This is a genomic window from Kitasatospora sp. NPDC002522 (assembly GCF_053595195.1).
Genome location: NZ_JBSFXE010000027.1, coordinates 1 through 55,981 on the forward strand (window position 1 = coordinate 1; position 55,981 = coordinate 55,981).

Sequence of the window (55,981 nt, forward strand, 5' to 3'; positions counted from 1 at the left end):
TCCCGGTAGCCGCTGACGGTGGCCGGGAACTCCCGATCGGCGAGATGCCGGCCAAGAAGGTCGATGACCGCCGCATGGTGGGTCAGGCCGTGAGTGTCGACTCCGCCGGTGATCCCCGAACCGTCGTGCGTCATGCTGGTCATGTCCGTCCTAGTCGCTTGTCCGAGCCGAGGGCGGCACGCGCCGGTCGGACGGGTGGACAAGACAGTGACGGGGCCTCTGGCCAGGCTCCTATGAAGTCACAAACGCCCGTCCGGCCGCGTGCATGATGACGTCGCCAACGAGCCGACAAATCGCAAACAGGACAGCCGAGGCGTCAGTCAGTCGATGGGTCAGACTCGCTGGCAACATCACCAGGAACATCATCACTGTCAGTCGGTGACCGGGGCGCCCAGCATGCGCAGCACCAGTTGCCCGTAGTGGCGGCCGAGATCCTCCGGGGACTCGCTGCTGCGCTCGGTGTACCAGCGGGAGACGTCGATGCCGAGCGAGGTCACCGCGCGGGCGGCGATGCGCTGGTCGGGCACCTGGAAAAGGCTTTCCGCCACCCCGCGGGCGATGATCCGCTGCACCGTCTCCTCGATCCGGATCCGCAGTTCGGCGACGGCCGCGAAGTCCTCCTCGGGCAGTGCGTGCAGTTCGAGGTTGACGATCCGTCCGACCGTGTGGCCGCGGGCGTGCCAGGTGGTGAAGGACTCCACCAGGGTGCGCATCTGCTCCACCGGGTCGGTGGTGGAGGCCTCCGCCCGCTCGACCAGGTCCAGGGTGGCCTGGTGGCCGGTGCGGGAGATCTCGGCGAGCAGCGCGGCCTTCGACGGGTAGTGGATGTACAGCGCGGCGGGGCTCATCCCGGCCGCGGTGGCGATGTCGCGGGTGGTGGTGGCGTGGTAGCCGCGGCGGGCGAAGGAGTCCACGGCGGCCAGCAGCAGTCGCCGGGCGGCCTCGGTGCGCTCCCCGGGCCAGAGTGCGGCGGTCGCTGGGTCGGTCATGGTGGCAATCCTCGCAGATGGCTCGGGCGGCGCCGGGGGCGGACGGTTGACAGTGTCGCCCGTCGCCAAGATGCTAAGCAAGCGCTTAGTCATGCGAGCATCCCCCGTGAGCTCATCCAGCGAAACACCCCGAGAGGTACGGCGATGACACTGTCGTTCAAGGGCCAGGTGGCCGTGGTCACCGGAGCGAGCCGCGGCATCGGGCTCGGCATCGCGCGCGAACTGGTCCAGCGCGGAGCCAAGGTCTGCATCACCGCCCGCACACAGGAGACCCTGGACGAGGCGGTGCGCGAACTCGGCGGGCCCGACCACGCCATCGCCGTCGCCGGGAAGTCCGACGACCCCGCGCACCAGGAGGACGCGGTCGCCCGCACCCTGGAGGCCTTCGGCCGGCTCGACCTGCTGGTCAACAACACCGGCATCAACCCGGTCTACGGCCCGGTGCTGGAGACCGACCCGCTCGCCGCCGCCAAGATCCTCGCCGTCAACGTGCTCGCCCCGCTGGCCTGGACCCGCCGCGCGCACGCCGCCTGGATGGGCGAGAACGGCGGCGCCGTGGTCAACGTCGCCTCCATCGCGGGCATCCGCTCCTCCGCGGGCATCGGCATGTACGGCGTCTCCAAGGCCGCGCTGATCCGCCTCACCATGGAGCTCGCCGCCGAGCTCGGCCCCGACATCCGGGTCAACGCGGTCGCCCCCGGCGTGGTCAAGACCCGGTTCGCCGAGGCGCTCTACGAGGGCCGCGAGGAGAAGGTGATCCGCGCCTACCCGCTGGGCCGGCTCGGCCTACCCGAGGACGTGGCCGGCGCGGTCGCCTTCCTGCTCTCCGCGGACGCCGGCTGGATGACCGGCCAGACCCTGGTGGTGGACGGCGGCGTCACCCTCGGCGGCGGGCTGTGACCGACCGTCGACTCACCGATCCGGCCGCACTGTTCGCCGGCAAGGGCGTGGTGGTCACCGGAGCCGGCGCGGGCATCGGCGAGGCGCTCGCCCGGGCGCTGGCCGAGGCCGGCGCCCGGGTGGTGGTCAACGACGTGGACGCCGACGCCGCCCGCCGGGTCGCCGCCGAGATCGGCGGCACCGCCGCCCCCGGCGACGCCGCGAGCGCCGAGGGCGTCGCCGCCCTGATCGACACCGCCCGCACCGCGCTCGGCGCGATCGACCTGTACTGCGCCAACGCCGGCGTGGCCACCACCGGCGGAGCCGACGCCGGCCCCGCGGCCTGGGACCAGGCCTGGCAGGTCAATGTGCTCGGCCACGTCCGGGCCGCCGAACTGCTGCTCCCCGACTGGCTGGAGCGCGGCGAGGGCCGCTTCCTGGCCACCGTCTCCGCGGCCGGCCTGCTCACCATGCTCGGCTCCGCCCCGTACGCCGTCACCAAGCACGGCGCCCTGGCCTTCGCCGAATGGCTGTCCGCCACCTACCGGCACCGCGGCGTCCAGGTGCACGCGCTCTGCCCGCAGGGCGTGCGCACCCGGATGCTGGAGGGCACCGGCGAGTACGGGCGACTGCTGCTCGCCCCGGCCGCCATCGAGGCCGCGCAGGTCGCGGACGCCGCGCTGCGCGCCGTCGCCGCAGGGGAGTTCCTGATCCTGCCGCACCCCGAGGTCGCCGAGTACTATGCGGCCCGCGCCACCACCCCGGACCGCTGGCTGCACGGGATGAACCGGCTCCAGCAGCAGATCGAGGCACGACAGGAGACCCGATGATTGCCTGGCAGGTCGCCGAACTCGGCCGTCCACTCGACGCCATGACGCTCCGTCAGAACCTTGAGCAGCCCGTCCCCGGCGAGGGACAACTGCTGGTGAAGGTCCGCGCCGCCGCGGTCAACTTCCCCGACGCGCTGATGGCGGCGGGCCTCTACCAGGTCCGCCCGCCGCTGCCGTTCACCCCCGGCCTGGAGCTCTGCGGCGAGGTGGTCGACGGTCCGCGCGCGGGGGAGCGGGTGATCGGCACCGCGGTGCTGCCCGCCGGCGCCTTCGCCGAGTACGCGCTGGTGGACGCCGCCGCCGCGCTGCCCGCCCCCGACAGCCTGGACGACGCCGAGGCCGCCACGCTGCTGATCGCCTACCAGACCGCCTGGTTCGCGCTGCACCGGCGGGCCCGGATCGCCCCCGGCGAGACCCTGCTGGTGCACGCCGCGGCCGGTGGCGTCGGCAGCGCCGCCGTGCAACTCGGCAAGGCCGCCGGGGCGACGGTGATCGCCGTCGTCGGCGGGGCCGCGAAGGCCGAGGTGGCACGGCAGTTGGGCGCCGACGTGGTGATCGACCGGAAGGTCGAGGACTTCGTCGCCGCGGTCAAGGACGCCACCGGCGGGCGCGGCGCGGACGTGGTCTACGACCCGGTCGGCGGCTCCGCCTACACCGGCTCCACCAAGTGCATCGCCTTCGAGGGGCGGATCGTGGTGGTCGGCTTCGCGTCCGGCGAGATCCCCGCGCCGCCGCTGGGCCACGCCCTGGTGAAGAACTACTCGGTCCTCGGCCTGCACTGGAACCTGTACAACGTCCAGGACCCGGCGGCCGTGGTCGCCTGCCACCGGGAGCTGACCGACCTCGCCGCCAAGGGCGTCGTCCGCCCGCTGATCTCCGAGCGGCTCCCGCTCGACGCGGCCGCCGACGCCGTGCACCGGGTCGCCGGCGGCTCCACCACCGGCCGGATCGCGATCCTGCCGTAGCACCGAACACGCAACCGGGGGCGGCCCGAACGGGCCGCCCCCGGCTACGTCTCGCGCGGCGAGGGCCGTACGCATGAGCGCGCGTACGGCCGGCACCGGTCACCGGTACTGCTTGAGCTCCCGGCGGGCCAGCGAGCGCTTGTGCACCTCGTCCGGCCCGTCGGCCAGCCGCAGGGTCCGGTTCCCGGCCCAGAGTTGGGCCAGCACGGTGTCCTGGCTGACGCCGGCCGCGCCGTGCGCCTGGACCGCCTTGTCGAGGATCCACTCCACGGTGGACGGCACCGCGATCTTGATGGCCTGGATCTCGGTGTGCGCGCCGCGGTTGCCGACGGTGTCCATCAGCCAGGCGGTCTTCAGCACCAGCAGCCGGGCCTGCTCGATCCGCACCCGCGCCTCGGCGATCCAGTCCTGCACCACGCCCTGGTCGGCCAGCGGACGGCCGAACGCGATCCGCGAGTTGACCCGGCGACAGGTCAACTCCAGGGCCCGCTCGGCGATTCCGATCGCCCGCATGCAGTGGTGGATCCGGCCCGGCCCCAACCGGGCCTGGGCGATGGCGAATCCGGACCCCTCCGCGCCGATCAGGTTGGCCGCCGGCACCCGCACGTCCTCGAACAGGATCTCCGCGTGCCCGCCGTGGTCCGCGTCGTCGTAGCCGAACACCCGCATCCCGCGCAGCACCCGGACGCCCGGGGTGTCCCGGGGCACCAGGATCATCGACTGCTGCTGGTGGACGGGGGCCTGCGGATCGGTCTTCCCCATCACGATGAAGACCCGGCAGTCCGGGTTCATCGCGCCGGTGATGTACCACTTGCGGCCGTTGACCACGTACTCGTCGCCGTCCCGCTCGATCCGGGTGGTGATGTTGGTGGCGTCCGAGGAGGCCACCTCAGGCTCGGTCATCGCGAACGCGGACCGGATCTCCCCGGCCAGCAGCGGCGCCAGCCAGCGCTCGCGCTGCTCCGCCGAGCCGAACTGGGCCAGCAGCTCCATGTTCCCGGTGTCCGGCGCCGCGCAGTTCACCGCGGCGGGCGCCAACAGGATGGAGCGGCCGGTGAGTTCGGCCAGCGGCGCGTACTGCAGATTGGTCAGCCCGGCCCCCAGCCCGCCCGGCAGGAACAGGTTCCACAGGCCGCGGGCCTTCGCCGCGGCCCGCAACTCGCCGACCACCGGCGGGATCGACCACGGCTCGCGCTTCGGATCGGCCAACTGCTCGGCCAGCACCGGCTCCGCCGGATAGACGAACTCGTCCATGAAGGAACCGAGTTCGCCGAGCAGCTCGACCGTCCGGGCGTCGTAGGCGAAATCCATGTCAGCTCTCCTTGACCGCGTCGAGTCCGAACTCCACGAAAGCGGGCACCAGTTCACCGACCCGGTCGAACCCGGCGCCCACCGTGCCGCCCTGGGTGTACCGGAAGTGGATGCCCTCCAGCACCACCGCGAGCTTGAACGAGGCGAAGCCCACGTACCAGCCCAGCCCCGAGACGTCCCGCCCCGAGGCCGCGGCGTAGTGGCCGACCAGTTCGGCGGTGGACGGGAACCCGGGTGCCAGCGCCGCGCCCGGCAGCACGCCGTCGAAGCGGCGGGCCAGCTCGGTGTACATCACCAGCAGCCCGAGGTCGGTCAGCGGGTCGCCGACGGTGGACATCTCCCAGTCGAGCACCGCGGTGATCTCGTCGGCCGGGCCGACCAGCACGTTGTCCAGCCGGTAGTCGCCGTGAACCAGCGCCGGGGCGGGGGAGTCCGGCAGGGTGCGCGCCAGCCGCTCGTGCAACTCGTCCACGCCCGCCACCTCGCGGCTCCGCGAGGCGTCCAACTGCTTGCCCCAGCGCCGCAGTTGGCGCTCCAGGAAACCCTCGGGGCGGCCGAACCCGGCCAGCCCGACCGCGTCCGGGTCCAGGGCGTGCAGCGCCACCAGGGTGTCGGTGAGGCGCAGGCCCAGCGCGTGCACCCGCGACTCGCCGAGGGCCGCCAGCGTCTTCGCGTCCCGGTGGGCCGTCCCCTCGACGTACTCCATCAGGTAGAACGGCGCGCCGACCACCGACGCGTCCTCGACCAGCAGCACCGGCCGCGGCACCGGCACCGCGGTGGGCGCGAGCGCCGACAGCACCCGGTGCTCACGCGCCATGTCGTGCGCCGTCGCCAGGACGTGCCCGAGCGGCGGGCGGCGCAGCACCCAGCGCGACACCCCGTCGTCCAGCAGGTACGTGAGGTTCGACCGGCCGCCCTCGAACAGCCGGGCCCGCAGCGGTCCGGCGGTCGGCGTGGGCAGGGCCTCGTCCAGGTGGGCACGCAGCCGTTCGAGGTCGAGGCCGGGCGGAGCGGTGGTCATCGGGGACACCTCGCAGGGGATCTGTGGGGGTGACTAAGCGCTTGCTTAGGATCATCCGCGCGACCGCCGTTGTCAACGAGCAGCCGCACCGGACGAGTAGCCGCACCGGACGAGTAGCCGCACTGAACGAGTAGCCGCACTGAACGAGCAGCCGCACCGACGCCCGACGACGGCGCCGCCCGCTCGGGGAACGAGTCCCGGGCGGGCGGCGCCGTCAGCAGGGGCCGGGCGCGCGGCGGGCGCCCGGGCGGCGGGGTCAGAGTCCGGGGGCCGAGTAGCCGTTCAGGAACCAGAGCGCCCCCGTGTACCAGAGCACGCCGATCGCGCAGAACAGCGCGCCGCCCGCGACCGGAAGGACCCAGCGCGGCAGCCCGCCGTGGCGGACCAGCAGGACCTTGGCGGCGAACGCGCCGTACAGGAAGCAGCCCGCCAAGGAATGCAGCCCCACCCGGAAATCGGTGAACTGCACGCCGTACGCCAGCAGACAGTGCTGGGCGATCGGCAGCGACACCAGGAACGCCAGCCCGCCGCCCACCCGGTGGGCGGTCCGCACCCGCGCCACCGCCCGGCGGCCGTGGTACATCCACAGCGCCAGCAGCACCTGGATCAGCGCCAACCCGAAGAGCGCGCAGCCCAGTTGGGACTTCAGACGATAGGCGTCCGGGCCGGTCTCGCCGAACAGGCCCCGGGCCGGGTCCGGCACGTGCACCCGACCGAACCACAGCAGACCGAGCGCGATCGCCACCGGGGCGAGCAACGCCAGTACGGACACCGCGCGCAGCCGTGCCACCTCAGCCCTCCTGCGACCCGTCGTCACCGGACGCGCCGGTGCCGGTGTCCGCGCCGCCGGTGTCGGCGGTACCGGTGTCGCCCGTACCGGAGCCGCCGGTACCCGACCCGGAGCCTCCGCCATTCGAGCCACCCGCGTTCGCCGCAGGAGCGCCGCCGGTGCCACCGGCAGCGCCCGCGCCACCGGAGTTCCCGGCGCTGCCGTCGCCACTGCCGCTGCCACTGCTTCCGCCGCTCGTACCGCCCCCGGCTGCCGGGCTCGCCGCGCCGCCGGCCACCACCGGGTTGCCCGCCCCGGCGCCCGCGCCCGCTCCCGCCGACGGGCTGGCCGGGGCACCGCTCGGCGACGCGCCGGCTGCGGGCGCGGGGCTCGCGCTGGTGCTCGCGTTCGGGCTCGCCGAGGCCCCGGCGGCGCGCAGGGCGGCCATGTCGACGCCGACCGGGTCGCCGAGGGCGGTGACGGCGTAGAAGGTGCCCGTGAAGTCGGCCTTCTCGTGGCCGGTGGTCTCGCCGGGTCCGTGGTCGCCCGTGTAGCGGTACAGCGGGTGGCCCTTGTAGAGCACCTGGGCGGTGCCGTCCGGGAGGGCGGCGGCGCCGAGCAGGCCGTCGTCGATGCCGGGACCGGCCACCGGGAACCCGGGCGTGGTGACCGGCGGCCAGGACCGGGCGCAGTCGCCCAGGCAGCCGGCGTGCACCGTGGTGTCGGCGCCGAACAGGTACAGGGTGCGGCCCGTGGCGTCCACCAGGATCGGGCCGAGCCGGCCCACGCTGGCCAGCGAGATCTGCACGCCGACCGAGGTGGCGAACGCGGAGGCGGCCGACGGGGCGCTGCTCGCCGCGCCCGCGGGCTGCGCGGCCGCGGACGCCGCCGGGGCGGGCGGCGTGGAGCCGGCGGCGGGCGGGGCACTCGGCCCGGGACCGGCCGCGCAGCCCGCCGCCGACAGGGCGGCGAGGGACAGCACGGCGGCGGCGGTCACACGGCGGGCTCGGGGCATCACGGCTCCTGGGAACGGACGTCACGGCGGTGGGCTGGCAGACACCATCCACTCCCGCCGTCCGCCGCCCGGCCACTCCAGAGCGCACTCGCTCCGCGCCACGGAGTACGCCGTTGCCCTGGACGGCCCACCGTCCGGGCCCGCGGGCGACACTGGAGGGGAACGACCTGGCCCGAGGGGGCGCCGATGACTTCCCACCAGCAGAACCACCCGCCCGCGTACCGTCCGCCGGCGAACGACCGCCCGGCGATCGAGGTCAACGGACTCGGCAAGGACTTCGGCGGGCTCCGCGCGCTGGACGGCGTGGACTTCGCCGTCCCGCCCGGCACCGTCTTCGGCCTGCTCGGCCCGAACGGGGCGGGCAAGACGACCGCGATCCGGATCCTCACCACCATCATCCGGCCCACCGCCGGCCGGGCCTCGGTGCTCGGGGTCGACGTGGTCGCCCACCCCGGCGCGGTACGCCGACTGATCGGCCTGGCCGGCCAGTACGCCGCCGTCGACCCCAACCTGACGGCCCGTGAGAACCTCCGCCTGATCGGCCGGCTCACCCAGCAGCCCCGCTCCCGGCTCGCCCCGCGCGCCGCGGAGCTGCTGGAACGCTTCGACCTGACCGGCGCCGCCGACCGTCCCGTACGCACCTTCTCCGGCGGGATGCGCCGCCGGCTCGACGTCGCCGCCGCCCTGGTGCCCGGGCCGCCGGTGCTCTTCCTCGACGAGCCGACCACCGGCCTCGACCCGCAGAGCCGCACCGCGCTGTGGGAGCTGATCCGCGAACTGGTCGGCGAGGGCACGACCGTGCTGCTCACCACCCAGTACCTGGAGGAGGCCGACCGGCTGGCCCAGCGGATCGCCGTCCTCGCCGAGGGCCGGGTGGTCGCCGACGACACCCCGCGCGCCCTCAAGGAACGCCTCGGCACCACCGTCCTCGAACTCGGCATGGGCGAGGACCTGCGCGCCACCCGGGCCGCCGGCCTGCTGGCCGACCGGCTGCGCCGCACCGCCGAACAGGACGGCGCGACGCTCCGCCTGACCAGCCCCGACGGCTCGCTGCTGCTGATGGACGTGCTGCACGCCCTGGAGTCCGAGCGGCTCACCCCGCACACCATCGCCGTCCGCGAGTCCAGCCTGGACGACGTCTACCTCGCCCTCACCGGCCACCGCACCGGAGGTCGACCGTGACCGCCACCGTCACCCTCGAACAGCCGCTCTCCGCCCGCCTGCTCGCCCCCGTCCGGGACGGCCTCGCGGTCAGCTGGCGCAACCTGATCGCGCTGCGCCGGGTACCCCGGCTGCTGATCTTCTCCACCGTGCAGCCGATCGTCTTCGTGCTGATGTTCCGCTACGTCTTCGGCGGGGTGGTCGGCGCCGCGCTGCACGGCGTGTCGTACGTGGACTACCTGATGCCCGGCGTCTTCGTGCAGGTGGTCACCTTCGGCGCGGTGAACACCGCGATCGGACTGGCCACCGACCTGCAGACCGGGCTGATGGAGCGCTTCCGGTCGCTGCCGATGGCCCGCTCCGCGGTGCTCTCCGGACGGTCCACCGCAGACCTGGTGCGGAACGTCTTCGTGGTCCTGCTGATCACCGGCGTCGGCTTCCTGGTCGGCTTCCGGGTGCACACCGGGGTGTGGGGCTACCTCGGCGGTGCGCTGCTGGTGCTGGCCTTCGGCTTCGCGATGTCCTGGGTGTTCGCGGTGGTCGGGCTGGCCGTCGGCGACCCGGAGACCGCCACCGCCGCGGCCTTCCCGGTCCTGGCCCCGCTGGTCTTCGCCTCCTCGGCCTTCGTGCCCGTCGCCACCATGCCCGGGTGGCTGCAGGTGTTCGCCGAGCACCAGCCGGTCACCATCACCGCCGGCGCGGTCCGCGCCCTGATGATCGGCGGACCGGTCGGCAGCCAGGTCTGGCAGGCACTGGCCTGGGACGCGGGCATCGTCGCCGCGTTCGCCCCGCTCGGCGTGTGGCTGTACCGCCGCGCGGTGTGAGCACGGCGGGTGCCGGTACGAGTGGGTATTCGGCCGAGCGGGCGTCGCGCGGCGGCGCGCGCCTACGAGGCGGCTTCCTCGGTGGGCGTCCACACCGTGCGGTCGCCGCCGCGCCAGGCGACCAGGTCCGGATCGTCCAGGTCGGGTTCGGCCACGCCGGCGCGGCGAATGAACTCCGCGACGTCCTCCGGCGCGGTCGCCCGCCCCACCGTCCGACCGTAGATCTCCACCCGGCGGTACGGCCGCGTCCCGTGGGTCGGCGGACGGACCACGACCGGCGGATGGAAGATGTCTCCGGACTCGCTCATACCTCCAGTGTCCCGCGCGTCGCAGCTAGCGGCATCGGTGCAGGTCAGCGGCCATGAGGGGGCCGGTGGGACGGCTCAGCGGGCCAGCAGGCCGACGGCGGTGCGGAAGACCGGGGGCAGGGCGGCGGCGAGCGGGACCAGGTGCGGCACCAGCCAGGGGCGGTGCCGGGCGGCGAGCAGGGCGCTGGTGAGCAGGCGGTAGTCGCGGGACGCGCGGCGCCAGGCGTGTTCGTAGGCGGCGGGGCGGTCGGCGGCCAGGCACCGGACGGCGGCCTCCGCGGAGGCGAGGGCCACGGCGATGCCCTCGCCGGTCAGTGCGTCCAGGTAGCCCGCCGCGTCGCCGACCAGCAGCACCCGCCCGCTGACCCGCGCGCCGGCCGTCTGCCGCAGCGGACCCGCACCCCGCACCGGCCCGCCCACCGCTGCGCCGAGCCGCTCCAGCAGGGCGGGGAAGCGGGACAGCTGCCGGTCGAACGGCAGCCGCTCGCTGCTCAGCACCGCCACCCCGACCGACTCCTCGCCCACCGGCGTCACGTACGCCTCCGCCCGGGCCGACCAGTACACCTCGACCAGGTCGGTCCACGGCCGCACCGGGTAGTGTCGCCGCTGCCCGTACCGGGCCGGGCGGTCGCCGTCGGCGGGGCGGTGCAGCCCGAGCGCCCGCCGGACGGGGGAGTGCAGCCCGTCCGCGGCCACCGCGTACCGGGCCGTCCACCCGCCCGCCGTCACGGCCCGTTCGGTGACCCGCAGGTCGTCCACCCGGTGCGGCAGCCGTCGGACGCCCAGCTCCTCGGCGCGGGCCGCGAGCGCCGCGTGCAGGGCGGTGCGCCGGACGCCCAGGCCGTGGCCGGTGCGGAAGCGGGCCTCGGCGGTGCGCGGGCCGGCGGCCTCCAGGTAGCGGATGCCGTGGAACGGACGGCCGTCGGGGTCGACGCCGAGCCGCTGCAGCGCCCGTACGGCGCCCGGCATCAGGCCCTCGCCGCAGGCCTTGTCGACCGGGGTGGGCCGGGGCTCGGCGACCACCGTCTCCAGCCCGGCCCGAGCGGCGTGGATGGCGGTGGCCAGTCCGGCCGGTCCGCCGCCGATCACCAGCAGGTCGATCACGCCGCCGCCGCGACCTGACAGAGCGTCAACGCCCGTTCCTCGCAGCGCAGTCGGGTGACCAGCAGGGCTGCGTTCAGCAGCGTGAAGGCGAGCGCGGTGACCCAGGCGGTGTGCACCAGCGGCAGCGCGAAGCCCTCCACCACCACGGCCAGGTAGTTGGGGTGCCGCAGCCACCGGTACGGGCCGCCGGAGACCAGCGGCAGGCCGGGAACCACGATCACCCGGGTGTTCCATCGCGGCCCGAGGGTCCGGATGCACCACCAACGCAGGCCCTGCGCAAGGACGGTGAGCACCAGCATCGGCCAGCCCAGGACCGGCAGGAACGGGCGGCCGGCCCACCAGGTCTCCAGCAGGCAGCCCGCCAGCAGCGCGGTGTGCAGCACCACCATCGGCGGGTAGTGCCCCCGCCCGTACTCGACGCCGCCGCGGGCCAGGCTCCAGGCCGCGTTGCGACGGGCGACGGCCAGCTCGGCCAGGCGCTCCACGCCGACCAGCAGGACCAGCAGGATGTACGGCAGCAATCGGCACCTACCAGCGCAGCAGGACGAGTTCGGAGGCGAAGCCCGGGCCGAGCGCCAGCATCAGGCCGTGGCTGCCCGGCGCGGGTGGGGCCGAGCGGACGATGTCGCGCAGGATGTGCAGCACCGAGGCGGACGAGAGGTTGCCGCAGCGCGCCAGTGAACGGCGGCTCGGCAGCAACGCGCTGTCGGGCAGGCCGAGTTCCTCGCCGAGCACGTCCAGCACCTTGGGCCCGCCGGGGTGGCAGATCCAGGCGCTCACGTCGGCCGGCTTCAGGTCGTGCTCGGCCAGGAAGGAGGAGACCTCCTCGCCGACGTGCAGCCTTACCAGCTCCGGGAGTTCGGCACCGAGCAGGATCCGGAACCCGCGGTCGCCGACCTCCCAGCCGAGCAACTGCTCCGTCCCGGGGTAGAGCCGGCTGCGGGACGCCACCACGGTCGGCCCGCCGACGGGGGCGGCGTGCGCGGGGACGGTCGAGCCGGTCGAGCCGGGCGGCGGGGTGGTCGGCGGGGTGGCCAGCGGGAAGGCGTCGCCGACCGCGAGCAGGGCGCCGGCGCCGTCGCCGAACAGGGCGGTGGCCAGCAGGTTGGCGGTCGAGCCGTCGCCGCGCTGCAGCGTCAGCGAGCAGAGTTCGGTGGCCAGCAGCAGCGCCACCCCGGCCGGACGGCCGGCCAGCAGGTCGTGCACCCGGCCCAGGCCCGCAGCGCCGCCCGCGCAACCGAGTCCGAACAGCGGCACCCGCGACACGTCCTCGCGCAGCCCCAGCCGCCCGGCCAGCCGGGCCTCCAGCGACGGTGCGGCGACCCCCGTGACGGTGGTGGAGACCACCACGTCCACCTGCTCCGGGGCGATCCCCGCCGAGGCCAGCGCTATCCGGGCAGCCGACTCGGCCAGCTCCACCCCGGCGGACAGGTACGCGTCGTTGGCCCGCCCGAAGCCGTCGAACTCCCGGTACGACTCCAACGGGTGCGCCAGATAGCGGAATTCCACCCCGGCCCCGGCCGAGAAGCGGTCCAACAGCGCCCGGTCCGCACCCGGGTCGGGACGCAGCGCCGCGACCGCATCGGCCAACTCCCGCTGCCCGTACCGGTACGGCGGGAGCACCCCGCTGACAGCCGCGATCCGCGTCATCGGCCCAGGATAGGGAAGAACCGGTCGACGGCAGGCAATTCGGTACCCATCGGCGCGTCCCGGGCATGCAACCGAAGGTCACCCAGCTGCCCCAAGGTTGGTTCGCCACCGAACGTCACCTGCGGAAGGCCCGGAGGCAATGGCCTGCGGCCGGGTGTCGAGAAGCTGATGGTCGCAGGCGCGGAGCGGGCCGCCGAAGGCGTCGGGTGCCGGGAGCGGGTAGCCGGAGGCTTGAGGCCGGCTGCCAACGCCGACGGTTGCCAGCCCACAGCCCGCGGCCCGCGGTCGCGCAGCGCATCGTGGTGTGGCGGTGCCGGGCTGATGGGGTGTCGGCGGGTAGCTTGGGTGGTGTGACCAGCGCCTCCGCGGTGCCGCGTGATCGGGTGGGTGCCCTGTTGCGGGCCTGCCATCCTGCGCCGGCGGCCGCGGTGACGGTGCTGGCCGGGGCGATGGCGCTCGCTGCCGGGCGTGGCCCGCTCGGCGGTCTGCTCACGACGGCCGCGGTCGGTGCCGGGCAGCTCTCGATCGGCTGGAGCAACGACCTCGTCGACCGGGCGCGCGATGCTGCTGCCGGGCGGCGCGACAAGCCGCTGGCGGATGGCGAGTTGACGGTGACTTACACCGTAAGGGCGACCCGCTGGGCGGTGGCCGGCTGTGTGCTGCTGTCGCTGGCCTGCGGGGTGGCCGCGGCGGCCGCGCATCTGGTGGCGGTCGGCGCCGGCTGGGCCTACAACCTGCGGCTCAAGTGGACCGTCTGGTCGTGGCTGCCGTACGCGGTGGCCTTCGCCCTGCTGCCCGCCTTCGTCACCCTCGCCCTGCCCGGCAGCCCCTGGCCGTCCGGGCGGGTGCTCGGCGCGGGTGCGCTGCTCGGCGTGGCCGCGCACTTCGCCAACGTGCTCCCCGACATCGCCGCGGACCGCGCCGCCGGCATCCGCGGCCTGCCGCAGCGGCTCGGCCCGCGGGCGTCCGCGCTGCTCGCCGTGGGCGCCGCAGCCGGCGCGGCGCTGCTGCTCGCGCCCGGCTGGCCGGTGCTCGCGGTGACCGCCCCGACGACGGTCGCGGCGCTGCTCGCGCCACGCGGACGCTGGCCGTTCCTCGGGGTGATGGCGGGTGCGGGCATCGCGTTGGCGGTGCTGTTCGGCAGCGGCGGCGGGCTGCTCGCGGGGTGAGCGGGTTCCTCGCGGGTCCGCACGGCACGACGTACCGTACGCCGTGGCGCACTGGGCATGCGCGCCACCGGCACACGCGCAACCGGCATACCGGGAGGATCACGTGCAGCAACTCGGGTACGACGACATCAAGGCGGCGGGCGACCGGATCGCGGGTGAGGTGCTACCGGTCGGGGTGCAGCCGGCCGAGCCGGGGGCGTTCGGACTGGCGGACGGCGGCGGCGAGTTGTGGCTGGCGCTGGAGTACCTGCAGCACACCGGCAGCTTCAAGGCGCGCGGCGCGGCGAACTTCCTGCGCGCGCACCGGGAGGCGGGCACCCTGCCCGACGCGGGCGTGACCATCGCCTCCGGCGGAAACGCGGGCCTGGCGTGCGCCTGGGCGGCCCGGCGGCAGGACGTCCGGGCGACGGTCTTCCTGCCGGAGACCGCCCCGCCGGTGAAGGTCGCCAAGCTGCGCGGCTACGGCGCCGAGGTGCGGCTGGTCGGCACGGAGTACGCGGAGGCGCTGGCCGCCTGCGAGGAGTTCGCGGCCGAGAGCGGCGCGCTGGCCTCGCACGCCTACGACCATCCGCTGATCGCCGCCGGCGCGGGCACCGTGCTGGAGGAGATCCACCGTCAGCTCCCGGGGCTGGACACGGTCCTGGTCGCCGTCGGCGGCGGTGGGCTGTTCGCCGGGGTGGCCACCGCCGCCCGCGAGCACGGCATCCGCACCGTCGCGGTGGAACCCGAGAACTGCCGGGCGCTGAACGCGGCCCTGGCGGCCGGGCGGCCCGTCGACGTCCCGGTCGAGTCGATCGCCGCCGACTCGCTCGGCGCCCGCCGCGCCACCGCCCTGGCCGTGCAGGCGGCCCGGTCCGGCGGTGCCGCCTCGGTCCTGGTGCCGGACGGCGCGATCCGCGAGGCCCGGCAACTGCTCTGGGACGAACGCCGGATCGCCGTCGAACTCGGCACCGCCGCCGCCCTGGCCGCCCTCACCACCGGCGCGTACCGCCCCGCCGCGGGCGAACGCGTCTGCGTGGTGCTGTGCGGGGCGAACACCGACCCGGAGGACCTCGGCGCAGCGCGCTGACGCACCGCCACCGGCGCCTGGCCAGCCCCGGGCCACGGCTGAGGTCGGCCGACGGGCTGTCACCGGTTCCTGGCCCGGGTCATGACCGCCGTGGCCGGCTGGCGCGCCGTCACCTACTCCTGGGCCCGGGCCATGGCTGAGGTCGGCTGGCGGGCCGTCACCGCCGTGACCCGGGTCATGACCGACGTGATCGGCTGGCGCGCCATCGCCGGCTCCTGGCCTGGGACATGGTTTACCCGCCAGGCTGATACTCCGTCACCGGATCCTGATGCGGGCTATGACTGACGCCGCCAGGCCGGCGCGCCGTCACCGACTCCTGTCCCGGCTCCATGGTCGACGCGGTCGGCCGATGGGCCCGGGCCCTAACCGACGCGGTCCGCTGATGCCCTGTCACCGATTCCGACCCGTCTCACGGCTGACGCTCCAGCAGGAGCAGCCCGGGGACGGCGGCCAGTGAGGCGGCGAGCAGGAACAGCCAGGGCCAGGCCGGGCCGTGGGCGAAGAGCAGGGTGAGCAGCCCGGGGGCGACGGCCTGGCCGAGGGTCCAGGAGAGCTGGTAGACCGCCAGGTACCGGCCGCGGCGGGCGGGGTCGGCGAGCGAGACGCTGAGTTCCTCGGCGCTGGGGGTGGCGACCGTCTCGGCCAGGTTGTAGACCGCCATCGCCACCACCAGCCCCGGCAGGACCGCCCACCCGGGGGCGAGGCCGAGCAGGGCGAAGAGCCCGAAGGCGGCGGCGTTGAGCACCGCACCGGCGGCGACCACCCGGGTCGGGCGGTGGCCCTCCAGGCGGCGGGCGACCAGGTTCTGGGTGAGCACCACCTGCACGCCGTTGAGCACCAGCAGCCCGCCGGCCACCGCGGCGCCCCGGTGCAGCGCGGCGGTGACGTGCACCGCGAGCAGCACGCTCAGCACCATCGAGGCGAGCACGAAGCTCAGGTGGACGGCCACCAGCAGCAGGTACCGGCGGTCCGTCAGCACGGCCCGGTAACCCCCTGCGGCGGGCCCGCGGGTGTCGGGGGCGGTGACCGCCGCTGCCGGGTGCCAGGTGGCGAGCAGGGCGGCGGCGAGCAGGTAGCTGGCCGCGTTCAGCACCACCAGCAGGCGCAGCGCACCGCTGCCGCCGCCGGCCACCAGGGCCGCGCCGAGCGCGCCGCCGAGGCCCAGGCCGGTGTTGCGCAGCGTCTGCACCAGGGCGAACCAGCGGGTGCGTTCGCCGTCCGGGGCGGCCAGCACCACCAGGCCGGTGCTGGAGGTCCAGTAGGCGGCGTGGCCGATCTGCGCGAGCAGGCAGACCGCGGCGATCTGCCACAGCTCGTGGGCGGCCAGGAAGCCCGCGTAGGCGAGCGCGGAGAGCGCGTTGGCGCAGGTCGCGACGGTCTTGGCGCCGTAGCGGTCCAGCAGCGGGCCGACGACCGGTGCGGTGGGCAGTGCCAGCAGCCGGGCGGTCGAGACGGCGGCGCCGATCGCGGCCAGCGGGTGGCCGGTGGTGCGGGTGAAGTACACCAGGACGAAGGCGAGGATCAGGCCGGTGCCCAGGCTGTCGACCAGGTGGGCGCCGATCAGGCGGGTCCGGCCGGTGGTGACGGGCAGGCCGAGGCGGTCCCGGAGCGGGACGGGGGTGGCGGTGGTCATGGTGCGAGCCTGGCTGCGATGATCGTCTCCGGCCAGGAATTCCATCCTGGTCGAATCCTCGACGGGAGCGACCATGCTGACCTGGGAGTTCTCCGCGCAGGACCTGGCCCGCACCCGGTTCGCCCGCTCGCCGCTGTGCGAGGTGACCACCAGCGTCGAGGTGCTCAAGGACCCGGGGCGGCACGCCATCCACCTGCCGTGGGTGCGGCAGGCGCGACGCCGGCTCGCGGGCGTGGAGTGGGAGTCGCTGTCGGCGCTGGTGCGGCTGCCGACGGTCTACGTGCCCGACTTCCTGACGCCGGTGCCGGCCGGGTCGAGCCCGGGCATCGAGGAGGAGCTGACCGCCCTGGTGGCGCTGCCGGCCGCCGCGGTGCGCCGTGACCTGGCCCGGATGGGCGGTGAACTGCCGCCGCCGGCCGAGGAGTTGATGCGTGATCCGGAGGTGGGGCTGGTCCGGCTGGCGGGTGAGATCCGGGCGTACTGGGCGGCGGCGATCGCGCCGCACTGGGCGCGGATGGAGCGGCTGGCGGAGGGGGAGGTGCTGCGCCGCGCCCGGCAGCTGTCGGCGGGCGGGCCGGCCGCGCTCTTCGCCGACCTGCACCCGCAGGTCGCCTGGGAGCACGACACCCTGCGGATCGGGCACCCCCGGGTCGACGCCCACCGCCGGCTCGACGGCGCCCGCGGACTGGTGCTCGTCCCGACCGTCTTCGCCTGGCCGGGCGTCTTCTCCCAGCAGAACCCGCCCTGGCAGCCGGGCCTGGTCTACCCGCCGCGCGGCGTGGCCGCCCTCTGGGAGACCGCGGGCAGCCCGGTGCCGGACGGCCTCGCGCGGGTGCTGGGCGCCACCCGCGCCCGGCTGCTGGCCGAGCTCGACGCGCCCGCCACCACCACCGAACTCGCCGCCCGCACCGGCGTCTCCGCGCCCACCGTCTCCCACCACCTGACCGCCCTGCACGCGGCCGGCCTCACCGCCCGCCACCGCACCGGCCGCCAGGTGCTCTACCTGCGCACGCGGGCCGCGGAACTCCTCTGTGCGCCCGGCTCCGACGGCGAAGGCGGATGACGGCCCGTCACTTCAGCAGTGAGCGCGGCGAAACCGGCTGACAAACCGTCACCCCCGGCCGTCCGGCACGAGGTCCGGGCGGGTGAAGATGCCGTACGAGAAGCCCTCGGCGTGGATGACCGAGTCGGTGATCGTCACCCCGTGGGTGAGCAGCGGGGCGGTGGGCAGCGGGCGGTCGAGGGGGAGGTGGGCGGGGGTGCGGCGGGGGTTGACGACGACCAGGTGGGTGCCCGCGCGGAGGTAGGCGAACGGGTAGCCGGTGTGCAGGAGTTCGACGGTGGCGTCGGGCCCGAGGGCGGGGTGCCGGCGGCGCAGCGCGATCAGGCGGCGCACGTGGTGCAGCAGGGAGGCCGGGTCGGCGCGCTGGGTGGCGACGTCGGGGCGGTCGGGGTCGGGGTCGAGCGGCAGGTAGAGCCGGTCCGCGGGGGCGGTGGAGAAGCCGGCGTCGGGGCCGGCGTCCCACTGCATGGGGGTGCGGCAGCCGGCCCGGTTGTAGTCGGGGCCCAGCACGCTGCCCTCGGTGTCGGGCAGGTCCGGGACGTACCGCATGCCGATCTCGTCGCCGTAGTAGATCGCCGGGACGCTCGGCCAGGTGAGCTGGAAGGCGAAGGCGGGGGCGAGTTGGTCGCGGGTGCGGGGGCCGCAGGCGAGGCGCGAGTAGTCGTGGTTGGCGGTGGGCAGGACGGCGAAGCCGTGGCCGGTGACGGCCTCGGTGGTGCGCTGCCACTCGGTGGTGAACTCGCGCATCGAGCCGCGGCCGGCGGCGTCGAAGTAGCAGGGCTCGGCGGGCCAGTGTTCGTGGACGGTGCCGGTGCGGTTGTCCCACAGCGAGCGCAGCGGCGCGCCGTCGGCGGGGCCGCCGAACTGGAGGAAGAAGTCGCCGTGGAAGCCCATCGGGACGGACCGGGCGGGGTCGCCCCACTCGGCGAGCAGTACCGCGTCGGGGTGGTGCTCGTTCAGCCAGCCGCGGGTCGCGCGCCACAGCCGGCCGGTCTCCACGAACCCCGGGTCGTCCTTGACCAGCGAGGACGCCATGTCGACCCGGAAGCCGGAGATGCCGAGGCCGAACCAGTGCGCCATGATCTCGCGCAGCGCGGCCCGGTTGGCCCGCGGGCCCTCGGCGTCCACCGGCTGGCGCCACGGTTCGGCCGGATCGGTGCGCGCGTAGCCGAAGTTGAGGGCGGGTTGGAAGTCGAAGAAGTTCGGCTTGTACCAGCCGGGGCGGCGGCCGGGGGAGGCGACGAAGCCGGGCGCGGGGCGGTCGGACCAGATGTAGCGGTGGTCGGCCGGGTCGGCGGCGGAGGCCGTGAACCACGGGTGCCGGTCCGAGGTGTGCCCGGCGACCAGGTCCAGCAGCACCCGGATGCCCAGCCGGCGGGCGGCGTCGGCGAACTTGGCGAGGTCCTCGGGGGTGCCGTAGCGCGGCGCGGTGGTCAGGAAGTCCGCGACGTCGTACCCGGCGTCGCCGAACGGCGAGGCGAAGCACGGGTTCAGCCACACCGCGTCGACGCCGAGCCAGGCCAGGTACTCCAGCCGCTCGGTCAGTCCGGCGAAGTCGCCGATCCCGTCGCCGTCGCCGTCCGCGAAGCTCTGCGGGTAGATCTGGTACAGCACCGCGTTGCGCGCCCACTCGGTCCCCACGGTGGTTGCCTCTCGTCCGGTTCGGCTCTCCGCCCTCCTCCCAGCCATGCCCGGTCGGCGCCCGCGGGAACCGGTCGCCGCGCTGATCCGCCGTCAGCGTCCGCCTGGTGGACGGGGGGCAGCGCGGCGGCGGACCGCTCGGCTAGGGTGCGGGCCATGATCCCGTTGGTGAGCCGTCGACACGCCGACCTCGGCCGTGCCACCACCACGGGTTGTCGCCGCGTCGTCTGACGCGGCCCCGATCGCGCTGCCGGTGGACGGCGGCGCACCCCTCCGTACCAGGGCCGTTCACCCCTTTCCGGGCGGCCCGGTACCCGTGCGCGCGGGGGCCGTCCGGTGTCCCCCTCCGCCTACGGAACAGGACCCCGCCATGCCTGCACGCCTCCGTTCAGCCCTGCTCGGCACCGCCCTCGCGGCCGTGGTCGCCGCTAACGCCTGGCCGGCCGCCGCGGCGACCGCCTACGGTCCGCTGCCGCCGCAGAACCCGGCGACCGCGCCGAACGGCACCGCCGGGATGCACGGCGACTCGGCGTCCAGCGACACCACGCCGTACCCGGGCCCGGGCACGGCGCCGGTCGACTGGAGCCGGACGGCGCTCGCCTCCGCCTGCCCCACCGTGGTGGTCGGCGCGGACGGCCTGCCGGTGGCGCTGTGCACCTCGATCTTCGGGCAGAACCCGACGGTGTACCTGCTCGACCCGGGCGACGGGCACAAGCTGGCCGAACTCGGGGTGCCGAAGGGCGCGCTGTTCGGCGGGGTGTACGCCTACCTGGACCAGCACGACGCGCTGGTGCTGGTCGACGGCGCGCACGACCTGCTCCGGATCGGCCACCACCGCACCGCCCAGGGCTGGCAGTTGACGACCGATCAGAGCACCTCGCTGCGGGGCGCGATCCCGGACGGCGACGACGTGGTCGGCCTCAGCCCGGGCTGGGACGGCAAGGTGTGGTTCGCCACCGGCGGTGGCCTGGTCGGCACCGTCGACACCGACACCGGGGCGGTGCGCACGCTCGCCACCGGCGAGGGGGTGGCCAACAGCATCTCCACCGTCCCGGGCCACACCGCGGTCGCCACCGACCATGCGCTCTACCTGTTCGGCCAGGCCGCCGACGGCACCCCGGTGGTGCAGTGGCGGGCCGCCTACGACCGCGGTCCGGGCCGCAAGCCGGGCCAGCTGAGCTGGGGGACGGGCGCCACGCCGAGCTTCTTCGGGCCGGGCGACGGCACCGAGTACGTGACCATCACCGACAACGCGGCGCCGCACGAGAACCTGCTGGTCTACCGGGTGGACGGCGGCCCGGTGCCGGTCTGCGCCGTCCCGGTGCTCACCCGGAAGGCGGCCAGCGGCACCGAGGACGCCGTGATCGCCTCCGGGCGCAGCGTCTTCGTCACCAACACCTACGGCTACCCGTACCCGGCGCTGCCCGCGGGAGCCCCGGCCAGCGTGCCCGCCTCGGCCTCGTTCGAGGGCGGGCTGGCCCGGGTCGACCTGGACGCCTCCGGAACCGGCTGCCACCCGGTGTGGGAGAGCGACGCCAAGTCGGCGGCGCTGCCCCGGCTCTCGGTCGCCGACGGGAAGATCTACACGGTCACGGTGAGCGGCCCGACCGACTCGGTCGGCGCGCAGACCTTCGCCACCTACGCGCACGCCGTCCTCGACCCGGAGACCGGGGCCCGGGTGGCCGGCTCCGCGTTCGGCATCGGGCTGTTGTACAACCCGCTGCAGATGACCGGCACCACCGCCCCCGACGGCACGCTCTACCAGGGCACCGAGACCGGGGTGCTGCGGATCACCCGGCGCTGACCGGCGCCGTCCAACCGTCAGCTGACGCACCGTCAGGGCAGCGTCCCGGGAAGCCGCTTCCCGGGACGCGGCGCATCCGGTGCCGAATTTCCCCCGCCGCCGGGAAGCCGTCCCTACCTGCCGGGAACCCCCGCTCCCTAGGTTGCCAGGCGCAACAACGTCTGTTGACGGAACCCGAGTTGACGAGGGGGAAGTGTGGCTGACCTAGAGGTGGGCGTGCTGGCGATCGGCGCAGGCCCGGCGAACCTGGCGCTGGCGGCGGCGATCGAGGAGAGCGGATCGACCGAACTGGCCGAGCGCACTCTGCTGTTGGAGCAGGCCCCGGACATCAAGTGGCAGCGTGACCTGCTGATGCCCTGGGCACGCAGCCAGGTGTCCTTCCTGAAGGACCTGGTGACCCTGCGGGATCCGCGCAGCCGGTTCTCGTTCCTGAACTTCCTGCACCAGCACGGCAGGTTGGACCAGTTCATCAACCTGGGCACCTTCCACCCGCACCGCTGGGAGTTCTCCGACTACCTGCAGTGGGTGGCCGCGTCGCTGGAGAAGGTGCGGATCCGCTACGACGCCAAGGCGACCGCCACCGAGCCGCTGTACGACGAGGCGGGCCGGCTGACCGGCTGGCAGGTGACCCTGGCCGACGGCGACACCATCCGCTGTCGCGACCTGGTCATCGGCGCGGGCCGGGACGCGCACCTGCCGTCGGTCTTCGCCGAGCTGCCCGCCGAGCGGGTGATCCACAGCGCCCGGTTCCGCAGCCGGATCGCCGCCGTGGACAAGGACGCCCCGCTGCGCGCGGTGGTGGTCGGCGGGGCGCAGAGCGCCGCCGAGATGTTCCTCGCGGTCTACGAGAACCTGCCGAACGCCAGCGTCACCATGCTGGTCCGCTCGATCGGCCTGCAGTCGTACCAGACCAGCAAGTTCGTCAACGAGCTGTTCTTCCCGTCGTTCGTCGACGAGTTCTTCGAGGCCCCGGCCGAGATGCGCGCGCAGGTGCTGGACGAGATGCGGTTGACCAACTACGCGGGCCTGGCCCCGCCGTTCCTGGACGAGCTGTACCTGATGCTCTACCGCGAGAAGATGATCGGCACCGGCCGGGCCGAGGTGCAGGCGATGACCGAGGTGGTCGCCGCCCGCGAGGAGGACGGCGAGGTGGTGCTCGACCTGCGCGACCGGCGCACCGAGAAGATCACCGAGCACCGCTGCGACCTGGTCCTGCTCGGCACCGGCTACGACAGCCGGATGCCCGGGCTGGTCCGCGAGCTGACCGAGAAGGCGGGCCTGCCGGAGGTCGTGGTGAGCCGCAACTACCGGGTCGACCTCGGCGAGACCGCGGGCGGCGCGCTCTACCTGCAGGGCGTCAACGAGGCCACCCACGGCATCGCCGACTCGCTGATCAGCGTGCTCGCGCACCGGGCCCGCGACATCACCGGGGAGCTGGTCGACCGGCACGCGGCCGCCGCGCAGGGCAGCCGGTGATGGGCCGTCTCCTGGTGGTCGCCCCCGGACCCACCGCCAACGGCGACCTGCACCTGGGACACCTCGCCGGGCCGTTCCTCTCCGCCGACGTGTGTGCGCGCTACGCCCGCGCGGCCGGCCGGGACACCCTGTTCGGCACCGGCGTGCACTTCACCCAGAACTACATCGTCACCACGGCCCGCCGCCTCGGCGAGCCGCCCGAGGAACTGCGGCTGCGCGCCGCCGAGCAGGTCGAGGCCACCCTCGGCGCGGCCGGCATCGTCCCCGACGGCTTCGTCCGGTTCGACGACCGGTACGTCAAGACGGTCCTCAACTTCTTCGAACGCCTGCACACCGAAGGCAGGTTGAGGCTCCGTCCGGTGGCCTTCCCGTACCTGCCGGACACCGGGGAGTTCCTCACCGACGCCTACGTGCGCGGCGGCTGCCCGGTCTGCCTGGGCGAGGGCTGCGCCGGGCTGTGCGAGAACTGCGGGCACTGGATCGCCTCCGGCGAGCTGATCGACCCGCGCTCCACCCGCTACCCGGACGCTCCGGTCGAGCTGCGCGAACGCGAGGTGCTGGTGCTGCCGCTGGAGGAGCACCGGGCCGCGCTGACCGCTTACTTCGCCCGGCTGGCGCCCACCATGCGGCCCCGACTGGCCCAGCTGGTCGAGGAGTTGATGGCCGCCCCGCTGCCCGACTACCCGATCACGCTGCCGATCGACTGGGGCATCCCGGCGCCGTTCGCGGAGACCCCCGGCCAGGTGCTGTACTCCGACACCGAGACCATCGCCTGGAGCCTGCACACCATCGCGCTGGCCGCCGAGGCCCGCGGCGAGGTGCCCGGCGACGACGAGCGGCACTGGGCGGCCGACGCCGGACCCGAGGTGGTGTACTTCTTCGGCTCCGACGCCAGCTTCGCCTTCGCGCTGGCCGGCACCGCGATGCTGCTCGCGCTCGGCGGCCTGGCGCTGCCCGCGCACTACGTCACCAACGAGTTCTACGAGCTCGACAGCGACAAGTTCTCCACCAGCCGCGGCCACCTGGTGACGGGCCGTCAGCTCGCCGCCGAGGTCCCGCGGGACCTGATGCGCTACTACCTGGCCGCCACCGGACCGGACTTCCAGCGCACCAACTTCACCCGCGCCGCGATGGACCGGGTCTGCCGGCAGCGCCTGGTCGAGCCCTGGAACCGGGTCGCCGACAAGGCCGAACGGCACCTGGACGCCCGAGAGTTGAAGGTCAGCGACGCCTCCCGGCAGGCCGGCCGGCTGCTGCTGCGGCGGTTCGCCGCCGCGCTGGAGCCGCGCCGGTTCAGCCTGACCGCCGCCGCCTTCACCCTCACCGAGCAGCTCGGCCGGCTCGACCGCTGGGAGGTCACCGCCGAGGACGCCGGCGACTTCTGGCACGAGCTCGACCTGTTCCTGCGCTGCGCCGCCCCACTGCTGGTCGACCTGGCCGCCGAGGGCCTGCCGGAGGCGGCGATCCCCGCCGAGCCGCAGGCCCGCACCGTCCGCCCCCGGCCGCTGCCCAGACTCGCCGGCGGCCGGCGGTGACCAGCGCCGCCGCGCACGTGGTGGTGGTCGGCGCCGGGGTCACCGGGCTGCTCACCGCCGTCGCCTGCGCCCGGGCCGGGCACCGGGTCACCGTGCTGGAACGCGGCCCGGTGCCCAACCCCGACGCCACCTCCTACGACCAGCACCGGGCGATCCGCACCCTGCTGCCCGGCGACCCGGACGGCACCGCCGACCGGCTCGTCGCGCAGCGGCACTGGCGGGAGCTGGAGGCGTTGTTCGGCACCGAGCTGTACCGCCGGGTCGGGGTGCTCAACTCCTGGCCCGCGCACCGGCTGCCGGAGGTCGAGGCGGAGGCCGACAAAGCCGGCGTCGCCGTCGAACGGCTGACCGCGGAGCAGCTGCCCCGGCTCGGCCTGCCCGCCGGCACCGTCGGGGTGCGCGAGCACTCCGGCGGGGTGCTGCTGGCCGACCGGGTGCTGCGGGCCGCGGCCCGCTGGCTGTCCGTCCGGCCCGGGGTGGCGCTGCGCCCGTACAGCGCGGTCACCGCGGTCTTCCCGGACTCCGGGCGGGTCGTGCTCGGCGGCGGCGAGGTGGTCCGCGGACAGTTGGCGCTGGTCTCGGCCGGCCCGTGGACACGTGAACTGACGGACCGACAGGTCCGGTTGTACCGCCAGACCATGCTCTACCTGCGCCCGCCCGAGCCGGACGCCGACTGGTGGCGGCAGGCGCCGGCGGCCGGCGGGCTCGGCCGGGAGGGCCGCGGCTGGGTGCTCCCGCCCGGCGCGGGCGCCCTGCTCAAGCTCAGCTCGGACACCGTCTGCCGGCCCGCCGACAGCACCGACAGCACCGGGGAGGACCAGCGCCCCCACCTCGACCGGCTGGCCGAGGAGGGCGTGCTGCCCGGCCTGGAGCGCTACCCCGTGGCGGCCGTGCGGGTCTGCCACTACACCGCGGACGCCGCCACCGGCGGTCCGCTGCTCGCCCGGGTCGGCCCGGGCGTCTGGGTCCGCGCCGCCTGCGGCGGCAGCGGCTTCTCCACCGCGCCCCTGGTCGCGGAACGCATCGCCACTGCAGCGAAGGAGGCGGCATGACCGACGACGACAAGCCACCGATCGGAGTCCTCGACACGCTCAGGGCCACCCCGACCACGGTCCGGTACCTACTCGGCGGCGTCCTGGTCAACCAGCTCGGCGCGTTCGTCCAGACCTTCCTGGTGCTCTACCTGACGCACCGGGGGATGTCCGACGGCACCGCGGGCTTCGCCCTCGGCGCGTACAGCCTGGGCACCGCGGTCGGCACCGTGCTCGGCGGCGAGGCCACCCAGCGGCTCGGCGCGCGCGCCACCATCGTCATCGCGATGGCCGGCTCCGCACCTCTGGTCGCGCTGCTCCCGCTGCTGGCCCGGCCCGGGCTCATCGCCCCGCTGCTGCTCGCCGTCGCCGGGGCGGGCATGTTCGCCCAGTCGTACCGGCCGGCCGCCTCGGTGCTGCTGAGCGACCTGATGCCCGAGCGGTACCACGTGATGGCGTTCTCGATGATGCGGATCGCCCTCAACGTCGGCGCGGCGCTCGCCCCGCTGATCGCCGCCGGAGTGATCCTCCTCGACTGGGACCTGCTGTTCTGGGTCGACGGCGCCACCACCCTGGTCTACGCGGCGCTCGCCTACCGGCTGCTGCCGCGGCACGCGGTGCCCGAGCACGCCGCCGAGGAGCGCGGCGACGAGCAGCGCACCACCGGCCGGGCGGCCTACGCGGCGATGCTGCGCGACCGCCCCTACCTGGCCTACCTGGTCGCCATCGTGCTGGGGACGATCGCCTACGTGCAGTCCTCGGTCTCGCTGCCGCTGGAGATAGTCCACGACGGCTACCCGACCTGGCTGTACAGCGCGGTGCTGGCCACCTCCTCGGTGGTGCTGATCACCTGCGAACTGAAGATCACCGCGTACATCACCCGGATCCCCACCTACCTGGCGGTCGGCGCGGGCCACGCGCTCAACGCGATCGGGCTGGCGGTGTACGGGCTGGCCGTGCACTCCGGGGTGTTCGTGATGCTCGGCGCGGTGGTCTACGTCGCCGGACTGATGACCGCGGCGCCCAGCATGTTCGCCCACCCGGCGACCTTCCCGTCCGCGCTGAAGGCCCGCTACCTCGCGGCCATGCACACCGTCACCGGCCTGGCCGGCGCCTGCGCGCCGCTGTTCGGCGTCTTCCTGTGGACCCGGCTGCACTCGGGCTTCTGGCTGGTGATCGGCGTGATGACCGCCGTGGCGGGCGTGTTCGCGACGCTCGGCATCAAGGGCACCGCGGAGCAGCGGGCCGCCGCCGAGGCGGCCGAGCCGGAAGTGGTCGGAGGGAAGGCATGAGCCCGCGACCCGCGGCCGCGCGGCCGGTGCTGATCATCGGTTACGTCGCCTTCGCGGTCCCCGGCATCGCCGCGTTCCAGCCCGCCGACTCCGTGGTCTACGTCGAGGAACCGGACGTCGCCCGCAAGCGGCACCTCGACGAGGCGGTCCGCGAGATCGGCTTCGCCCGCGGGCTGATCGAGTGGGAGTACCACCTGCCGGGCCGGGCGGACGCCTTCTTCGCCGCCCACCCCGGGCTCGACCCGGTCGCGGTGATCCCCGCCGTGGAGTACGCGGTGCCGTTCGCGGCCCGGCTCGCAGAGCGCTACGGGCTGCCCGGGGCGAGCCTCGGCGCGGCCCAACTGCTGCGCGACAAGCACCTGCTGCGCACCGTCGCGGCCGCCGCCGGGATCGCCAACCCGGCCTCCGAGCCGGTGCGCAGCGCCGCCGAGCTGGCCGACTTCCTGGCCCGGCACCCGGGCCCGGCGGTGCTGAAGCCCGCCAACCGGCAGGCGTCGGTCGGCACCCGGGTGGTCGGTTCGCCCGAGGAGGCCGAGGAGGCCTGGGCGTTCGGACAGGTGCAGGACGAGGGGGTGTTCGTCCCGGACCGGCCGATCGAGGGCGCGATGCTGGCCGAACGCTTCGTCAGCGGACCGGAGTTCAGCGTCGAGATGCTGGTCGCGGGCGGCCGTCCGGTGTTCGCCAACTCCACCGGCAAGGTGCTCTACCCGGGCCCCTACCCGATCGAGGCGGGTCACACGGTGCCGGCCGACCTGCCCGAGGAGCAGCGCAAGCTGCTGGTCACCGAGACCGAGCGGCTGGCCGCCGCGGTCGGCTTCGGCGACGGGGTGCTGCACTGCGAGTGGATCCTGGAGGACGGCGTCCCGGTCCTGGTGGAGTGCGCGGGGCGGCTGCCCGGCGACTCGATCACCGACCTGATCGAGGCCGCCTACCCCGTCGCACTCGTGCGCGCCTACTTCGCGCTGATGAGCGGCGAGCCGTTCGACCCGCTGCCCGAGCGGGCCGAACGGGCCACCGCCGCCCGCTTCCTGGCCCCCGACGGCCCCGGCACGGTCAGCGCGGTGCACGGCCTGGACGAGGCCGCCGCCGCCGAGGGCGTGCAGCTGGCCGTGGTCGGCGTCGGCGCGGGCCACCGCACCGGCGGGCTGCGCAGCTCCTGGGACCGGGTCGGGATCGTCACCACCCTGGCCGACACCCCCGCCGAGGCCCGCCGCCTCGCCGACGCGGCCGCCGCCCTGGTCCGGATCGCACTGGACACCACCGAGGAGACCTCATGACCCAGCGTCAGGAAGGGGACGCCGTGACAGGCGCCGGCACGCTGCTGGTGATCGGCAGCGGACTGAAGGAGTACCGCGAGTACCTGGTCGGCCCGATGAGCCGCCGCGCCCGCGCCGCCGGGCTGGAGCTGCTGCTGGTGAACAACCTGCGGCCGACCTGGCAGCGCGAGTACTTCGACGAGATCGTGGTCGCCGACGTGTTCGACACCGAGGTGATGAACGCGACCGTCCGCGAGATCGCCGCCCGCACGCACATCGTCGGGCTGCTCTGCTGGGACGAGCCGCTGGTGCTGGACGCCGGACTGCTGGCCGCCGAACTCGGCGTCCCGGGCCTGTCCGAGCGCGGCGTGCGCGGGGTGCGCGACAAGGACCGCACCCGGACCGTGCTCACCGCCGCCGGCCAGCGCCAGCCCGGCTTCGCGCTCACCACCGACCTGGACGAGGCCCGCGCGGCCGCCGAGCGGATCGGCTACCCGGTGGTGCTCAAGCCGCGCGCGATGGGCGCCAGCATCGGCGTGGTGTTCGCCGCCGACGCCGCCGAACTGGACGAGGCGTTCGCCACCGCGCTGTCCGCCAGCGAGGTCGACCCGGGGCCGTACCGGGCCAGCGTGATCGTCGAGGAGTACGCGGGCGGGCCGGAGATCAGCATCGACGGCGCCGTCCACAAGGGCGAGTACCTGCCGCTGTTCCTGGCCCGCAAGTACAGCAGCGACGAGCCGTACTTCGAGGAGGTCGGCCACATCGTCGACGCCGCCGACCCGCTGCTCGCCGACCCCGCCCTGCTGCAGGTGCTGGCCGACGCCCACCGGGCGCTCGGCGTGGAGGACGGCATCACCCACACCGAGCTGCGGCTCACCGACCGCGGCCCGCTGATCATCGAGGTCAACGGGCGGCTCGGCGGCGACCTGATCCCGCTGCTCGGCCGGATCGCCACCGGCCTGGAGCCGGGCGAGGTGCTCTTCGACATCGCGGTCGGCCGCCGCCCGGAGATCGCGCCCACCCGCACGGCGGTCGCCGGGATCCGCTTCGGCTACCCCGAACAGGACTGCCGGCTCGAGGCGCTGACCCTTCCCCAGCCCGGGGACGCCGAGGGCCTGGTGCACGCCGCGCCGATGGCCCCGCCCGGCACCGTGCTGCGGCTGCCCCCCGGCGGTTACCTGGCCCGGCACTCCTTCGTGGTCTGCGAGGCGGACACCCTGGCCGCCTGCGAGCGCCGCCTCGACGACGCCGCCGCGCTGGTCCGCACCGTCACCTCCGAGGTGGACCCCGCCGACCCGCAGGCCCCGTTCGCCATGCCCGCCGGACTCCTGGATGTGGACCGATGACCGCAGACACCCCGCTCGACGCCACCGAGATCCTGCGCCGCGCCCGCGAGCTGGCGCCCGTCCTGCGCAAGCGCGCCCCGGAGGTCGAGGCCAACCGCACCCTGCCCGCCGACGTGGTCGAACTGCTGCGCGCCACCGGCGTGTTCCGCATCGGCCACGGGCCCGGGACGGGCGGCCCCGGCCTCACCTCGGTGGAGCAGCTGGAGGTGATCGAGGCCCTCGCGTACGGCGACGCCTCCGCCGCCTGGTGCGCCGGGATCGGCGCGATGGGCGGCGCGATCACCAACTTCCTCACCCCGGACGCGGTCCGCGCCCTCTACCCGAGCCCCGACCTGATCACCGCGGGCTCGCTGGCCCCGGCCGGCCGGGCCGAGCGCGTCCCCGGCGGCTACCGGCTCAGCGGCCGCTGGTCGTTCGGCTCCGGCGTCCGGCACGCCGACTGGGTGACCTCCGGCGCGTTCGTCTACCAGGACGGCGAGCCCTGGGCCGCCCCCGGCAGCGCGCACGCGCACGACTCGATGCAGTTCTTCGTCCCGGGCTCCGCCGCCGAGCCGGTCGACAACTGGGACACCACCGGCCTGTGCGGCACCGGAAGCAGCGACTACACCCTCACCGACGTGTTCGTCCCCGAGGGGCACACCTTCACCTTCTTCGAACCGCGGGTCGCGCCCAACCCGATGGCCTGGTCCGACTCCTTCATGCGCGCCCTGCCCGGCGTCCCGCTCGGCATCACCCGGGCCGCGCTCGACCACGTCCGCGAGGTCGCCAGCACCCGCTACGACCGGATGGCCGGCCGCAGCTGGGCCGAGAGCTGGCGGGTGCAGACCGAACTAGCCCGCTGCGAGGCCGAGTTCAACGCCAGTCGGGAGGGCGTGTACGGCGCGACCCGCCGCCAGTGGGAGGTGCTCGCGGCCGGCGGCACGCTGGACGACCTCACCCCCACCGAGCGCGGCGCCGTCCCGCTGTCCGGCCTGCAGGCCGTCCACACCGCCCGCTCCGTGGTGAGCCGGCTCTACGACCTGCTGCAGACCTGGTCGATCAACCGGGACTCCCCGATGGACCGCTGGCTGCGCGACACCGCCGTGCTGAGCCAGGGCCAGATCGGCCACGACGTCGTCCTGGAGTCGGTCGGCGCCTACCTGCTCGGCCGCCCGCCGCTGGTCCGGATCGGCCTCGGCATCCACGGCTGACCGCCAACCACCCGACGCAGAAGGAGAAGTGACCAGCATGACATCGGAGATCCTGCGCCGCGCCCGGGAGTTGGCGCCGGTGCTGCGGGAGAGGGCCCCGGAGATCGAGGCCAACCGCACCCTGCCCGCCGAGGTGGTCGAACTGCTGCGCGGCACCGGCGTGTTCGGGATGTGCTTCGGCAACGAGTGGGGCGGCCCCGGGCTCACCTCGATGGAGCAGACCGAGGTGGTGGAGGTGCTCGCCCACGGCGACGCCTCGGCCGCCTGGTGCGCCGTGATCGGCGCCAACACCGGCATCTACGCCAACTTCCTGGACCAGACCGTGGCCAAGGAGGTCTTCTCCCGGCTCGACCTGGTGGTGGCCGGACTGCTCCAGCCCGCCGGCCGGGCCGAGCGGGTGCCCGGCGGTTTCCGGCTGAGCGGCCGCTGGTCGTTCGGCTCCGGGATCAAGCACGCCGACTGGGTGACCTCCGGCGCGTTCATCTTCCAGGACGGCGAGCCCTGGGCCGCTCCCGGCAGCAAGCACCGGCACGACTCCCGGCAGTTCCTGGTGCCCCGCGACCAGGTCGAGGTGATCGACAACTGGGACACCACCGGCCTGTGCGGCAGCGGCAGTTGCGACTACACGATGACCGAGGTGTTCGTGCCGGAGGAGCACACCTACACCTTCGCCACCGTGCACGGCCGCCCCGGCCCGCTGGCCCAGCCCGACTCCTTCACCCGGGCGATGTGCGGCGTCCCGCTCGGCGTGGCCCGCGCCGCCCTCGACCACGCCCGGGAGATCGCCACCACCCGCTACGACCGGATGGCCGGCCGGGCGTGGGCCGACAGCTGGCGCGTGCAGACCGAACTCGCGCGACTGGAGGCCGAGTTCAACGCCACTCGGGCGGGCGTGTACGGCAGCATGCGGCGCCAGTGGGAGGTGCTCGCGGCCGGCGGCACCCTCGACGACCTGACCCCGACCGAGCGCGTCGCCTCGCCGCTGTCCTGGCTGCACGCCTTCCGCAACTCCCGGGCCATCGTCGCCCGCACCTACGACCTGCTGCAGAGCTGGTCGATCAACCGCAGTTCGCCGATGGACCGCTGGCTGCGCGACACCACCGTGATGGCGCAGCACCTGGTCGCCCAGGACCGCATCCTGCAGTCCGCCGGAGCCTACCTGCTCGGCGGCACACCCGAGTTCGGCATCAGCCTCGGCATCGTCTGACCGCCAACCGCGCCGCGCGGCGCGGCCCAGGGGAGGGAACCCATGAGCAGACTCGTCCTTCTGGTCAACCCCAACAAGGTGCATCCGCCGATCGCCCCCTACGCGCTCGACGTGCTGACCACCGCACTGGAGACCGCCGGCTTCGAAGTGGAGGTCCTCGACCTGACCTTCCACCGGGAGGACTGGAAGACCTGCCTGAGCGAGTACTTCGCCCAGCGCAGCCCCATGCTGGTCGGGGTGACCGTCCGCAACACCGACACCGTCTACGCCTTCGAACAGCGCCCGTTCGTCGGCGAGCACCGGGAGATCATCACCGAGATCCGGCGGCTGACCGACGCGCCCGTGGTCGGCGGCGGGATCGGCTTCTCGACCATGCCGTTCGCCCTGGTCGAGTACTTCGGCATCGAGTACGGGGTGAAGGGCCCCGGCGAGAAGATCCTCTGCGAACTGGCCACCGCGCTGGCCGAGGGCCGCGACACCGCGGGCGTCGCCGGACTGATCCGCAACACCGAGCAGGGCGCCCGGCGGGTCCCGCCCGCGGTGCTCACCGTGCGCCACGGCGAGACCCAGGAGGTGGCCGCCACCGGGCAGTTCGAGCCCCGGGTGTGGCAGGTGGACCAGCTGTCGGTGTACCGCAGACGCTCCGGACAGCAGTACCGGGTGGACAACCTGGAGTACTACCGGCGCGGCGGCCTCGGCTCGATCCTCACCAAGAACGGCTGCGCGTACCGCTGTTCGCACTGCGTCGAACCGGACGCCAAGGGCATCCGCTACGGCCAGCGCGACATCCCCGCGGTGGTCGACGAGATGGAGGGACTGGCCGCCCAGGGCATCCTCGACCAGCACACCACCGACAGCGAGTTCAACCTCTCCATCGCCCACGCCAAGTCGCTGCTGCGGGAGATCGTCCGCCGTCGGCACGCCGACCCGGCCAACCCGCTGAACCGGCTGCGCCTGTGGGTCTACTGCCAGCCCAGCCCGTTCGACGAGGAGTTCGCCGACCTGCTGGCGGCGGCCGGCTGCCGCGGCGTCAACGTCGGCAGCGACCACATCCGCGCCGACGTGCTCAGCGGTTGGAAGGTCACCGAGAAGGGCGGCACCTACTACACATTCGCCGACACCGAGCGGCTGGTCCGGCTCTGCCACGAACGCGGCATCCTGACCATGGTGGAGGCGCTGTTCGGGATGCCCGGCGAGACCGTCGAGACCATGAAGGACTGCGTCGACGCCTTCATGGCGCTGGACGCCACCGTCACCGGCTTCTCGCTCGGCCTGCGGCTGTTCCCGTACACCCCGATGGGCATGGACTTCGCCGAGCGCTGCGACGGCGTGCGCACCGTCCCCGGCCTTCAGTCCAACACCGCGAGCGGCCCGATCGTGCTCAAGCCGCTGCGGCAGTGCGCCTCCCCGGCCGAGTACGAGCGGCAGTTCATGTTCGACGAGCACGGCAACTTCCGGCTGGTCTGCTACTTCTCGCCGGACCTGCTGCCCGACCCGGCCCGCGCCGCCGACCCCGAGGAGCGCTGGCACGGCGCGGTCACCGCGCTGTGGGACCTGGTCGACCCGGCCGAGCACTACCGGGTGATGCTGCCCACCGTCGAGGGCATGAGCGAGCACGACAACAACTACGCCGACAACCCGTTCCTCACCAGTCTCAGCGGCCTCGGCTACACCGGCGCGTTCTGGTCGCACTGGCGCAGCCGCGAGGAGATCCTGCGCAAGGCCCGGGAGGCAAGCTACGCCGAATGAAGCAGCCGTCCGCAGCCACCCGTCATACCGCCGGACGAGTGCGGTGAAACGATCAAAATCGGTATGACATTGAACACTTGAGGACGCTGTTTGACCCGACCATGATGACGCCACGGAATCATCACCGCCGGGTCGCCCTGTGTACCCACACATCCGCGCCTGCCCACCGACCACACATGTCACGAGGGGTAGATGAACCAGCACGGGAGTTCCGCGCCGCTGACCGTGCTCCTCGCCGACGTGCAGCCGGCCGTCCGACAGGGCGTGCGCGCGATGGTGGAGGCGTCCGGCGGGGTCGCGGTGGTCGGCGAGGCGAGCACCACCGGTGAGGTGCTCGCCGCCACCACCCGGCACCGTCCGGACGTCCTGGTCCTCGACCCGCTGATGGACGACGCCCCCGGCATGCGGATGATCACCCAGGTGGTCCGGCTCACCCCGGCGACCGGCGTGCTGGTCTTCAGCACCCTCGACGACGACAAGACCGTGGCCACCGCCTTCCACGCCGGCGCCCGCGGCTACCTGGTCAAACGCGCCACCGCCGACCAGATCCTGCGCGGCATCCACGCGGTGGGCGCCGGCGACGCGATCGTCGACCGCACCATCGCCGCCCGGCTCTGCACGCTGATCGGCGCCGCCCCGCGCATCGTGCGCAGCTACCCGTTCCCGCAACTCAGCGACCGTGAGCGCGAAGTGCTGGAACACCTCGCGGCCGGCCGGTCCACCACCGCGATCGCCCGCGAGCTCGAGCTCGCCTCCAAGACCATCAGCAACCGCCTGTCCAGCATCTTCGGCAAGCTCGGCGTCGCCGACCGCGCCCAGGCCATCGTCCTCGCCCGGGACGCCGGACTCGGCCTGCGCCGCGACTGACGCCTCGTCAACTCCGCCGCACGACCCACCGATCGGAGCCGAACCATGCCCGAAAGCACCCCGGGCGGCCTCGTCATCCGCCGCCAGGAACCCGACCAGCTCGAACGCGCCCACGGCCTCGACCTGAAGCTGCTGCACCCGTGGGACGGCCTCACCGCCCCCTTCCACGGCGCCTGGTGCGTGCTGCGCCCCGGCGACGTCACCGACGTCCACCAGCACTCCGAACGCGAGCTCTTCATCTGCATGTCCGGCCGCGGCGAGGTCCGCAACGCCGACGGCAGCCACCCCGTCGCCGCCGGCGACCTGGTGCAACTGCCCGCCGACCGCGACCACTCGGTCGCCAACCCGTACGACGAGGACTTCGCCTACTACGCCATCTGGTGGCAGGAGTGAACCCCCATCACCTGAACCCCCGCCAGATCGACTACGAGGGCCGCCGCTTCCACGCCCCCGACGGCGACCGGCGCACCGTCGCCGTCTACCACCAGCAGGGCGACCTGGTCTGGGGCGAGGTCGCCGGCGGCACCGTGCAGCGCGGCTGGACCGCCGGCACCCGCGAGGCCGACGGCACCCTCGCCATGGGCTACACCATCGTCTTCACCAGCGGCGAGGTGGTCTGCGGCCGCAGCCGCAACACCCCCTCGCTCACCGCCGACGGCCGGATCCGGCTGCACGAGCAGTGGGAGCGCTACGGCCCGCACGCCGCCCACGGCACCTCCACCATCGAGGAGATCACCGGATGACCGCCCCCGACTGGGCGCTGCTCGACAAACACACCACCGGCGCCCTGCTCCGCCCCGGCGAGGCCGGCTTCACCGAGTCCTCCACCCCCTTCAACCGCCGCTGGGCCGACCGCGCCCCCGCCGCCGTGCTGCGGGCGGCCGACCGCGCCGACGTGCTGCGCGCCGTCGACTGGGCCCGCGAGGCCCGCGTCCCGATCGTCCCACGCGGCGGCGGCCACTCCTACGCCGGACACTCCGTCAACACCGGCCTGGTGGTCGACCTGCGGGCGCTCGACGCGATCACCGTCGACCCCGGCACCGGCCGGGTCACCGTCGGCGGCGGCGTCCTCACCGGCGCCCTCTACGCCGCGCTGCGCCCGCACGGGCTCGCCCTGCCGCTCGGCAACGGCGCCGGCGTCGGCATCGCCGGGCTCGCCCTCGGCGGCGGCTCCGCCGCCACCTCCCGCCGCCTCGGCCTCACCGCCGACACCCTGCGCCACACCACCCTGGCCACCGCCGACGCCACCGCCCTGGACTGCGACGACCAGCGCAACCCGGACCTGTTCTGGGCCTGCCGGGGCGGCGGCGGAGGCAACTTCGGCATCAACCTCGACCTCACCTTCCAGGCCGTCGAAGCCCCCGCCGCCAGCACCTGCCTGCTGCTCTGGGACGCCGCCGACGCCCCCGCCGTCCTCGCCGCGGTGCAGCGGCTGATGCTCACCGCCCCCGAGCAGACCTCGCTGCGGCTCGGCGTCGCGGCCTCCCGGGCCGGCACCACGGTCTCCACCGTCGGCCTGCACCTCGGCCCCGCCGCCGAACTGCGCGAGCTGCTCGCCCCCGCGCTGGCCGCCGCCGCGCCGCTGCGCGCCGACATCGCCGACCGGGACTTCTGGGACGCCATGGACTACCTCCAGCACGAGACCAGCGCCGGGGCGTTCGCCGTCCGCACGCACTTCGCCACCGGCCCGCTGCCGCCCGAGGCGGTCGACGCCGTCCTCGCCCACCTGGCCGCCTGGCCCGGCAGCGACAACCCCGACGGCTGCGGCCTCGCCCTGTTCGGCTGGGGCGGCGCGATCAACCGGGTCGACCCGCACGCCACCGCCTTCGTCCACCGCGGCGCCGAGTTCCTGGTCAGCCTGGACACCTCCTGGCAGGAGGACGACGACCCCGCCGCGGTGGCCGCCCAGCTGGCCTGGCTGGCCGAGCTCGACCACCTGATCGTCCCGTACGCGATCGACGGGGCATACCTGAATTTCACCGACCCTGACCTGCGGGAATGGCGCACCGCCTACTACGGTGCGAACTACCCGCGGCTGGTGGCCGTCAAGCGCCGCCACGACCCGGACCAAGTGTTCAACTTCCCGCAGTCCATCGGCAGTTGACCATTAACCCCCGCCCGGCCCGCTGACCACCCGTCAGTTCCGCCGGCATGCCCGGAAGGACACCACCGTGTCGCCGCGTACCTCCCGCCCCCGGCACTACCTGATGTGCCGGCCGGCCCACTTCACCGTCGACTACTCCATCAACCCGTGGATGGACCCGGCGAAGCCCACCGACAACGGCGCGGCCCTCGCCCAGTGGGAGCAGCTGCACGCCCTCTTCACGAGCCTCGGCCACACCGTCGAGCTGATCGAGCCGCTCCCCGGCCTGCCCGACATGGTCTTCGCCGCCAACGGCGCCACCGTGGTCGACGGCAAGGTGCTGGTCGCCCGCTTCCGCTACCAGGAGCGGGTCGCCGAGGCCCCCGGCTACGCCGCGTGGTTCCGCGAGAACGGCTTCCAGGACGTCCGGCAGGCCGGGTTCACCAACGAGGGCGAGGGCGACCTGCTGGTCGTCGGCGACCGGATCCTGGCCGGCACCGGCTTCCGCACCGACCGCGAGGCGCACGCCGAGGCCGCCGAGTTCCTCGGCCGCGAGGTGGTCACCCTGGAGCTCGTCGACCCGCGCTACTACCACCTCGACACCGCGCTGGCCGTGCTCTCCGACACCGAGATCATGTACTACCCGGAGGCCTTCACCGCCGAGTCCCGGGCCGTCCTGGAGCGCCTCTACCCCGACGCGCTGCTCGCCACCGCCGCCGACGCCGGGGTCTTCGGCCTCAACGCGGTCTCCGACGGCAAGCACGTGATCCTGCCCGAGGCCGCCGTCGACCTGGCCGAGCGGCTGCGCGAGCGCGGCTTCACCCCGATCGGCGTCAACCTCACCGAACTGCTCCGGGCCGGCGGCAGCGTCAAGTGCTGCACCCTGGAGCTGCGCCGCTGAGGCGCCCCCGCGCGTGAAAGCCCCGGGCCCGCCGTTCGCACGGCGGGCCCGGGGCTTCAGCGGGTCAGGCTCAGACCAGGTCGAACCGGTCCAGGTCCATCACCTTGCTCCAGGCGGCGGCGAAGTCCTTGACGAACTTCTCCTTGGCGTCGTCCGAGGCGTACACCTCGGCCAGCGCCCGCAGCTCCGAGTTGGAGCCGAACACCAGGTCGGCCCGGGTGCCGGTCCACTTCACCGCACCGGAGGCGTCCCGGCCCTCGAAGGTGGTGGCGTCCGCGGAGACCGCCGACCACGCGACGTCCATGTCGAGCAGGTTGACGAAGAAGTCGTTGCTCAGGGTGCCCGGACGGTCGGTGAACACGCCGTGCTGCGAGCCGCCGTGGTTGGCGCCCAGCACCCGCAGGCCGCCGACCAGCACGGTCAGCTCGGGGGCGGACAGGTCCAGCAGGTTCGCCTTGTCGACCAGCAGGTACTCGGCCGGCAGCCGGGTGCCCTTGCCCAGGTAGTTGCGGAACCCGTCGGCCTGCGGCTCCAGCGCGGAGAACGACTCCACGTCGGTCTGGTCCTGCGCGGCGTCCACCCGGCCGGGGCTGAAGTCCACCACGACGTCCACGCCGCCGGCCCGCGCGGCCCGCTCGACCGCGGCGGTGCCCGCCAGCACGATCAGGTCGGCCAGCGAGACCTGCTTGCCGCCCGCCGCGTTGAAGGACTCCCGGACGCCCTCCAGCACCCGCAGCACCTGCGCCAGCTGCTCCGGGTCGTTGGCCTCCCAGCCGCGCTGCGGCTCCAGCCGCACCCGGGCGCCGTTGGCGCCGCCGCGCTTGTCCGAGCCGCGGAACGAGCTCGCCGAGGCCCAGGCCGCCGACACCAGCTGGGCGGTGGTCAGGTCGGTGGCGAGCACCTGCTCCTTGAGCGCCGCCACGTCGGCGTCGTCCAGCAGCTCACCCTCGCGGGCCGGCAGCGGGTCCTGCCACAGCAGCACCTCGGACGGCACCTCGGAACCGAGGTAGCGCGCCACCGGGCCCATGTCACGGTGGGTCAGCTTGTACCAGGCGCGGGCGAAGGCGTCCGCGAACTGCTCGGGGTGCTCGTAGAAGCGCCGCGAGATCGGCTCGTACACCGGGTCGAAGCGCAGCGACAGGTCGGTGGTGAGCATGGTCGGCAGGTGCTTCTTCGCCGGGTCGAAGGCGTCCGGCACGACCGCCTCGGCGTTCTTGGCCACCCACTGGTTGGCACCGGCCGGGCTCTGGGTGAGCTCGTACTCGTACTCGAAGAGGTTGTGGAAGAAGCCGTTGCTCCACTGGGTCGGCGTGGTGGTCCAGGTGACCTCGAGACCGGAGGTGATCGCGTCGCCGCCCTTGCCGGTGCGGTAGGTGCTCTTCCAGCCCAGGCCCTGCTCCTCCAGCGGCGCGCCCTCCGGGTCCGCCCCGACGTTCTCGGCCGGGCCGGCGCCGTGCGTCTTGCCGAAGGTGTGGCCGCCGGCGATCAGCGCGACGGTCTCCTCGTCGTTCATCGCCATCCGGCGGAAGGTCTCGCGGATGTCGCGGGCCGCGGCGATCGGGTCCGGGTTGCCGTTCGGGCCCTCCGGGTTGACGTAGATCAGGCCCATCTGGACGGCGCCCAGCGGCTCCTCCAGCTGGCGGTCGCCGGTGTAGCGCTCGTCGCCCAGCCAGGTGGTCTCCGGGCCCCAGTACACGTCCTCGTCGGGCTCCCAGACGTCGGCGCGGCCGCCGCCGAAGCCGAAGGTGTCGAAGCCCATGGTCTCCAGCGCGACGTTGCCCGCCAGGATCATCAGGTCGGCCCAGGAGAGGTTCTGGCCGTACTTCTTCTTCACCGGCCACAGCAGGCGGCGGGCCTTGTCCAGGTTGCCGTTGTCCGGCCAGCTGTTCAGCGGGGCGAAGCGCTGCTGACCGGCGCCCGCGCCGCCGCGGCCGTCGCTGATCCGGTAGGTGCCGGCGCTGTGCCAGGCCATCCGGATCATCAGCGGGCCGTAGTTGCCGAAGTCGGCCGGCCACCAGTCCTGCGAGGTGGTCAGCACCTCGGCGATGTCCCGCTTCACGGCCGGAAGGTCGAGGGCGCTGAACGCCGCGGCGTAGTCGAAGTCCCCGCCCAGCGGGTTCGCCACCGCCGGGTTCTTCGCCAGGATCTTCAGGTTGAGCCGGTTGGGCCACCACTGGCGGTTCCCGCCGCCCTGGGTCGGGTGAGCGGCGCGGCCGTGCACCACCGGGCAGCCGCCGGACCCCTCCTCCGTCTTCGCGTCGGTGACGATGGCGTCGTCGTTCTCAGGCATGGGAATCCCTCCGGATCAGGCGGATCACACTCTGCGCGGGCATTCGGGCGAATCGGTGGCCTTGGCTGTTCGCCGGAACCGATCCTAAGATAGACGAATTCTAAGTCAAGAAGTGGGTCAAACGGGTGGTGGTACCGCTCGGACCGGGGCGCGTCGCGGCGCCCTGTACAGTTCGGGCGTTCGTTGAGCTGAATGGGTGAACACATGAGTGACCTGCTGGAACGGCTGCGTGGCCGCGGCTGGCGGATGACCGCGCAGCGGCGGGTGGTGGCCGAGGTGCTGGACGGCGACCACGTCCACCTCACCGCGGACGAGGTGCACGCGCGCGCCGCGCAGCGCCTCCCGGAGATCTCCCGCGCCACCGTCTACAACACCCTCGGCGAACTGGTCACCCTCGGCGAGATCCTGGAGGTCGCCACCGACGGCCGGGCCAAGCGCTACGACCCCAACGCGCACCGCCCGCACCAGCACCTGGTCTGCTCCGCCTGCGGCACCATCCGGGACGTCCACCCCACCGGCGACCCGCTCGCCGCCCTCCCGGCCGCCGAACGCTTCGGCTTCGCCGTCGCCAGCGCCGAGGTCACCTACCGCGGCCTCTGCCCCGACTGCGCCTGACCGCCGACGCAGCCCCGCCCGCGTCAAGGGCGGGGTCCTCCGCGTCCGGGGCAGACAAAAACCGCAAGTCGCCTTCGCGACCTGCGGTTTCGTTTCCTGCTGGTGTCCGAGGGGGGACTTGAACCCCCACGCCCGATAAAGGGCACTAGCACCTCAAGCTAGCGCGTCTGCCATTCCGCCACCCGGACCGGTGGTGTTCACCTGGGGGCTTCCTTTCGGCTGCTCCCTGGCGACAGAGAGAACACTACCAGGCTCGCGGAGTGCTTCTCACCTGCGTTTTCGGGCCTGCGCGGGCCTCTCGGCGAGGGAACCGGGCATACCGGGGCAAGCGGGGCGAGCGGTGGCGCAATCCCGCTGGTCGGGGCCGTTGAACGGCCGTTCGGGCGACAGCAGTGGGCGGCGGGGGCGACTCGACCGGGCAGGAGGGTGCACAAGGGGCACGGAATCGGTCGGGAACCTTCACGACACGCGTAGTTCCAGTCCCGGTGCGGGTCACCGGCGGGTGCTCTCCTAGCCTCTGTGGACCAGGGAGCCTTGAGCGGAACGCCCGATTCCCGACAGACGCCGCCGGTCCGGGCCGGGCGGGCGAGCCTCCCGTCACCGCGTGAAGGGCGGCATGCCGTGGAGCAGAACGACAAGGTGACCGCCGACGCGGCGACCTGGTGGCCGGACCGGGACGCGGACCCGGGGCCGGGCCAGGGGGTGTGGCAGTTCTCGGCGGTCTCCAACGAGGCCTCGGTCCCGCGCACCCGGCACGCGGTGCGCGACCGGCTGCTGGCTCAGGGGATGGCGGGCGAGCGCTACCAGGAACTCGTCGACGACCTGCTGCTGATCGTCTCCGAGCTGGTCTCCAACGCGGTGACGCACGCCGCGGTGCTCTCCCCGGAGGTCACCTGCGAACTGGCCATCGGCCAGGGCTGGGTGCGGATCTCGGTGCTGGACGGCCACCCGTACCGGCCGAAGGCGCAGGAGAACGACCCCGCCAGACCCGGCGGACGGGGGCTGCTGCTGGTCAAGAGCGTCACCCTGCAGGCCGGCGGGGCCTGCGACGTGGAGCGCACCGACAGCGGCGGCAAGGTCATCTGGGCCACCCTCCCGCTACCCGGCCCGCGCGCCGCCGGGACCGGCCCCGCCGATCCCGACGACGACCCGGACTACTGACCGGCCGTCACCCCCGCGGCGTCACCAGTCCCGGCCGGCGATCTCCCGGATCCCGGGCAGCGCGGCCTCGAACACCGTGGTGAACCACACCGAGAACGGCTTCTGCGCCTGCAGCTCGCGCAGCTCCGCGGCGGTCACGAACCGGGTGTCCTCCACCTCGTCCGGGTCCGGCTCCAGGTCCGCGGTGACCAGCCCGACGAACAGGTGGTTCCACTCCCGCTCGATCAGCCCGGACGCCTCGTCGGGCAGGTCGTACCGGACGGTGCCGGCCTCGCAGAGCAGCGCCGGGGCGGCGCCCAGCTCCTCGGAGGTGCGGCGGGCGGCGGCGACGAACGGCTGCTCGCCGGGGTACGGGTGGCCGCAGCAGGTGTTCGACCAGACGCCGGGGGAGTGGTACTTGCCGAGCGCGCGGCGCTGCAGCAGCATCCGGCCCTGCCGGTCGAAGAGGAACACCGAGAAGGCCCGGTGCAGCCGGCCCGGCTGCTGGTGCGCCCAGAGCTTCTCGCCGGTCCCGATGGTGACGCCCTCGTCGTCCACCAGCTCCAGCAGGATCTCCCCGGGAGCGGAGGGGGAGGGTACGGAGAGCTCCGCCGCGGACAGGTCGGTCGGGCTGACAGCTGGACTCATGGGCTTGGGGCCCCTTTCGGCGCGTGGACCGGTGCCGTCGCCCGGGCCCGCTGGCCCGGTCCGCCCACCCGGTCCGGAGGTCGGCTGCACACCGCCGCGTCCCGGGCAGGCCGGTCCGGCGACGGCATCGGGGCCCAAGTCTGCCGTATGGCCCAGCGGCCCCGGGGGTCCGACGCACACGCGGGGGGCAGTCGACCGGATGACTGGCAAAAGTGTTCGGACCGCGATCATCCTGCGCCCAGCAACCGCCGCCGAGCGTTCACCCGGACGACCGCTGCCCGCGTCAGGGCGCGTTCTGGCAGGTCGCCGGGGTCGCCTACCATCTGTGGGACACGGCGGACCGCAGGCCGGCCCGCCCGGCGCGCCGCAGCCGCGGCCGCACGCAGGCCGCCCGGCGCCGCCCAGGCTCCGCGCGGCACCCGAGACTCAGGAGTCCCGCATGATCGGCCTCGTCCTGGCCGCCGGCGCCGGCCGTCGGCTCCGTCCGTACACCGACACCCTGCCCAAGGCACTGGTGCCGGTCGACGGGGACCGCACCGTGCTCGACCTGACGCTCGGGAACTTCGCCGAGGTCGGCCTGCGCGAGGCCGCGATCGTGGTCGGCTACCGCAAGGAGGCGGTGTACGACCGCAAGGACGCGCTGGAGCAGAAGTACGGCGTCAAGCTCACCCTGGTCGAGAACGACAAGGCCGAGGAGTGGAACAACGCCTACTCGCTGTGGTGCGCCCGCGACCTGTTCGGCGAGGGCCTGCTGCTGGCCAACGGCGACACCGTCCACCCCGCCTCGGTGCAGCGCACCATGCTGGACGGCAACGACCGGCGGATCAAGGAGGGCGCGGCCCCCGGCATCCTGCTCGCGCTGGACACCGTGAAGAAGCTCGCCGACGAGGAGATGAAGGTCGTCGTCGACCCCGCGCTCGGCATGCGCCGGATCACCAAGCTGATGGACCCGCTGGACGCCACCGGCGAGTACATCGGCGTCACCGTGATCAACCCGTCCGCCGCCGCCCCGCTCGCCGACGCGCTGCAGACGGTCTTCGAGCGCGACCCGCAGCTGTACTACGAGGACGGCTACCAGGAGATGGTCGACCGCGGCCTGCGCATCGACGTGCAGCCGATCGGCGAGGTCTCCTGGGTCGAGGTGGACAACCACGACGACCTGGCCAAGGCCCGGGAGATCGCGTGCCGGTACTGACCCGCCTGCTGCCGTCGCCGGTCTTCACCGAGATCCGGCCCGGCGCGCTGGACGCCCTCGGCGGCATCCTCGCCGACCAGCGGCTGTCCGCCGCCGGCCGGATCGCGATCGCGATCAGCGGCGGCTCCGGCGCCCTGCTGCGCGAGCGGCTGGAGCCCGCGCTGCCCGGCGCCGACTGGTACCAGGTCGCCGACGGGTCACTGGACAGTGCGGTCAAGCTGGCCGACGAGATCCGCCGGGGCCACTACGACGCCCTGGTCGGCCTCGGCGGCGGCAAGATCATCGACGCCGCCAAGTACGCCGCGGCGCGGGTCGGCCTGCCGGTGGTCGCGGTCGCCACCAACCTCGCCCACGACGGCATCTGCTCCCCGGTCTCCACCCTCGACAACGACGCCGGCCGCGGCTCCTACGGCGTGCCCAGCCCGATCGGCATCGTGGTCGACCTGGACGTGATCGCCAAGGCCCCGAAGCGCTTCGTCGCGGCCGGGATCGGCGACGTGGTCTCCAACATCTCGGCCTGCGCCGACTGGGAGCTCTCGCACACCGTCACCGGCGAGCCGATCGACGGCCTGGCCGTCGCGATGGCCCGCTCGGCCGGCGAGAACCTGCTCCGGCACCCGGGCAGCCTGGACGACCGGGACCTGCTGACACTGCTGGCGGAAGCCCTGGTACTGTCCGGCATCGCGATGAACATCGCGGGCAGCACCCGGCCCAGCTCGGGGGCCTGCCACGAGATCTCGCACGCCCTGGACGTGCTCCACCCCAAGCGGTCCGCGCAGCACGGCGAACAGGTCGGCCTCGGCGCGGCCTTCGCCAGCTTCCTGCGGGGCGAGCGGGAGTTGTCCGGACTGGTCGTGGAGCGCCTGCGCTTCCACAACCTGCCGGTGACCGCCGATCAGATCGGCTTCACCGAGGCGGAGTTCACCGAAGCGGTGCACTACGCTCCGAACACCAGACCGGGGCGCTTCACCATCCTGGAACACCTCGACCTCTCCCCCTCTGACATCAGGGACGCGTACGCCGACTATGTCCAAGCCGTCAACAGCTGAACGCCCTGCGGTGGACCTGACCCGCCGCCCCTCGATCGAGGAGCTGCGGGCGGTGATCCACCCCGAGGGCATGCTGCAGCGCCGCAGTGCCGAGCACTGGGCGGGCCGCCTGTACATGCGGAAGATCTCGCTGCGGATCACCCGGGTCCTCTCGACGGTCACCGCGATCACCCCCAACGGCCTGACCTACCTGATGATGGTCACCGGCATCCTGGCCGGCGCCGCCCTGATCGTCCCGGGCCTGACCGGCGCGATCCTCGGCGCCCTGCTGATCCAGGTCTACCTGCTGCTCGACTGCGTGGACGGCGAGGTCGCCCGCTGGCGCCGGCAGACCTCGCTCACCGGCGTCTACCTGGACCGGGTCGGCCACTACATGTCCGAGGCCGCGCTGCTCACCGGCCTCGGCCTGCGCGCCACCGACCTGTTCCACCGCGAGGGCAGCGCCGCCGCCTGGCAGTGGGCCTTCCTGGGCACCCTGGCCGCGCTCGGCGCGATCCTGATCAAGTCCGAGACCGACCTGGTCGACGTCGCCCGGGCCCGCTCCGGGCTGACCGCCGTCGAGGACAGCGCCTCGGTGCCGCGCTCGAACACCGTCGCCAAGGCCCGCCGGGCCGCCTCGCTGCTGAAGTTCCACCGCCTGGTCGGCGCGGTCGAGGCCTCGCTGTTCATCCTGGCCGCGGGCATCGCCGACGCGGTGCGCGGCGACCTGTTCTTCACCCGGCTCGCGGTCGTGGTGCTCGCCGCCATCGCGATGCTGCAGACCGTCCTGCACCTGCTCAGCATCGTCCTGTCCAGCAGGCTGCGATGAGCGACGGGTTCCGCCTCGGCGCGGTCATCATCACCATGGGCAACCGGCCCGCCGAGCTGACCGCCCTGATCGACTCGGTGCGCGCCCAGCAGGGCCCGTCGGTGGAACTCGCGGTGGTCGGCAACGGTGCCCCGCTGCCGCCGCTGCCGGAGGGCGTGCGCACCGCCGAGCTGCCGGAGAACCTCGGCATCCCCGGCGGCCGCAACGTCGGCATCGAGCTGTTCGGCCCGGACGGCCGGGACGTCGACGCGGTGCTCTTCCTGGACGACGACGGCCTGCTGCCGAACACCGACTCCGCGAAGCTGCTGCGCGAGGCGTTCACCGCCGACCCGGCGCTCGGCATCGTCTCGTTCCGGATCGCCGACCCGGAGACCGGCACCACCCAGCGCCGCCACGTCCCCCGGCTGCGCGCCAGCGACCCGCTGCGCGGCTCCCGGGTGACCACCTTCCTGGGCGGTGCCAGCGCGGTGCGCAGCGCGGTCTTCCCGCAGGCCGGGCAGCTGCCCGCGGAGTTCTTCTACGCCCACGAGGAGACCGACCTGGCCTGGCGGGCGCTGGACGCCGGCTGGTCGATCGACTACCGCCCGGACGTGGTGCTGTACCACCCGGCGACCTCCCCGGCCCGGCACGCCGCGTACTTCCACAACGTGGCCCGCAACCGCGTCTGGCTGGCCCGGCGGAACCTTCCGGCCCCGTTGGTGCCTCTCTACCTGGGGACCTGGTTCCTGCTCACGCTGGCCCGCCGCCCGTCCGGTGCGGCGCTCAAGGCGTGGCTGGGCGGGTTCCGGGCGGGCTGGAGCGAACCCTGCGGCCGGCGCCGGCCGATGCGCTGGTCCACGGTCTGGCGCTTGACCAGGCTCGGCAGACCGCCAATCATCTGATCGCAACCGATCGGCATCCCCCGTGCCGGCCGCGCGCAAACCCGTGATCCGTGTGGTTACACCCCGGTCCTCGGCCGTCTCCCCGGCGCAGGACGCGGGAACTCCCCTGAAGGACGAATGTGTCGACACTGAGTGACCCGGTCAACCTCTCCGCACCGAGGGGCACTGACGCGGGTCTGACCCCCAAGCAACTCGCGCAGAAGTACGGCCTGTCCGTGAGCGGCAAGCGGCCGAGCCTGCCGGAGTACGTGCGCCAGCTGTGGGCCCGCCGCGCCTTCATCGGCGCGTTCGCCACCGCCCGGCTGGTCGCGCAGTACACCACCGCGAAGCTCGGCCAGCTCTGGCAGGTGCTCACCCCGCTGCTCAACTGCGCGGTGTTCTACCTGGTCTTCGGTGTGATCATGCGCAGCCGCGACGGCGTGCCGGTCTACATCGCGTGGCTGTGCGTCGGCGTCTTCGTCTTCCAGTTCTCGCAGAGCGCGATCCAGGCCGGCACCCGGTCGATCTCCGACAACCTGGGCCTGATCCGGGCGCTGTACTTCCCGCGCGCCTGCCTGCCGATCGCCTTCACCGTGATCCAGCTCCAGCAGCTGCTGATCTCGATGGTGGTGCTGGTCGCGATCGTGCTGTTCAGCGGCGTGATGCCGGCGATGACCTGGTTCCTGATCATCCCCGCGCTGATCCTGCAGTCGCTGTTCAACACCGGCCTGGCCATGGTGATGGCCCGGATCGGCTCGAAGACCTCCGACATCTCGCAGCTGATGCCGTTCCTGCTGCGCACCTGGATGTACGTCTCCGGCGTCATGTACAGCGTCTCCGGCTACATCCAGAGCTGGCCGAAGATCTGGCAGACCGTCTACTCGTGGAACCCGGCGACGGTCTACATGGACCTGATGCGCTACGCGTTCATGCCGGACAGCTTCGACCCGAAGAAGTACCCGGGCGGCTACGACGCCTCCGGCCACCAGCTGCCCAAGGCGCTGATCCTGCCGGACCACATCTGGATCATGGCCGGTACCTGGGCGGTCGTCGCCTTCGTGCTCGGCTTCGTGTTCTTCTGGAAGGCGGAGGAGGAGTACGGCCGTGGCTGACGCAACTCTCAGTGAGGTCAAGGAGGCGACCCCGGTGGCGGTCGAGGAGACGCGCACGCCCACCGTGGTGGTGGACGACGTGCACATCGTCTACAAGGTGCACGGTGCGGGCGCCGGCAAGGGCAGCGCCACCTCGGCGCTGAGCCGGATCATCGCGCGCAAGAAGTCCCCGTCCATCCGCGAGGTGCACGCGGTTCGCGGGATCAGCTTCACCGCGTACAAGGGCGAGGCGGTCGGCCTGATCGGCTCGAACGGCTCCGGCAAGTCGACCATGCTGGCGGCCATCGCCGGCCTGCTGCCGACCGAGAAGGGCGCCATCTACACCAACGGCCAGCCCTCGCTGCTGGGCGTGAACGCGGCGCTGATGAACGACCTGACCGGCGAGCGCAACGTGGTGCTCGGCTGCCTGGCGATGGGCATGTCCCCGGCCGAGGTGCGCAAGCGCTACCAGGGCATCGTCGACTTCTCCGGCATCAACGAGAAGGGCGACTTCATCTCGCTGCCGATGCGCACCTACTCGTCCGGCATGGGCGCCCGCCTGCGGTTCTCCATCGCGGCGGCGAAGACCCACGACGTGCTGCTGATCGACGAGGCCCTCGCCACCGGCGACCAGGGCTTCCAGCAGCGCTCGAAGAAGCGGATCGACGAGCTGCGCAAGGCGGCGGGCACGGTCTTCCTGGTCAGCCACGACAACAACTCGATCCGCGAGGTCTGCGAGCGGACCATCTGGATCGAGCACGGCGAGATGGTGATGGACGGCCACACCGACGAGGTCGTCCGGCTGTACGAGAAGGGCGAGCGCCCCTGACCGGGGCGTCGCCGCCGGTCGCAGGGCCGGTGTCGGGGGGCTCGACCCCCTGGCACCGGCCCTGCGCCGTGCGGCGGGTGAAGTCGGGGCGACGGGAGCGTGTCCGAGGCCGCACGGCGGCCGGGAGCGGTGTAGAACGGGGGAGTGACAGCAGTGTCAGCTTCAACAAAATCAGATAACCAGACTGCCGCGGTGACACTGGAGAAGGCCGACCGGGAGAACTTCCCGGTCGCGCCCGGCTTCCTGCCCGCCGCCTGGCGGGACGACCTGATGGCGGTCTACGGCTTCGCCCGGCTGATCGACGACGCGGGCGACGGCGACCTCGCCGACCCGGCCGCGGTGGCCCGGCTGCTGGACGTGGCCGGCGACCCGGCCGACGACGGCTTCCGGCCGGCCCTGCTGGACGGCCTGGAGCGCGACCTCGACCGCGCCTTCGCCACCGCGCTGGCCGACCCCGGTCCGGGCGACACCGTCCCGGGCGCGGCCGTCCTGGGCGGAACCGTGCTGGGCACCGCCTCCGGCGAGCCCCGCCACCCGCTGATGCGCGCGCTGGTCCCGCTGATCGAGCGGCACGCCGTCACCCCCGAGCCGTTCCGCCGGCTGATCGAGGCCAACCGGGTGGACCAGACCACCACCCGCTACCCCGAGTACGCCGACCTGCTGCACTACTGCACCCTCTCCGCCGACCCGGTCGGCCGCCTGGTGCTCGCCCTGGCCGGCCGTGCCACGCCCGAGCGGATCGAGCTCTCCGACGCGATCTGCACCGCGCTGCAGATCGTCGAGCACCTGCAGGACGTCGCCGAGGACCTCGGCCGCGGCCGGATCTACCTCCCGCAGGAGGACCTCGTCGCGTTCGGCGTCACCGAGGACGACCTCGCCGCGCCCACCGCCTCCCGCGGGGTGCGCCAACTGGTCGCCTGGGAGGCGAGCCGGGCCCGGACCCTGCTCGACCGCGGAGCGCCGCTGGTGGGTACGGTTCACGGGAGGCTCCGACTGCTGCTGGCGGGATTCACCGCCGGCGGGTACGCGGCCCTGGACGCCATCGCGGCAGCCGGGTACGACGTACTCGCCCACCAGGCGAAGCCCGACAAGCGCCGCCTGGCGATCCGGGCGGCGGCACTCTTCGCGAAGGGAAGGTGAGCGCCCGCGTGGGGGCATCACCACTGGCGTCCGCGCCGGTCATGGCGGCCTACCGCTACTGCGAGGCGGTCACCGCCCTGCAGGCGCGCAACTTCAGCTACGGCATCCGCCTGCTGCCGGAGGCCAAGCGGCTCGCGATGTCCGCGCTGTACGCGCTGGCCCGCCGGGTCGACGACATCGGCGACGGCGAACTGCCGGCGGAGCAGAAGGCCGAGGCGCTGGGCCGCACCCGCGCCCTGCTGGAGGAGGTCCGCTCCGGCGCGGTCGGCGAGGACGACACCGACCCGATCAAGGTCGCGCTGGCCGACGCCGCCCGCCGCTTCCCGATCCCGCTCAGCGGCTTCGACGAGCTGATCGACGGCGTGGAGATGGACCTCAAGGGCGTCGAGTACGGCACCTACGACGAGCTCAAGGTGTACTGCCGCTGCGTGGCCGGCTCGATCGGCCGCCTCTCGCTCGGCGTCTACGGCTGCGAGGACTGGGAGCGCGGCGCCGAGTACGCCGACACCCTGGGCCTCGCGCTGCAGCTCACCAACATCCTGCGCGACGTCCGCGAGGACGCCCTGAACGGCCGCACCTACCTGCCCACCGAGGATCTGGTCCGGTTCGGCTGCCAGCAGGGCTTCGCCCTCCCGGAGCTGCCGGTCGGCGCAGACTTCACCGGCCTGGTCGCCTTCGAGGCCGACCGCGCCCAGCGCGCCTTCGAGGAGGGCCTGCGGCTGCTGCCGATGCTGGACCGCCGCAGCCGCGCCGCCACCGCCGCGATGGCCGGCATCTACCACCGCCTGCTCGGCCGGATCGCCGCCGATCCGCACTCCGTGCTGCGCGGCCGGGTGTCCCTGCCGGGCTGGGAGAAGGCGTACGTGGCACTGTCCGGGCTCGCCGGAGGGCGTTCTTGATTCTCAAGCCAGTTATGTCACGCTGTGTCAACAGGGAATCACGACACCGGTGCCCCTTGTTGTTCCCGCAGACCGCCGCGACCAGGGGGGAGAGCCGATGACCACGCCGACGCGTGACCGGCAGCCCTCCGCGCTGGTGGTCGGCGGCGGCCTGGCCGGCATCACCGCCGCCCTCCGGCTCGCCGAGGCCGGCCACCGCACCACCCTGCTGGAGGCCCGCCCCCGGCTCGGCGGGCTGGCCTTCTCGTTCCGCCGCGGCGAGCTGACCGTCGACAACGGCCAGCACGTCTACCTGCGCTGCTGCACCGCCTACCGCGGCCTGGTCGACCGGCTCGGCGCTAACGCCCTGGTCGACCTGCAGCCCCGGCTGGACGTCCCGGTGCTCGGCCTGGCCGCCGACGGCACCCGCACCCTCGGCCGGCTGCGCCGCGCCCAGCTGCCCGTCCCGCTGCACCTGGCCGCCAGCCTCGCCACCTACCCGCACCTGAGCCCCGCCGACCGCCTCCGGGTGGTGCGCGGGGCGCTCGCGCTGCAGCGGCTCGACCTCGACGACCCGGCGCTCGACGACCTCTCCTTCGGTGACTGGCTGCGACGGCACGGCCAGACCCCGGCCACCGTCGAGGCGGTCTGGGACCTCGTCGGCATCGCCACCCTGAACGCCACCGCCGACCGCACCTCGATGGCGCTCGCCGCCAAGGTGTTCAAGACCGGCCTGCTCTCCGACCCCGGCGCCGCCGACATCGGCATGGCCGCCGTCCCGCTCGGCGAGATCCACCACGACCGGGCGCTGGCCGAGCTCGAACGGGCCGGGGTGCGGGTCATGCTGCGCACCAAGGCCGCCGAGCTGAAGGCCGCCGAACCCCACGCCGTCCGGCTGGAGGGCGGCGAGCTGCTCACCGCCGACACCGTGGTGCTGGCCGGCGCCCAGGACACCGCCGCCGCGCTGCTGCCGCCCGGCGCGATCCCGCAGCAGCAGCGGCTCGCCGAGTTCGGCACCGCGCCGATCCTCAACGTGCACGTGGTCTACGACCGCAAGCTGCTGCGCCGCCCGTTCTTCGCCGCGCTCGGCTCCCCGGTGCAGTTCGTCTTCGACCGCACCGCGCACTCCGGGCTGGCCGTCCCCGGCGCCCAGTACCTGGCGGTCTCGCAGTCCGCCGCCGAGGACGAGATCGACCTGCCGGTCGCCGAGCTGCGCGCGCGCTACCTGCCGGAGCTGGAGCGGCTGCTGCCCGCCGCCCGCGAAGCGCGGGTGCTGGACTTCTTCGTCACCCGGGAGCGCACCGCCACCTTCGACCCCGCGCCCGGCACCGCCCGGTTGCGCCCGGGCGCGCGCACGGGCATGCCGGGCGTGCTGCTCGCCGGGTCCTGGACCGCCACCGGCTGGCCCGCGACCATGGAGGGCGCGGTGCGCAGCGGCCACGCGGCGGCCGACGCCGCCCTGGCGGGCACCGGTTGGCTCCCGGAGGACCGCGGCGACGGGCGGTGGCCCCGATGACGCCCCCGTCCCCCCACCCCCCGACCACCGAGATCGCATCCGGCCGGCCGCCCGTCGCGGCCGGGCCGACGTACCGAGAGGGAACGCACGTGGAGGCTCGCACCGGCGCGACGGTCAAGGACACCCCGACGGTCCTGGACCTGCTGGCGCGCGGACGCACGCTCTGCACGCCGCCGATGCGGGCGGCCGTCGCCCGTCTGGCGGCACCGATGGACGGCGTGGCGGCCTACCACTTCGGCTGGATCGACCGCGACGGCCGCCCGGCGGCCGGTGACGGCGGCAAGGCGGTCCGCCCGGCGCTGGCGCTGCTGTCCGCCGAAGCGGTGGGTGCGGACGCACGGGTGGGCGTACCGGGCGGCGTGTCGGTGGAGCTGGTGCACAACTTTTCCCTCCTCCATGATGATCTGATGGACGGAGACGAGACGCGGCGGCACCGGGCCACCGCGTGGACGGTGTTCGGTCCGGCGCAGGCCATCCTGGTCGGCGACGCGCTGGCCACCCTCGGCACCGAGGTCCTGCTGGACGCCGCGGTGACCGGCGGGGCCGACCCGGCGGACGCCGCGCGCGCCGTCCGCTTGATCACCACCGCCACCCGGCGGTTGATCGACGGCCAGGCACTGGACGTCTCGTTCGAACAGCGCGACGCGGTCACGGTCGAGGAGTGCCTCGCCATGGAGGGCGGCAAGACCGGCGCCCTGCTGGCGGCCTCCGCGGCGATCGGCGCGGTGCTGGCCGGTGCCGACGACCGGGTCTCCGACGCGCTCCAGCGGTACGGCTACCACCTGGGCCTGGCCTTCCAGGCGGTGGACGACCTGCTGGGCATCTGGGGTGCCACCGAGGTGACCGGCAAGCCGCACTGGAGCGACCTCCAGTCGCGGAAGAAGTCGCTCCCGGTGTGCGCCGCACTGGCCGAGGGGGGCGCCGCCTCCCGCGAGCTGGCCGCACAGCTGGCCGACCCGGTCGGCCGCGGCGAGGAGAGCGAGCAGCGGCTCGCCGCCCGCGCCGCACTGATCGAGCAGGCCGGCGGCCGGGCCTGGACACAGGAGGAAGCCCGCCGCCAGTACGACACCGCCCTCGCCGCGCTCGGCGAGGTCCCCATGGCCGACGAGGTGCGCGAGCACTTCGTCGCACTCGCCGAATTCGTGGTGGTCCGAGAGAGGTGACCAGAGGTGACAGCAACCGCGGGCGGACGGCTTGATCCCCAAGCTCCAGTTGCAGTAACACGATCTGACGATTCCTCAACCGCGGCGGCGCTCAGCCGCGCCACCGCACACCTGCTGTCACTGCAGCACGCCGACGGCTGGTGGAAGGGCGACCTGGAGACCAACGTCACCATGGACGCCGAAGACCTGCTGCTGCGCCAGTTCCTGGGCATCCGCACCGAGGAGCAGACCCGGGCCACCGCGGCCTGGATCCGCTCCCGGCAGCGGGAGGACGGCACCTGGGCGACCTTCCACGGCGGCCCGCCGGAGCTGTCCACCACGGTGGAGGCGTACGTCGCCCTGCGCCTCGCCGGGGACGCCGCCGGAGCCCCGCACATGCAGGCCGCCGCCGAGTACGTCCGCCGCTCCGGCGGGATCGCCGCCGCCCGGGTGTTCACCCGGATCTGGCTGGCGCTGTTCGGCTGGTGGCCCTGGGAGCGGCTGCCGGAGCTGCCGCCCGAGGTGCTGTTCCTGCCCAGCTGGGCGCCGCTGAACATCTACTCCTTCGGCCAGTGGGCCCGGCAGACCATCGTCCCGCTCACCGTGGTCTCCGCGCACCGCCCGGTCCGCCCGGCCCCCTTCGACCTGGCCGAGCTGCACACCGACCCGGCGAATCCTTTCCCCGCCCAGCCGCTGGCCCCCGCGCACACCTGGGACGGCCTGTTCCAGCGGCTCGACCAGCTGATGCACCGCTACCACCGGCACGCCATCAAGCCGGTCCGCCGCCTCGCGCTGCGGCAGGCCGCCGCCTGGATCATCGAACGGCAGGAGGCGGACGGCTGCTGGGGCGGCATCCAGCCCCCGGCGGTGTACTCGCTGATCGCGCTGCGGCTGATGGGCTACCAGCTCGACCACCCCGTGATGAAGGCCGGGCTGGCCGCCTTCGAGGGCTTCACCGTGCACACCCAGCAGGGCGAGCGCTGGCTGGAGGCCTGCCAGTCCCCGGTCTGGGACACCTGCCTGGCCACCATCGCGCTGCGCGACGCCGGACTGCCCGGCGACCACCCGGCGCTGGTCCGGGCCGGCGAGTGGATGCTCGGCGAGGAGATCACCACCCGCGGCGACTGGTCCGTCAAGCGCCCCCGGCTCGCCCCCGGCGGCTGGGCCTTCGAGTTCCAGAACGACACCTACCCGGACGTCGACGACACCGCCGAGGTGGTGCTCGCACTGCGCCGGGTCCACCACCCCGACCCCGACCGGCTGGCCGGCGCGGTGGAACGCGCGGTCGGCTGGAACCTCGGCATGCAGTCCAAGGACGGCGCCTGGGGCGCGTTCGACGCCGACAACACCAGCAAGCTCCCCAACAAGCTGCCGTTCTGCGACTTCGGCGAGGTGATCGACCCGCCCTCCGCGGACGTCACCGCCCACGTGGTGGAGATGCTCGCCGAGGCGGGCCTGACCAGCGACCCGCGCACCCGGCGCGGCGTCGCCTGGCTGCTGCGCAACCAGGAGGCCGACGGCTCCTGGTTCGGCCGCTGGGGCACCAACTACATCTACGGCACCGGCTCGGTGGTACCCGCCCTGGTCGCGGCCGGCCTCACCCCCGGCCACCCGGCGATCCGCCGGGCCGTCGACTGGCTGGCCAGCCGGCAGAACCCGGACGGCGGCTGGGGCGAGGACATGCGCTCCTACGAGGACCCGGCCACCTGGGCCGGCCGCGGCGAGTCCACCGCCTCGCAGACCGCCTGGGCGCTGATGGCGCTGCTCGCGGCCGGCGAGCGCGACTCCGACCAGGTCCAGCGCGGCCTCGCCTGGCTGGTGGCCACCCAGCGCCCCGACGGAACCTGGGACGAACCGCAGTTCACCGGCACCGGCTTCCCCTGGGACTTCTCCATCAACTACCACCTCTACCGGCTGGTCTTCCCGGTCACCGCGCTCGGCCGCTACGTGCACGACAGCCCGCTCGGCCGGAGCGGGCGATGACCGCCCCGCTGCTGGTGCTCTGCGCGCTCGGCCCGGAGGCCTGGGCGCTGCGCGGCGGCGACTGGTCCGGCGCGGCCGGCGGCCACCCGGTGCTGGCCCGCACCGGCATGGGCCGCCGCCGGGCCCGCACCAGGGCCGCGGGCCTGCTCGCCACCGGCGGGTACGGGGCGCTGGTGGTGGCCGGGTTCGGCGCCGCGCTCGGCCCCGGCATCCGGCCCGGCGAGGTGATCGTCGCGGACCGGGTCACCGACCCGGAGGGCGGCGACCACCCGCTGGACTCGGCGCCCGCCCTGGCCACCGCGCTGGAGGAGGCCGGCCTGCGCGCCCACCTGGGCGCCCACCACACCGCCGACCACGTGGTGCGCGGCCCCGAGCGCGGCCTGCTGTACGCCGCCGGGGCGCTGGCCGTCGACATGGAGGCCGCCGCCGTGCTCGCCGCCCGCGCCGCCCTCGCCCCGCAACTGCCCGCCGCGGTGCTGCGCATCGTGGTCGACACCCCCGAACGGGAACTGATCCGCCCCGGCACCCTGCCGGCCGGCGTCCGCGCCTGGCGGACGCTGCGGGCCGCCGTTCCCGCCCTGACCGCGTGGCACCGGCAGACCGCCGCCACGCCGCACGAGCTGACGAACCCACAGCCCTCGACGCTCCCTCAGGAGGCGAGCTAAGCCATGGCCATGCCGCTGCGTCAGACCATCCGCGTATCCACCTACCTCATGGAGCAGAAACTGCGCCGCCGGGACAAGTTCCCGCTGATCGTCGAGCTGGAGCCGCTGTTCGCCTGCAACCTGAAGTGCGAGGGCTGCGGCAAGATCCAGCACCCCGCGGGTGTCCTCAAGCAGCGGATGCCGGTCGCCCAGGCGGTCGGCGCGGTCCTGGAGTGCGGGGCCCCGATGGTCTCCATCGCGGGCGGCGAGCCGCTGATGCACCCGCAGATCGACGAGATCGTCCGGCAGCTGGTGGCCCGCCGCAAGTACATCTTCCTGTGCACCAACGCGCTGCTGCTGCGCAAGAACCTCGACAAGTTCACCCCTTCGCCGTATTTCACCTTCGCGGTTCACATCGACGGCCTGCGCGAGCGGCACGACGCCTCGGTGGCCAAGGAGGGCACCTTCGACGAGGCGGTGGAGGCGATCAAGGAGGCCAAGCGGCGCGGCTTCCGGGTCACCACCAACTCGACCTTCTTCAACACCGACACCCCGCAGACCGTGATCGAGGTCCTGGACTTCCTGAACGACGAGCTGAAGGTCGACGAGATGATGATCTCCCCGGCCTACGCCTACGAGAAGGCCCCCGACCAGGAGCACTTCCTCGGCGTCGAGCAGACCCGCGAGCTCTTCCGCAAGTCCTTCGGCGGCGGCAACCGCCGGCGCTGGCGCCTCAACCACAGCCCGCTCTTCCTGGACTTCCTGGAGGGCAAGGTCGACTTCGAGTGCACCGCCTGGGGCATCCCCAACTACTCGCTGTTCGGCTGGCAGCGCCCCTGCTACCTGATGTCCGACGGCTACGTCCCCACCTACCGCGAGCTGATCGAGAAGACCGACTGGGACAAGTACGGCCGCGGCCGCGACCCGCGCTGCGAGAACTGCATGGCCCACTGCGGCTACGAGCCCACCGCCGTCCTCGCCACCATGGGCTCCCTCAAGGAGTCCATCCGCGCCG

At 73.7% G+C, this 55,981-nt stretch carries 52 protein-coding genes and 1 tRNA gene (1 of these 53 cut by a window edge); 39 read left to right on the plus strand and 14 right to left on the minus strand.

Features of this window, described 5'->3' with window-relative positions; all coding sequences use genetic code 11:
* Positions 1–371: 371 nt before the first annotated feature.
* Entirely contained in the window at positions 372–989 is a 618-nt protein-coding gene (locus tag ACWD4U_RS22335; protein ID WP_363455110.1) for a TetR/AcrR family transcriptional regulator, read from the minus strand.
* Between the two features lie 144 nt (positions 990–1,133).
* Between ACWD4U_RS22335 and ACWD4U_RS22340 the strand changes: the two genes are divergently transcribed.
* Genes ACWD4U_RS22340 through ACWD4U_RS22350 form a run of 3 tightly spaced genes read left to right on the plus strand, consistent with a single transcriptional unit; the run spans position 1,134 to position 3,663 of the window.
* The gene (locus ACWD4U_RS22340; RefSeq protein WP_363455107.1) at positions 1,134–1,889 is read left to right on the plus strand and encodes an SDR family oxidoreductase; all 756 of its coding nucleotides are present in this window, start codon (positions 1,134–1,136) and stop codon (positions 1,887–1,889) included.
* The gene (locus ACWD4U_RS22345; protein ID WP_363455104.1) at positions 1,886–2,698 is read left to right on the plus strand and encodes an SDR family oxidoreductase; all 813 of its coding nucleotides are present in this window, start codon (positions 1,886–1,888) and stop codon (positions 2,696–2,698) included. The genes ACWD4U_RS22340 and ACWD4U_RS22345 overlap by 4 nt, the downstream gene beginning before the upstream one ends.
* Positions 2,695–3,663 carry an NADPH:quinone oxidoreductase family protein gene (locus ACWD4U_RS22350; RefSeq protein ID WP_363455102.1) on the plus strand — a complete coding sequence of 323 codons (969 nt, stop codon included), beginning with the start codon at positions 2,695–2,697 and terminating at the stop codon, positions 3,661–3,663. Before ACWD4U_RS22345 ends, ACWD4U_RS22350 begins: the two co-directional genes overlap by 4 nt.
* 99 nt (positions 3,664–3,762) lie before the next feature.
* On the opposite strand, the gene ACWD4U_RS22355 is transcribed toward ACWD4U_RS22350, so the two are convergent.
* From ACWD4U_RS22355 to ACWD4U_RS22370, 4 genes are all read right to left on the minus strand, one after another.
* Positions 3,763–4,974 carry an acyl-CoA dehydrogenase family protein gene (locus ACWD4U_RS22355; protein WP_363455099.1) on the minus strand — a complete coding sequence of 404 codons (1,212 nt, stop codon included), beginning with the start codon at positions 4,972–4,974 and terminating at the stop codon, positions 3,763–3,765.
* Between the two features lies 1 nt (position 4,975).
* On the minus strand, positions 4,976–5,995 hold the full coding sequence (locus tag ACWD4U_RS22360) for a phosphotransferase family protein (RefSeq protein ID WP_449787271.1): 1,020 nt from the start codon (positions 5,993–5,995) through the stop codon (positions 4,976–4,978).
* A gap of 256 nt (positions 5,996–6,251) precedes the next feature.
* Positions 6,252–6,785 carry a DUF6529 family protein gene (locus ACWD4U_RS22365; RefSeq protein ID WP_363455094.1) on the minus strand — a complete coding sequence of 178 codons (534 nt, stop codon included), beginning with the start codon at positions 6,783–6,785 and terminating at the stop codon, positions 6,252–6,254.
* A 1-nt stretch (position 6,786) separates the two neighbouring features.
* Positions 6,787–7,779, minus strand: a complete 993-nt coding sequence (locus tag ACWD4U_RS22370) for a COG4315 family predicted lipoprotein (RefSeq protein WP_363455091.1) — start codon at positions 7,777–7,779, stop codon at positions 6,787–6,789.
* A gap of 186 nt (positions 7,780–7,965) precedes the next feature.
* Between ACWD4U_RS22370 and ACWD4U_RS22375 the strand changes: the two genes are divergently transcribed.
* The gene (locus ACWD4U_RS22375) at positions 7,966–8,961 is read left to right on the plus strand and encodes an ATP-binding cassette domain-containing protein (protein WP_363455088.1); all 996 of its coding nucleotides are present in this window, start codon (positions 7,966–7,968) and stop codon (positions 8,959–8,961) included.
* Positions 8,958–9,764 carry an ABC transporter permease gene (locus tag ACWD4U_RS22380; protein WP_363455085.1) on the plus strand — a complete coding sequence of 269 codons (807 nt, stop codon included), beginning with the start codon at positions 8,958–8,960 and terminating at the stop codon, positions 9,762–9,764. The genes ACWD4U_RS22375 and ACWD4U_RS22380 overlap by 4 nt, the downstream gene beginning before the upstream one ends.
* Positions 9,765–9,826: 62 nt before the next feature.
* On the opposite strand, the gene ACWD4U_RS22385 is transcribed toward ACWD4U_RS22380, so the two are convergent.
* From ACWD4U_RS22385 to ACWD4U_RS22400, 4 genes are all read right to left on the minus strand, one after another.
* Positions 9,827–10,072: a hypothetical protein gene (locus tag ACWD4U_RS22385; protein WP_363455083.1), complete on the minus strand. Its 246-nt coding sequence runs from the start codon at positions 10,070–10,072 to the stop codon at positions 9,827–9,829.
* 75 nt (positions 10,073–10,147) lie between these two features.
* Positions 10,148–11,176, minus strand: coding sequence for an NAD(P)/FAD-dependent oxidoreductase (locus tag ACWD4U_RS22390; RefSeq protein WP_363455080.1), 1,029 nt, complete (start codon positions 11,174–11,176; stop codon positions 10,148–10,150).
* Positions 11,173–11,697: an isoprenylcysteine carboxyl methyltransferase family protein gene (locus tag ACWD4U_RS22395; RefSeq protein WP_363455078.1), complete on the minus strand. Its 525-nt coding sequence runs from the start codon at positions 11,695–11,697 to the stop codon at positions 11,173–11,175. Before ACWD4U_RS22395 ends, ACWD4U_RS22390 begins: the two co-directional genes overlap by 4 nt.
* Positions 11,698–11,704: 7 nt before the next feature.
* The gene (locus ACWD4U_RS22400; RefSeq protein WP_363455075.1) at positions 11,705–12,826 is read right to left on the minus strand and encodes a type III polyketide synthase; all 1,122 of its coding nucleotides are present in this window, start codon (positions 12,824–12,826) and stop codon (positions 11,705–11,707) included.
* A gap of 350 nt (positions 12,827–13,176) precedes the next feature.
* Here ACWD4U_RS22400 and ACWD4U_RS22405 point away from each other — a divergent pair, with 350 nt between their 5' ends.
* The 3 genes from ACWD4U_RS22405 to ACWD4U_RS22415 all read left to right on the plus strand — a co-directional run bounded on the left by ACWD4U_RS22405 (position 13,177) and on the right by ACWD4U_RS22415 (position 15,349).
* Positions 13,177–13,995 carry a UbiA family prenyltransferase gene (locus tag ACWD4U_RS22405; protein WP_363455072.1) on the plus strand — a complete coding sequence of 273 codons (819 nt, stop codon included), beginning with the start codon at positions 13,177–13,179 and terminating at the stop codon, positions 13,993–13,995.
* Between the two features lie 103 nt (positions 13,996–14,098).
* Positions 14,099–15,064: a threonine/serine dehydratase gene (locus ACWD4U_RS22410; protein WP_363455069.1), complete on the plus strand. Its 966-nt coding sequence runs from the start codon at positions 14,099–14,101 to the stop codon at positions 15,062–15,064.
* Between the two features lie 81 nt (positions 15,065–15,145).
* Positions 15,146–15,349 (plus strand): hypothetical protein, encoded by a 204-nt coding sequence (locus tag ACWD4U_RS22415; RefSeq protein WP_363455066.1) that lies wholly within the window; start codon positions 15,146–15,148, stop codon positions 15,347–15,349.
* 124 nt (positions 15,350–15,473) lie between these two features.
* Here the strand turns inward: ACWD4U_RS22415 and ACWD4U_RS22420 are convergent, their stop codons facing one another.
* A complete protein-coding gene (locus ACWD4U_RS22420) occupies positions 15,474–16,697 on the minus strand; it encodes an MFS transporter (RefSeq protein ID WP_363455063.1) in 1,224 nt (407 codons plus the stop codon).
* 73 nt (positions 16,698–16,770) lie between these two features.
* Between ACWD4U_RS22420 and ACWD4U_RS22425 the strand changes: the two genes are divergently transcribed.
* The gene (locus tag ACWD4U_RS22425) at positions 16,771–17,760 is read left to right on the plus strand and encodes an ArsR/SmtB family transcription factor (protein WP_363455061.1); all 990 of its coding nucleotides are present in this window, start codon (positions 16,771–16,773) and stop codon (positions 17,758–17,760) included.
* 48 nt (positions 17,761–17,808) lie between these two features.
* Here ACWD4U_RS22425 and ACWD4U_RS22430 read toward each other — a convergent pair whose 3' ends face one another.
* Positions 17,809–19,401 carry an alpha-amylase family glycosyl hydrolase gene (locus ACWD4U_RS22430; protein ID WP_363455058.1) on the minus strand — a complete coding sequence of 531 codons (1,593 nt, stop codon included), beginning with the start codon at positions 19,399–19,401 and terminating at the stop codon, positions 17,809–17,811.
* A gap of 370 nt (positions 19,402–19,771) precedes the next feature.
* Between ACWD4U_RS22430 and ACWD4U_RS22435 the strand changes: the two genes are divergently transcribed.
* From ACWD4U_RS22435 to ddaH, 15 genes are all read left to right on the plus strand, one after another.
* Positions 19,772–21,205 carry a hypothetical protein gene (locus ACWD4U_RS22435; protein ID WP_363455056.1) on the plus strand — a complete coding sequence of 478 codons (1,434 nt, stop codon included), beginning with the start codon at positions 19,772–19,774 and terminating at the stop codon, positions 21,203–21,205.
* Between the two features lie 195 nt (positions 21,206–21,400).
* Entirely contained in the window at positions 21,401–22,681 is a 1,281-nt protein-coding gene (locus tag ACWD4U_RS22440) for a lysine N(6)-hydroxylase/L-ornithine N(5)-oxygenase family protein (RefSeq protein ID WP_363455053.1), read from the plus strand.
* The gene (locus ACWD4U_RS22445; protein WP_363455050.1) at positions 22,681–24,216 is read left to right on the plus strand and encodes a class I tRNA ligase family protein; all 1,536 of its coding nucleotides are present in this window, start codon (positions 22,681–22,683) and stop codon (positions 24,214–24,216) included. The genes ACWD4U_RS22440 and ACWD4U_RS22445 overlap by 1 nt, the downstream gene beginning before the upstream one ends.
* The gene (locus tag ACWD4U_RS22450; protein ID WP_363455047.1) at positions 24,213–25,268 is read left to right on the plus strand and encodes an NAD(P)/FAD-dependent oxidoreductase; all 1,056 of its coding nucleotides are present in this window, start codon (positions 24,213–24,215) and stop codon (positions 25,266–25,268) included. The genes ACWD4U_RS22445 and ACWD4U_RS22450 overlap by 4 nt, the downstream gene beginning before the upstream one ends.
* On the plus strand, positions 25,265–26,539 hold the full coding sequence (locus ACWD4U_RS22455) for an MFS transporter (RefSeq protein WP_363455045.1): 1,275 nt from the start codon (positions 25,265–25,267) through the stop codon (positions 26,537–26,539). Before ACWD4U_RS22450 ends, ACWD4U_RS22455 begins: the two co-directional genes overlap by 4 nt.
* Positions 26,536–27,816 (plus strand): ATP-grasp domain-containing protein, encoded by a 1,281-nt coding sequence (locus ACWD4U_RS22460; protein ID WP_363455042.1) that lies wholly within the window; start codon positions 26,536–26,538, stop codon positions 27,814–27,816. Before ACWD4U_RS22455 ends, ACWD4U_RS22460 begins: the two co-directional genes overlap by 4 nt.
* Positions 27,813–29,141: an ATP-grasp domain-containing protein gene (locus tag ACWD4U_RS22465; protein WP_363455040.1), complete on the plus strand. Its 1,329-nt coding sequence runs from the start codon at positions 27,813–27,815 to the stop codon at positions 29,139–29,141. Before ACWD4U_RS22460 ends, ACWD4U_RS22465 begins: the two co-directional genes overlap by 4 nt.
* Complete coding sequence (locus ACWD4U_RS22470) at positions 29,138–30,331, plus strand: acyl-CoA dehydrogenase family protein (RefSeq protein WP_363455037.1); 1,194 nt, start codon at positions 29,138–29,140, stop codon at positions 30,329–30,331. Before ACWD4U_RS22465 ends, ACWD4U_RS22470 begins: the two co-directional genes overlap by 4 nt.
* A gap of 37 nt (positions 30,332–30,368) precedes the next feature.
* Positions 30,369–31,538: an acyl-CoA dehydrogenase family protein gene (locus ACWD4U_RS22475; RefSeq protein ID WP_363455034.1), complete on the plus strand. Its 1,170-nt coding sequence runs from the start codon at positions 30,369–30,371 to the stop codon at positions 31,536–31,538.
* Between the two features lie 42 nt (positions 31,539–31,580).
* Positions 31,581–33,287: a tryptophan 2-C-methyltransferase gene (tsrT, locus tag ACWD4U_RS22480; protein ID WP_363455031.1), complete on the plus strand. Its 1,707-nt coding sequence runs from the start codon at positions 31,581–31,583 to the stop codon at positions 33,285–33,287.
* A 192-nt stretch (positions 33,288–33,479) separates the two neighbouring features.
* Positions 33,480–34,154 carry a response regulator transcription factor gene (locus tag ACWD4U_RS22485; RefSeq protein ID WP_363455028.1) on the plus strand — a complete coding sequence of 225 codons (675 nt, stop codon included), beginning with the start codon at positions 33,480–33,482 and terminating at the stop codon, positions 34,152–34,154.
* A gap of 45 nt (positions 34,155–34,199) precedes the next feature.
* Complete coding sequence (locus ACWD4U_RS22490; RefSeq protein ID WP_363455025.1) at positions 34,200–34,547, plus strand: cupin domain-containing protein; 348 nt, start codon at positions 34,200–34,202, stop codon at positions 34,545–34,547.
* Positions 34,544–34,897: a hypothetical protein gene (locus tag ACWD4U_RS22495; RefSeq protein ID WP_363455022.1), complete on the plus strand. Its 354-nt coding sequence runs from the start codon at positions 34,544–34,546 to the stop codon at positions 34,895–34,897. The genes ACWD4U_RS22490 and ACWD4U_RS22495 overlap by 4 nt, the downstream gene beginning before the upstream one ends.
* The gene (locus ACWD4U_RS22500; protein WP_363455019.1) at positions 34,894–36,258 is read left to right on the plus strand and encodes an FAD-binding oxidoreductase; all 1,365 of its coding nucleotides are present in this window, start codon (positions 34,894–34,896) and stop codon (positions 36,256–36,258) included. Before ACWD4U_RS22495 ends, ACWD4U_RS22500 begins: the two co-directional genes overlap by 4 nt.
* Before the next feature lie 22 nt (positions 36,259–36,280).
* Positions 36,281–37,138, plus strand: a complete 858-nt coding sequence (gene ddaH, locus ACWD4U_RS22505; protein WP_363455126.1) for a dimethylargininase — start codon at positions 36,281–36,283, stop codon at positions 37,136–37,138.
* A 70-nt stretch (positions 37,139–37,208) separates the two neighbouring features.
* Here the strand turns inward: ddaH and katG are convergent, their stop codons facing one another.
* Positions 37,209–39,428, minus strand: coding sequence for a catalase/peroxidase HPI (katG, locus tag ACWD4U_RS22510; protein WP_363455016.1), 2,220 nt, complete (start codon positions 39,426–39,428; stop codon positions 37,209–37,211).
* 204 nt (positions 39,429–39,632) lie between these two features.
* Here katG and ACWD4U_RS22515 point away from each other — a divergent pair, with 204 nt between their 5' ends.
* Entirely contained in the window at positions 39,633–40,043 is a 411-nt protein-coding gene (locus ACWD4U_RS22515; protein WP_363455014.1) for a Fur family transcriptional regulator, read from the plus strand.
* A 100-nt stretch (positions 40,044–40,143) separates the two neighbouring features.
* Here ACWD4U_RS22515 and ACWD4U_RS22520 read toward each other — a convergent pair.
* Positions 40,144–40,231: transfer RNA gene (locus tag ACWD4U_RS22520), tRNA-Leu, on the minus strand.
* Positions 40,232–40,664: 433 nt separating this feature from the next.
* On the opposite strand from ACWD4U_RS22520, the gene ACWD4U_RS22525 reads away from it, so the two are divergent.
* A complete protein-coding gene (locus ACWD4U_RS22525) occupies positions 40,665–41,204 on the plus strand; it encodes an ATP-binding protein (RefSeq protein ID WP_363455011.1) in 540 nt (179 codons plus the stop codon).
* 21 nt (positions 41,205–41,225) lie between these two features.
* On the opposite strand, the gene idi is transcribed toward ACWD4U_RS22525, so the two are convergent.
* Entirely contained in the window at positions 41,226–41,831 is a 606-nt protein-coding gene (gene idi, locus ACWD4U_RS22530) for an isopentenyl-diphosphate Delta-isomerase (RefSeq protein ID WP_363455008.1), read from the minus strand.
* Between the two features lie 439 nt (positions 41,832–42,270).
* Between idi and ACWD4U_RS22535 the strand changes: the two genes are divergently transcribed.
* The 13 genes from ACWD4U_RS22535 to hpnH all read left to right on the plus strand — a co-directional run.
* Positions 42,271–43,026: a phosphocholine cytidylyltransferase family protein gene (locus ACWD4U_RS22535; RefSeq protein WP_363455005.1), complete on the plus strand. Its 756-nt coding sequence runs from the start codon at positions 42,271–42,273 to the stop codon at positions 43,024–43,026.
* Positions 43,014–44,075 (plus strand): iron-containing alcohol dehydrogenase family protein, encoded by a 1,062-nt coding sequence (locus tag ACWD4U_RS22540; RefSeq protein ID WP_363455002.1) that lies wholly within the window; start codon positions 43,014–43,016, stop codon positions 44,073–44,075. The genes ACWD4U_RS22535 and ACWD4U_RS22540 overlap by 13 nt, the downstream gene beginning before the upstream one ends.
* 70 nt (positions 44,076–44,145) lie before the next feature.
* On the plus strand, positions 44,146–44,883 hold the full coding sequence (locus tag ACWD4U_RS22545; RefSeq protein WP_363455124.1) for a CDP-alcohol phosphatidyltransferase family protein: 738 nt from the start codon (positions 44,146–44,148) through the stop codon (positions 44,881–44,883).
* Complete coding sequence (locus ACWD4U_RS22550; protein ID WP_363454999.1) at positions 44,880–45,764, plus strand: glycosyltransferase family 2 protein; 885 nt, start codon at positions 44,880–44,882, stop codon at positions 45,762–45,764. Before ACWD4U_RS22545 ends, ACWD4U_RS22550 begins: the two co-directional genes overlap by 4 nt.
* Positions 45,765–45,883: 119 nt before the next feature.
* Entirely contained in the window at positions 45,884–46,855 is a 972-nt protein-coding gene (locus tag ACWD4U_RS22555) for an ABC transporter permease (protein ID WP_363454996.1), read from the plus strand.
* The gene (locus tag ACWD4U_RS22560) at positions 46,848–47,663 is read left to right on the plus strand and encodes an ABC transporter ATP-binding protein (RefSeq protein ID WP_363454993.1); all 816 of its coding nucleotides are present in this window, start codon (positions 46,848–46,850) and stop codon (positions 47,661–47,663) included. The genes ACWD4U_RS22555 and ACWD4U_RS22560 overlap by 8 nt, the downstream gene beginning before the upstream one ends.
* Before the next feature lie 192 nt (positions 47,664–47,855).
* Positions 47,856–48,803: a squalene synthase HpnC gene (hpnC, locus tag ACWD4U_RS22565; RefSeq protein WP_449787272.1), complete on the plus strand. Its 948-nt coding sequence runs from the start codon at positions 47,856–47,858 to the stop codon at positions 48,801–48,803.
* A 41-nt stretch (positions 48,804–48,844) separates the two neighbouring features.
* A complete protein-coding gene (hpnD, locus tag ACWD4U_RS22570; RefSeq protein WP_363455121.1) occupies positions 48,845–49,702 on the plus strand; it encodes a presqualene diphosphate synthase HpnD in 858 nt (285 codons plus the stop codon).
* 97 nt (positions 49,703–49,799) lie between these two features.
* Positions 49,800–51,197 (plus strand): hydroxysqualene dehydroxylase HpnE, encoded by a 1,398-nt coding sequence (gene hpnE / locus ACWD4U_RS22575; RefSeq protein WP_363454988.1) that lies wholly within the window; start codon positions 49,800–49,802, stop codon positions 51,195–51,197.
* Positions 51,194–52,360: a polyprenyl synthetase family protein gene (locus tag ACWD4U_RS22580; protein ID WP_449787273.1), complete on the plus strand. Its 1,167-nt coding sequence runs from the start codon at positions 51,194–51,196 to the stop codon at positions 52,358–52,360. Before hpnE ends, ACWD4U_RS22580 begins: the two co-directional genes overlap by 4 nt.
* A gap of 6 nt (positions 52,361–52,366) precedes the next feature.
* On the plus strand, positions 52,367–54,322 hold the full coding sequence (shc, locus tag ACWD4U_RS22585; protein ID WP_363454983.1) for a squalene--hopene cyclase: 1,956 nt from the start codon (positions 52,367–52,369) through the stop codon (positions 54,320–54,322).
* On the plus strand, positions 54,319–54,987 hold the full coding sequence (locus ACWD4U_RS22590) for a phosphorylase family protein (RefSeq protein WP_363454980.1): 669 nt from the start codon (positions 54,319–54,321) through the stop codon (positions 54,985–54,987). Before shc ends, ACWD4U_RS22590 begins: the two co-directional genes overlap by 4 nt.
* A gap of 3 nt (positions 54,988–54,990) precedes the next feature.
* On the plus strand, positions 54,991–55,981 hold the 5' portion of the coding sequence (gene hpnH, locus ACWD4U_RS22595; protein WP_363454978.1) for an adenosyl-hopene transferase HpnH. The gene runs 32 nt beyond the window's last position; the window shows 991 of its 1,023 coding nt (coding positions 1–991); it begins with the start codon at positions 54,991–54,993; the stop codon falls past the right edge of the window.

What these genes read in the sequence shown, in the direction of transcription:
- ACWD4U_RS22355 (WP_363455099.1), bottom strand. Translation starts at nt 4,974, where the DNA reads ATGGATTTCGCCTACGACGCCCGGACGGTCGAGCTGCTCGGCGAACTC.
- ACWD4U_RS22550 (WP_363454999.1), top strand. Translation starts at nt 44,880, where the DNA reads ATGAGCGACGGGTTCCGCCTCGGCGCGGTCATCATCACCATGGGCAAC.
- ACWD4U_RS22460 (WP_363455042.1), top strand. Translation starts at nt 26,536, where the DNA reads ATGAGCCCGCGACCCGCGGCCGCGCGGCCGGTGCTGATCATCGGTTAC.
- ACWD4U_RS22375 (WP_363455088.1), top strand. Translation starts at nt 7,966, where the DNA reads ATGACTTCCCACCAGCAGAACCACCCGCCCGCGTACCGTCCGCCGGCG.
- ACWD4U_RS22580 (WP_449787273.1), top strand. Translation starts at nt 51,194, where the DNA reads ATGACGCCCCCGTCCCCCCACCCCCCGACCACCGAGATCGCATCCGGC.
- ACWD4U_RS22360 (WP_449787271.1), bottom strand. Translation starts at nt 5,995, where the DNA reads ATGACCACCGCTCCGCCCGGCCTCGACCTCGAACGGCTGCGTGCCCAC.
- ACWD4U_RS22420 (WP_363455063.1), bottom strand. Translation starts at nt 16,697, where the DNA reads ATGACCACCGCCACCCCCGTCCCGCTCCGGGACCGCCTCGGCCTGCCC.
- ACWD4U_RS22545 (WP_363455124.1), top strand. Translation starts at nt 44,146, where the DNA reads ATGCTGCAGCGCCGCAGTGCCGAGCACTGGGCGGGCCGCCTGTACATG.
- hpnE (WP_363454988.1), top strand. Translation starts at nt 49,800, where the DNA reads ATGACCACGCCGACGCGTGACCGGCAGCCCTCCGCGCTGGTGGTCGGC.
- ACWD4U_RS22535 (WP_363455005.1), top strand. Translation starts at nt 42,271, where the DNA reads ATGATCGGCCTCGTCCTGGCCGCCGGCGCCGGCCGTCGGCTCCGTCCG.
- ACWD4U_RS22425 (WP_363455061.1), top strand. Translation starts at nt 16,771, where the DNA reads ATGCTGACCTGGGAGTTCTCCGCGCAGGACCTGGCCCGCACCCGGTTC.
- ACWD4U_RS22500 (WP_363455019.1), top strand. Translation starts at nt 34,894, where the DNA reads ATGACCGCCCCCGACTGGGCGCTGCTCGACAAACACACCACCGGCGCC.
- ACWD4U_RS22335 (WP_363455110.1), bottom strand. Translation starts at nt 989, where the DNA reads ATGACCGACCCAGCGACCGCCGCACTCTGGCCCGGGGAGCGCACCGAG.
- ACWD4U_RS22370 (WP_363455091.1), bottom strand. Translation starts at nt 7,779, where the DNA reads ATGCCCCGAGCCCGCCGTGTGACCGCCGCCGCCGTGCTGTCCCTCGCC.
- ACWD4U_RS22400 (WP_363455075.1), bottom strand. Translation starts at nt 12,826, where the DNA reads ATGACGCGGATCGCGGCTGTCAGCGGGGTGCTCCCGCCGTACCGGTAC.
- ACWD4U_RS22515 (WP_363455014.1), top strand. Translation starts at nt 39,633, where the DNA reads ATGAGTGACCTGCTGGAACGGCTGCGTGGCCGCGGCTGGCGGATGACC.
- katG (WP_363455016.1), bottom strand. Translation starts at nt 39,428, where the DNA reads ATGCCTGAGAACGACGACGCCATCGTCACCGACGCGAAGACGGAGGAG.
- ACWD4U_RS22350 (WP_363455102.1), top strand. Translation starts at nt 2,695, where the DNA reads ATGATTGCCTGGCAGGTCGCCGAACTCGGCCGTCCACTCGACGCCATG.
- ACWD4U_RS22385 (WP_363455083.1), bottom strand. Translation starts at nt 10,072, where the DNA reads ATGAGCGAGTCCGGAGACATCTTCCATCCGCCGGTCGTGGTCCGTCCG.
- hpnD (WP_363455121.1), top strand. Translation starts at nt 48,845, where the DNA reads ATGGCGGCCTACCGCTACTGCGAGGCGGTCACCGCCCTGCAGGCGCGC.
- ACWD4U_RS22475 (WP_363455034.1), top strand. Translation starts at nt 30,369, where the DNA reads ATGACATCGGAGATCCTGCGCCGCGCCCGGGAGTTGGCGCCGGTGCTG.
- ACWD4U_RS22470 (WP_363455037.1), top strand. Translation starts at nt 29,138, where the DNA reads ATGACCGCAGACACCCCGCTCGACGCCACCGAGATCCTGCGCCGCGCC.
- ACWD4U_RS22340 (WP_363455107.1), top strand. Translation starts at nt 1,134, where the DNA reads ATGACACTGTCGTTCAAGGGCCAGGTGGCCGTGGTCACCGGAGCGAGC.
- ACWD4U_RS22465 (WP_363455040.1), top strand. Translation starts at nt 27,813, where the DNA reads ATGACCCAGCGTCAGGAAGGGGACGCCGTGACAGGCGCCGGCACGCTG.
- ACWD4U_RS22490 (WP_363455025.1), top strand. Translation starts at nt 34,200, where the DNA reads ATGCCCGAAAGCACCCCGGGCGGCCTCGTCATCCGCCGCCAGGAACCC.
- ACWD4U_RS22485 (WP_363455028.1), top strand. Translation starts at nt 33,480, where the DNA reads ATGAACCAGCACGGGAGTTCCGCGCCGCTGACCGTGCTCCTCGCCGAC.
- ACWD4U_RS22455 (WP_363455045.1), top strand. Translation starts at nt 25,265, where the DNA reads ATGACCGACGACGACAAGCCACCGATCGGAGTCCTCGACACGCTCAGG.
- idi (WP_363455008.1), bottom strand. Translation starts at nt 41,831, where the DNA reads ATGAGTCCAGCTGTCAGCCCGACCGACCTGTCCGCGGCGGAGCTCTCC.
- ACWD4U_RS22590 (WP_363454980.1), top strand. Translation starts at nt 54,319, where the DNA reads ATGACCGCCCCGCTGCTGGTGCTCTGCGCGCTCGGCCCGGAGGCCTGG.
- ACWD4U_RS22415 (WP_363455066.1), top strand. Translation starts at nt 15,146, where the DNA reads ATGACCGCCGTGGCCGGCTGGCGCGCCGTCACCTACTCCTGGGCCCGG.
- tsrT (WP_363455031.1), top strand. Translation starts at nt 31,581, where the DNA reads ATGAGCAGACTCGTCCTTCTGGTCAACCCCAACAAGGTGCATCCGCCG.
- ACWD4U_RS22435 (WP_363455056.1), top strand. Translation starts at nt 19,772, where the DNA reads ATGCCTGCACGCCTCCGTTCAGCCCTGCTCGGCACCGCCCTCGCGGCC.
- ACWD4U_RS22445 (WP_363455050.1), top strand. Translation starts at nt 22,681, where the DNA reads ATGGGCCGTCTCCTGGTGGTCGCCCCCGGACCCACCGCCAACGGCGAC.